At 68.7% G+C, this 55,177-nt stretch carries 54 protein-coding genes and 2 tRNA genes (2 of these 56 running past the window's edge); 26 read left to right on the plus strand and 30 right to left on the minus strand.

Annotation, left to right across the window (positions count from 1 at the left end):
- The 5 genes from cobJ to AC6R2M_RS08465 all read right to left on the minus strand — a co-directional run.
- Window positions 1-169, minus strand: the start of a protein-coding gene (gene cobJ / locus AC6R2M_RS08445) for a precorrin-3B C(17)-methyltransferase (protein ID WP_500487349.1). It extends 575 nt beyond the left edge of the window; only the first 169 of its 744 coding nucleotides appear in the window; its start codon is at window positions 167-169; the stop codon falls past the left edge of the window.
- Window positions 166-939 (minus strand): precorrin-2 C(20)-methyltransferase, encoded by a 774-nt coding sequence (locus AC6R2M_RS08450; RefSeq protein ID WP_500487351.1) that lies wholly within the window; start codon window positions 937-939, stop codon window positions 166-168. Before AC6R2M_RS08450 ends, cobJ begins: the two co-directional genes overlap by 4 nt.
- Window positions 936-1,571, minus strand: a complete 636-nt coding sequence (locus tag AC6R2M_RS08455) for a precorrin-8X methylmutase (protein WP_500487353.1) — start codon at window positions 1,569-1,571, stop codon at window positions 936-938. Before AC6R2M_RS08455 ends, AC6R2M_RS08450 begins: the two co-directional genes overlap by 4 nt.
- Window positions 1,568-2,821, minus strand: coding sequence for a precorrin-3B synthase (cobG, locus tag AC6R2M_RS08460; protein ID WP_500487355.1), 1,254 nt, complete (start codon window positions 2,819-2,821; stop codon window positions 1,568-1,570). The genes AC6R2M_RS08455 and cobG overlap by 4 nt, the downstream gene beginning before the upstream one ends.
- A gap of 76 nt (window positions 2,822-2,897) precedes the next feature.
- A tRNA-Lys gene (locus AC6R2M_RS08465) sits at window positions 2,898-2,973 on the minus strand.
- 177 nt (window positions 2,974-3,150) lie between these two features.
- On the opposite strand from AC6R2M_RS08465, the gene AC6R2M_RS08470 reads away from it, so the two are divergent.
- The 5 genes from AC6R2M_RS08470 (at window position 3,151) to AC6R2M_RS08490 (ending at window position 9,595) form a co-directional block, all read left to right on the plus strand.
- Window positions 3,151-3,891 (plus strand): cytochrome c biogenesis CcdA family protein, encoded by a 741-nt coding sequence (locus AC6R2M_RS08470; protein ID WP_500487357.1) that lies wholly within the window; start codon window positions 3,151-3,153, stop codon window positions 3,889-3,891.
- 41 nt (window positions 3,892-3,932) lie between these two features.
- Window positions 3,933-5,294: a bifunctional UDP-N-acetylglucosamine diphosphorylase/glucosamine-1-phosphate N-acetyltransferase GlmU gene (glmU, locus tag AC6R2M_RS08475; RefSeq protein WP_500487359.1), complete on the plus strand. Its 1,362-nt coding sequence runs from the start codon at window positions 3,933-3,935 to the stop codon at window positions 5,292-5,294.
- 102 nt (window positions 5,295-5,396) lie between these two features.
- Window positions 5,397-7,223: a glutamine--fructose-6-phosphate transaminase (isomerizing) gene (gene glmS / locus AC6R2M_RS08480; RefSeq protein WP_500487361.1), complete on the plus strand. Its 1,827-nt coding sequence runs from the start codon at window positions 5,397-5,399 to the stop codon at window positions 7,221-7,223.
- Between the two features lie 24 nt (window positions 7,224-7,247).
- On the plus strand, window positions 7,248-8,090 hold the full coding sequence (locus AC6R2M_RS08485; protein WP_500487363.1) for an MOSC domain-containing protein: 843 nt from the start codon (window positions 7,248-7,250) through the stop codon (window positions 8,088-8,090).
- A 545-nt stretch (window positions 8,091-8,635) separates the two neighbouring features.
- Window positions 8,636-9,595: an IS110 family RNA-guided transposase gene (locus AC6R2M_RS08490; protein WP_500481999.1), complete on the plus strand. Its 960-nt coding sequence runs from the start codon at window positions 8,636-8,638 to the stop codon at window positions 9,593-9,595.
- A gap of 35 nt (window positions 9,596-9,630) precedes the next feature.
- On the opposite strand, the gene AC6R2M_RS08495 is transcribed toward AC6R2M_RS08490, so the two are convergent.
- On the minus strand, window positions 9,631-11,019 hold the full coding sequence (locus AC6R2M_RS08495) for a dicarboxylate/amino acid:cation symporter (protein WP_500487365.1): 1,389 nt from the start codon (window positions 11,017-11,019) through the stop codon (window positions 9,631-9,633).
- Between the two features lie 156 nt (window positions 11,020-11,175).
- Window positions 11,176-13,272, minus strand: coding sequence for an ATP-dependent DNA helicase RecG (gene recG / locus AC6R2M_RS08500; protein ID WP_500487367.1), 2,097 nt, complete (start codon window positions 13,270-13,272; stop codon window positions 11,176-11,178).
- A 418-nt stretch (window positions 13,273-13,690) separates the two neighbouring features.
- On the opposite strand from recG, the gene AC6R2M_RS08505 reads away from it, so the two are divergent.
- The 3 genes from AC6R2M_RS08505 (at window position 13,691) to AC6R2M_RS08515 (ending at window position 18,375) form a co-directional block, all read left to right on the plus strand.
- Entirely contained in the window at window positions 13,691-13,987 is a 297-nt protein-coding gene (locus AC6R2M_RS08505; RefSeq protein ID WP_500487369.1) for an FAD assembly factor SdhE, read from the plus strand.
- Between the two features lie 131 nt (window positions 13,988-14,118).
- Entirely contained in the window at window positions 14,119-17,490 is a 3,372-nt protein-coding gene (gene mfd, locus AC6R2M_RS08510; RefSeq protein ID WP_500487542.1) for a transcription-repair coupling factor, read from the plus strand.
- Between the two features lie 246 nt (window positions 17,491-17,736).
- Entirely contained in the window at window positions 17,737-18,375 is a 639-nt protein-coding gene (locus AC6R2M_RS08515) for a hypothetical protein (RefSeq protein WP_500487371.1), read from the plus strand.
- 45 nt (window positions 18,376-18,420) lie between these two features.
- Here the strand turns inward: AC6R2M_RS08515 and AC6R2M_RS08520 are convergent, their stop codons facing one another.
- Genes AC6R2M_RS08520 through AC6R2M_RS08530 form a run of 3 tightly spaced genes read right to left on the minus strand, consistent with a single transcriptional unit; the run spans window position 18,421 to window position 20,907 of the window.
- Window positions 18,421-18,750, minus strand: a complete 330-nt coding sequence (locus tag AC6R2M_RS08520; RefSeq protein WP_500487373.1) for an addiction module antidote protein — start codon at window positions 18,748-18,750, stop codon at window positions 18,421-18,423.
- Window position 18,751: 1 nt separating this feature from the next.
- Window positions 18,752-19,042, minus strand: a complete 291-nt coding sequence (locus AC6R2M_RS08525; protein ID WP_500487375.1) for a type II toxin-antitoxin system RelE/ParE family toxin — start codon at window positions 19,040-19,042, stop codon at window positions 18,752-18,754.
- 32 nt (window positions 19,043-19,074) lie between these two features.
- The gene (locus tag AC6R2M_RS08530; protein ID WP_500487377.1) at window positions 19,075-20,907 is read right to left on the minus strand and encodes an extracellular solute-binding protein; all 1,833 of its coding nucleotides are present in this window, start codon (window positions 20,905-20,907) and stop codon (window positions 19,075-19,077) included.
- 171 nt (window positions 20,908-21,078) lie between these two features.
- Here AC6R2M_RS08530 and AC6R2M_RS08535 point away from each other — a divergent pair, with 171 nt between their 5' ends.
- Window positions 21,079-21,744: an invasion associated locus B family protein gene (locus AC6R2M_RS08535; RefSeq protein WP_500487379.1), complete on the plus strand. Its 666-nt coding sequence runs from the start codon at window positions 21,079-21,081 to the stop codon at window positions 21,742-21,744.
- Window positions 21,745-21,859: 115 nt separating this feature from the next.
- Here the strand turns inward: AC6R2M_RS08535 and hspQ are convergent, their stop codons facing one another.
- Together hspQ and AC6R2M_RS08545 are read right to left on the minus strand one after the other, a co-directional pair.
- Window positions 21,860-22,201 carry a heat shock protein HspQ gene (gene hspQ, locus AC6R2M_RS08540; protein WP_500487381.1) on the minus strand — a complete coding sequence of 114 codons (342 nt, stop codon included), beginning with the start codon at window positions 22,199-22,201 and terminating at the stop codon, window positions 21,860-21,862.
- Window positions 22,202-22,233: 32 nt separating this feature from the next.
- Window positions 22,234-23,469, minus strand: coding sequence for a UbiH/UbiF family hydroxylase (locus AC6R2M_RS08545; protein WP_500487383.1), 1,236 nt, complete (start codon window positions 23,467-23,469; stop codon window positions 22,234-22,236).
- A 143-nt stretch (window positions 23,470-23,612) separates the two neighbouring features.
- Between AC6R2M_RS08545 and pcsA the strand changes: the two genes are divergently transcribed.
- Both pcsA and AC6R2M_RS08555 read left to right on the plus strand, forming a co-directional pair.
- Complete coding sequence (pcsA, locus tag AC6R2M_RS08550) at window positions 23,613-24,356, plus strand: phosphatidylcholine synthase (protein WP_500487385.1); 744 nt, start codon at window positions 23,613-23,615, stop codon at window positions 24,354-24,356.
- Entirely contained in the window at window positions 24,353-25,327 is a 975-nt protein-coding gene (locus AC6R2M_RS08555; protein WP_500487387.1) for a quinone oxidoreductase family protein, read from the plus strand. The genes pcsA and AC6R2M_RS08555 overlap by 4 nt, the downstream gene beginning before the upstream one ends.
- Before the next feature lie 362 nt (window positions 25,328-25,689).
- On the opposite strand, the gene ribB is transcribed toward AC6R2M_RS08555, so the two are convergent.
- Window positions 25,690-26,802 carry a 3,4-dihydroxy-2-butanone-4-phosphate synthase gene (ribB, locus tag AC6R2M_RS08560; RefSeq protein ID WP_500487389.1) on the minus strand — a complete coding sequence of 371 codons (1,113 nt, stop codon included), beginning with the start codon at window positions 26,800-26,802 and terminating at the stop codon, window positions 25,690-25,692.
- Window positions 26,803-26,865: 63 nt separating this feature from the next.
- Window positions 26,866-27,324 carry a preQ(1) synthase gene (gene queF / locus AC6R2M_RS08565; RefSeq protein ID WP_500487391.1) on the minus strand — a complete coding sequence of 153 codons (459 nt, stop codon included), beginning with the start codon at window positions 27,322-27,324 and terminating at the stop codon, window positions 26,866-26,868.
- 106 nt (window positions 27,325-27,430) lie between these two features.
- Between queF and fdhD the strand changes: the two genes are divergently transcribed.
- Entirely contained in the window at window positions 27,431-28,240 is an 810-nt protein-coding gene (fdhD, locus tag AC6R2M_RS08570; protein ID WP_500487393.1) for a formate dehydrogenase accessory sulfurtransferase FdhD, read from the plus strand.
- An 8-nt stretch (window positions 28,241-28,248) separates the two neighbouring features.
- On the opposite strand, the gene AC6R2M_RS08575 is transcribed toward fdhD, so the two are convergent.
- From AC6R2M_RS08575 to AC6R2M_RS08585, 3 genes are all read right to left on the minus strand, one after another.
- Window positions 28,249-29,403, minus strand: coding sequence for an osmoprotectant NAGGN system M42 family peptidase (locus AC6R2M_RS08575; RefSeq protein ID WP_500487395.1), 1,155 nt, complete (start codon window positions 29,401-29,403; stop codon window positions 28,249-28,251).
- Window positions 29,404-29,473: 70 nt separating this feature from the next.
- A complete protein-coding gene (gene ngg, locus AC6R2M_RS08580) occupies window positions 29,474-31,195 on the minus strand; it encodes an N-acetylglutaminylglutamine synthetase (RefSeq protein WP_500487543.1) in 1,722 nt (573 codons plus the stop codon).
- Between the two features lie 56 nt (window positions 31,196-31,251).
- A complete protein-coding gene (locus tag AC6R2M_RS08585; RefSeq protein ID WP_500487397.1) occupies window positions 31,252-33,027 on the minus strand; it encodes an N-acetylglutaminylglutamine amidotransferase in 1,776 nt (591 codons plus the stop codon).
- Window positions 33,028-33,224: 197 nt separating this feature from the next.
- Between AC6R2M_RS08585 and AC6R2M_RS08590 the strand changes: the two genes are divergently transcribed.
- Window positions 33,225-33,719 (plus strand): MaoC family dehydratase, encoded by a 495-nt coding sequence (locus tag AC6R2M_RS08590; protein ID WP_500487399.1) that lies wholly within the window; start codon window positions 33,225-33,227, stop codon window positions 33,717-33,719.
- A 60-nt stretch (window positions 33,720-33,779) separates the two neighbouring features.
- Here the strand turns inward: AC6R2M_RS08590 and AC6R2M_RS08595 are convergent, their stop codons facing one another.
- The 5 genes from AC6R2M_RS08595 to lipB all read right to left on the minus strand — a co-directional run bounded on the left by AC6R2M_RS08595 (window position 33,780) and on the right by lipB (window position 37,372).
- Window positions 33,780-34,397, minus strand: a complete 618-nt coding sequence (locus AC6R2M_RS08595; protein WP_500487401.1) for a DUF2076 domain-containing protein — start codon at window positions 34,395-34,397, stop codon at window positions 33,780-33,782.
- 73 nt (window positions 34,398-34,470) lie between these two features.
- Entirely contained in the window at window positions 34,471-35,253 is a 783-nt protein-coding gene (locus AC6R2M_RS08600; protein WP_500487403.1) for a molybdopterin-binding protein, read from the minus strand.
- Entirely contained in the window at window positions 35,250-36,083 is an 834-nt protein-coding gene (locus tag AC6R2M_RS08605) for a cytochrome b/b6 domain-containing protein (RefSeq protein ID WP_500487405.1), read from the minus strand. The genes AC6R2M_RS08600 and AC6R2M_RS08605 overlap by 4 nt, the downstream gene beginning before the upstream one ends.
- Before the next feature lie 90 nt (window positions 36,084-36,173).
- Window positions 36,174-36,623: a YaiI/YqxD family protein gene (locus AC6R2M_RS08610; RefSeq protein ID WP_500487407.1), complete on the minus strand. Its 450-nt coding sequence runs from the start codon at window positions 36,621-36,623 to the stop codon at window positions 36,174-36,176.
- Window positions 36,620-37,372, minus strand: a complete 753-nt coding sequence (lipB, locus tag AC6R2M_RS08615) for a lipoyl(octanoyl) transferase LipB (protein ID WP_500487409.1) — start codon at window positions 37,370-37,372, stop codon at window positions 36,620-36,622. Before lipB ends, AC6R2M_RS08610 begins: the two co-directional genes overlap by 4 nt.
- A gap of 154 nt (window positions 37,373-37,526) precedes the next feature.
- Here lipB and AC6R2M_RS08620 point away from each other — a divergent pair.
- The 3 genes from AC6R2M_RS08620 (at window position 37,527) to AC6R2M_RS08630 (ending at window position 39,702) form a co-directional block, all read left to right on the plus strand.
- Window positions 37,527-37,611 (plus strand) — tRNA-Leu (locus AC6R2M_RS08620).
- A gap of 160 nt (window positions 37,612-37,771) precedes the next feature.
- A complete protein-coding gene (gene mgtE, locus AC6R2M_RS08625) occupies window positions 37,772-39,184 on the plus strand; it encodes a magnesium transporter (protein WP_500487411.1) in 1,413 nt (470 codons plus the stop codon).
- Window positions 39,185-39,309: 125 nt separating this feature from the next.
- Window positions 39,310-39,702 carry a MerR family transcriptional regulator gene (locus AC6R2M_RS08630; protein ID WP_500487413.1) on the plus strand — a complete coding sequence of 131 codons (393 nt, stop codon included), beginning with the start codon at window positions 39,310-39,312 and terminating at the stop codon, window positions 39,700-39,702.
- Between the two features lie 25 nt (window positions 39,703-39,727).
- On the opposite strand, the gene AC6R2M_RS08635 is transcribed toward AC6R2M_RS08630, so the two are convergent.
- Entirely contained in the window at window positions 39,728-40,708 is a 981-nt protein-coding gene (locus tag AC6R2M_RS08635) for a heparan-alpha-glucosaminide N-acetyltransferase (protein ID WP_500487415.1), read from the minus strand.
- A gap of 123 nt (window positions 40,709-40,831) precedes the next feature.
- Between AC6R2M_RS08635 and AC6R2M_RS08640 the strand changes: the two genes are divergently transcribed.
- Together AC6R2M_RS08640 and AC6R2M_RS08645 are read left to right on the plus strand one after the other, a co-directional pair.
- On the plus strand, window positions 40,832-41,662 hold the full coding sequence (locus AC6R2M_RS08640) for an aldo/keto reductase (protein ID WP_500487417.1): 831 nt from the start codon (window positions 40,832-40,834) through the stop codon (window positions 41,660-41,662).
- Window positions 41,663-41,748: 86 nt separating this feature from the next.
- Window positions 41,749-42,540 carry a YdcF family protein gene (locus AC6R2M_RS08645; RefSeq protein ID WP_500487419.1) on the plus strand — a complete coding sequence of 264 codons (792 nt, stop codon included), beginning with the start codon at window positions 41,749-41,751 and terminating at the stop codon, window positions 42,538-42,540.
- On the opposite strand, the gene AC6R2M_RS08650 is transcribed toward AC6R2M_RS08645, so the two are convergent.
- On the minus strand, window positions 42,532-42,804 hold the full coding sequence (locus AC6R2M_RS08650) for a DUF3253 domain-containing protein (RefSeq protein ID WP_500487421.1): 273 nt from the start codon (window positions 42,802-42,804) through the stop codon (window positions 42,532-42,534). The genes AC6R2M_RS08645 and AC6R2M_RS08650 overlap by 9 nt on opposite strands.
- The gene (locus AC6R2M_RS08655; RefSeq protein WP_500487423.1) at window positions 42,801-43,511 is read right to left on the minus strand and encodes a DUF599 domain-containing protein; all 711 of its coding nucleotides are present in this window, start codon (window positions 43,509-43,511) and stop codon (window positions 42,801-42,803) included. The genes AC6R2M_RS08650 and AC6R2M_RS08655 overlap by 4 nt, the downstream gene beginning before the upstream one ends.
- 110 nt (window positions 43,512-43,621) lie before the next feature.
- Between AC6R2M_RS08655 and AC6R2M_RS08660 the strand changes: the two genes are divergently transcribed.
- Genes AC6R2M_RS08660 through AC6R2M_RS08670 form a run of 3 tightly spaced genes read left to right on the plus strand, consistent with a single transcriptional unit; the run spans window position 43,622 to window position 45,536 of the window.
- Window positions 43,622-44,059, plus strand: a complete 438-nt coding sequence (locus tag AC6R2M_RS08660) for a DUF1489 family protein (protein WP_500487544.1) — start codon at window positions 43,622-43,624, stop codon at window positions 44,057-44,059.
- A gap of 59 nt (window positions 44,060-44,118) precedes the next feature.
- Window positions 44,119-44,841, plus strand: coding sequence for a vWA domain-containing protein (locus AC6R2M_RS08665; protein ID WP_500487425.1), 723 nt, complete (start codon window positions 44,119-44,121; stop codon window positions 44,839-44,841).
- Entirely contained in the window at window positions 44,841-45,536 is a 696-nt protein-coding gene (locus AC6R2M_RS08670; RefSeq protein WP_500487427.1) for a DnaJ domain-containing protein, read from the plus strand. The genes AC6R2M_RS08665 and AC6R2M_RS08670 overlap by 1 nt, the downstream gene beginning before the upstream one ends.
- Before the next feature lie 117 nt (window positions 45,537-45,653).
- Here the strand turns inward: AC6R2M_RS08670 and AC6R2M_RS08675 are convergent, their stop codons facing one another.
- Window positions 45,654-47,255 (minus strand): serine hydrolase, encoded by a 1,602-nt coding sequence (locus tag AC6R2M_RS08675; protein WP_500481213.1) that lies wholly within the window; start codon window positions 47,253-47,255, stop codon window positions 45,654-45,656.
- 328 nt (window positions 47,256-47,583) lie between these two features.
- Between AC6R2M_RS08675 and AC6R2M_RS08680 the strand changes: the two genes are divergently transcribed.
- From AC6R2M_RS08680 to AC6R2M_RS08700, 5 genes are all read left to right on the plus strand, one after another.
- Entirely contained in the window at window positions 47,584-47,943 is a 360-nt protein-coding gene (locus AC6R2M_RS08680) for a phasin family protein (RefSeq protein ID WP_500481215.1), read from the plus strand.
- A gap of 293 nt (window positions 47,944-48,236) precedes the next feature.
- On the plus strand, window positions 48,237-48,518 hold the full coding sequence (gene clpS / locus AC6R2M_RS08685; RefSeq protein ID WP_500487545.1) for an ATP-dependent Clp protease adapter ClpS: 282 nt from the start codon (window positions 48,237-48,239) through the stop codon (window positions 48,516-48,518).
- An 8-nt stretch (window positions 48,519-48,526) separates the two neighbouring features.
- Complete coding sequence (gene clpA / locus AC6R2M_RS08690) at window positions 48,527-51,022, plus strand: ATP-dependent Clp protease ATP-binding subunit ClpA (protein WP_500481217.1); 2,496 nt, start codon at window positions 48,527-48,529, stop codon at window positions 51,020-51,022.
- A gap of 146 nt (window positions 51,023-51,168) precedes the next feature.
- Window positions 51,169-51,918 (plus strand): AzlC family ABC transporter permease, encoded by a 750-nt coding sequence (locus AC6R2M_RS08695; protein WP_500481219.1) that lies wholly within the window; start codon window positions 51,169-51,171, stop codon window positions 51,916-51,918.
- A complete protein-coding gene (locus AC6R2M_RS08700; RefSeq protein WP_500481221.1) occupies window positions 51,911-52,276 on the plus strand; it encodes an AzlD domain-containing protein in 366 nt (121 codons plus the stop codon). The genes AC6R2M_RS08695 and AC6R2M_RS08700 overlap by 8 nt, the downstream gene beginning before the upstream one ends.
- Here the strand turns inward: AC6R2M_RS08700 and AC6R2M_RS08705 are convergent.
- The 4 genes from AC6R2M_RS08705 to AC6R2M_RS08720 all read right to left on the minus strand — a co-directional run.
- A complete protein-coding gene (locus AC6R2M_RS08705) occupies window positions 52,271-52,705 on the minus strand; it encodes an HIT family protein (RefSeq protein ID WP_500481223.1) in 435 nt (144 codons plus the stop codon). The two genes, AC6R2M_RS08700 and AC6R2M_RS08705, sit on opposite strands and share 6 nt — an antisense overlap.
- 35 nt (window positions 52,706-52,740) lie before the next feature.
- Window positions 52,741-53,937, minus strand: a complete 1,197-nt coding sequence (locus tag AC6R2M_RS08710) for a GNAT family N-acetyltransferase (protein WP_500481225.1) — start codon at window positions 53,935-53,937, stop codon at window positions 52,741-52,743.
- Window positions 53,938-54,080: 143 nt separating this feature from the next.
- Window positions 54,081-54,809 carry a glycerophosphodiester phosphodiesterase family protein gene (locus tag AC6R2M_RS08715; protein ID WP_500481227.1) on the minus strand — a complete coding sequence of 243 codons (729 nt, stop codon included), beginning with the start codon at window positions 54,807-54,809 and terminating at the stop codon, window positions 54,081-54,083.
- Between the two features lie 5 nt (window positions 54,810-54,814).
- A protein-coding gene (locus AC6R2M_RS08720) for a RidA family protein (RefSeq protein WP_500481229.1) crosses the window boundary here: on the minus strand, window positions 54,815-55,177 show its 3' portion. 102 nt of this gene lie beyond the right edge of the window; 363 of the gene's 465 nt are visible here — the last part of the coding sequence; its start codon lies beyond the right edge, outside the window; it ends in the stop codon at window positions 54,815-54,817.

The raw sequence follows: 55,177 nt of genomic DNA on the forward strand, positions 1-55,177 counted from the left end.
CCCGGTTGTCGGTCCCGTGCTTGATCTGTCCCGCCCGGTCCGGGCAGCGCGCGAGATAGGGCGCATAGCCGATCAGGTCGCTCGCCTGGGCGAGCGCATCCGCGACCTCCGGCGTCGTCCAGCGCTCGGGTCCCGGCCCGAGCCCTACCACCGCGAGGCGTCCGCTCACGGGCGGCGCCCCTCGCCGGGCACGAGGATGATCGAGAAATAGGGCGCGCGGTCCTCGGCCATCTCCGCCAGCGGCACGATCCGCTCGCCCGCCATGGTGCCGCGCTCGACATAGACGGCGCGCGCCAGGAGCCCCGCCGCTTCCACGGCCGCGCGGACCTTCGCAAAATTCGTGCCGAGCTTCATGATGACGGCGGCGTCGCTCGTCCGCAGCCGTTCGGTCAGCGCTTCGAGCCCGAGCGTGCCCGGCAGGACGGTGAGGATGTCGTCCCCCCAGGTCATCGGCAGCCCGGCGGCGTTCCAGCAGCCCGACATGCCGCTGATGCCCGCCGTCATCGAAACCTGGAACCGCTCCCTCAGCCGCACGAAGAGGTGCATGAAGGAGCCGTAGAACATCGGGTCGCCTTCGCACAGAAGCGCGACGTCGTGCCCCGAGCCCAGACGCCCCGCCAGCGTCTCGGCCGCCTCGGCGTAGAAGGCGCCGAGCTCGGCAACGTAGAGCGGATCGGCGAAATGCCGCTCCGTCGTCATCGGATAGACGAGCGGGATCTCCTCGGCATGAGTCGAGAGCCAGGGTTCGACGATGGTGCGCGCGATGCCCTTGCGGCCGCGCTTGGCGAAATAGGCGATGGTCGGCGCGCTCTGGATGATGCGCACGGCGCGCACCGTCAGAAGGTCCGGGTCGCCGGGGCCGAGGCCGACGCCGTGCAGCGTGCCGACGCCCGAATCCCCGCGGGTCCCGTCGAGGCGGAAAGGCTTGAAGACGTTCATTCGGCCTCGCTCGCGAGCGCGTTCACGGCGGCCGCGGCCATGGCGCTGCCGCCCATCCGGCCGCGCACGACCAGCCAGGGCAGGGCACCGGGATGGGTCGCCAGCGCCTCCTTCGATTCCACCGCGCCGACGAAGCCGACCGGCATGCCGACGATCGCGGCCGGGCGCGGCGCGCCCGCATCGATCATCTCCAGGAGCCGGAAGAGCGCGGTCGGCGCGTTGCCGATCGCGACGACCGAGCCCTCCAGTCGCTCCGCCCAAAGCTCCATCGCCGCGGCCGTGCGGGTGGTGCCGAGCGAGGCGGCGAGGCCGGGAACGCGCGGGTCGTTCAGCGTGCACACGACCTCGTTGCCGGCGGGAAGCCGGGCACGGGTCACCCCGTTCGAGACCATGGAGACGTCGCACAGGATCGGCGCGCCCGCCTTCAAGGCCGCGCGGCCCGCATCCACCGCACCTTGCGCGAACAGAATGTCGGGCGCGACCTTCACCTCGCCGCAGGCGTGGATGATGCGGACCGCGACCTTCTCCTCCGACGGAGTGAAGCGGGAAAGCTCCGCCTCCGAGCGGATGATGGAGAAGGAGCGCTCGTAGATCGCCGCGCCGTCCTTCTCGTAATGATAGGCTGCGCTCACGAGGCGAGCGCCTGGCGCATGGCGAGCGCGATGGCGCTTTCCGCCTGCGCCGCGTTGAGCCCGGACAGCACCGCCGCGTCGCGCGCGCGGCCGTCGAGGACGAGATCGAACCGGCCTTCGTGGCCGACGAGCGTGAAGGGCGCGGCGCCGCTCAGCGCGCAGCCCTTGGCGCAGCCGGAGACATGCAGCGCGATGCCGTCGTAAGGGTGCAGAGCGAGAGCGCCCGCCAGAGCTTCGGCGATCGGACGCGTCGCGACTTCGCCGGACAGGCAGGCGGGATGGCCCGGACAGGCCGCGACGGCGAGGCGCGGGTCGTCGGCCCGCGTGACGAAGCCGAGCGGCGCGATCGCGGTCTCAAAACCGGCCGAAGGATTCGGCACCAGCAGCGCCCGCCAGGGCGTGACCCGAACCCCGTCGCCGGACAGTTCGCCGAGCGCGCGCAGCTGCGCCGCGTCGAAGCTGCCGAAGGCGGCTCCGAGACCGAAATAGCCGGCGTGGCGCCCGAAGATGTCGGCGCGCTTGGCGAGCGTCGAGCGCCCCGTGAAAACGAGCGCGGAGACGGGCGGCAGACCGGCGGCCGAGGCCAGCGCCTTCGCGCCGACGGCGGCCAGAAGGTCCCGTATGGTTCGGGCTGCGGCATCGGCCCGCATGCGCAGGAAGGCGCGGGCAAGGTCGAGAGCGGCATCCGCCGCCTTTGCGACCGGCAGAACCGCGACGGGAGCCGCCTGCGCGGCGTCGCCGCCGATCGACAGGCGCGCCTGCCCGCCGTCGAGCGCGATCCGGATGTCGGCCGCGACATCGCCGAGCGGCAGGCGTCCGCCCGCGTCGATCAGGAAGGAGAACTTGGCGGGCAGGGCCTGGAATGTCGCATCCTCGGCAAGGCCGCGCTCGATCGCCTGCGCCAGAGGCGCGGCCTGCGCGGACGCCTTCGGGTCGAGCCCGGCGAGGGGCGAGAGAAGGACGTTGCGCACGGCCTCGAGACCGGAATCGCCGTCGAGAAGCCCCGCCTCGGCAAGCTGCGTCTGCGCGGCATCGAGCGTGTCGTTCCTCACGCCGCGAATCTGGAGATTGGCCCGGCGCGTGAGATCGATCCGGCCGTTGCCGAAGCGCTCGGAGACTTCGGCGACGGCCGTCAGCGCGTCGGCCGAAAGCGCGGCACAGCGAGGCCGGACCCGGAGCAGAAGACCGTCGCCGCTCTCCATCGGAGCCAGAGCGCCGGGGCACCGCCCCCTTGTCGTCCAACGCTCCACCGGTCCCAAGATCCTTCGACGACGGCTGCGGAGCCTCGCGCCTTTCGGCTGAAACGGCCCGCCGGTGAGAACAAGATGGTGAGCGCGCTGGGACTCGAACCCAGGACCTACAGATTAAAAGTCCGTTGCTCTACCAACTGAGCTACGCGCTCCTCGCGCGGCCGGGAGGGCCGCGTCGGAGTCGGGCGGACCATATTGGCAGCCCTCCGGCCGGTCAATGGTGGCCGCGCGTTGCGAGGGTGCGCCGTCGGGGTTAGAAGCGGGCGAACTCCGACGCAGCTCCTTCGGACCGCTGCGAAACGCGACGCCCGACCAGGAAGGGAGGCGGCATGATCACCGAACTCTCCTATCCGACCGCCGTCTTCGCCGGGGCGCTCTCCTTCCTCAGCCCCTGCGTCCTGCCGCTGGTGCCGCCCTATCTCTGCTACATGGCCGGCGTGTCGGCCGACGATCTGCGGAACGGATCGGCCATGCCGGCGCGCAGCTACGCGCGCCTCGTCGGGACGGCGCTTCTCTTCGTCCTCGGCTTCTCCACCGTCTTCGTCGTGCTCGGCGCGGGCGCCTCGCAGATCGGGCAGCTGCTGCGCCAGAATCTCGACTGGCTGGGCATCGTCGCGGGCATCGCCATCATCGGCATGGGGCTGCATTTCCTCGGCCTCCTGCGCTTCGACGTCCTGTCGCGCGAGGCGCGCCTGCAGGCGCCCGACCGGCCGCGCAGCCTGACCGGCGCCTATCTCATGGGCCTCGCCTTCGCCTTCGGCTGGACGCCCTGCATCGGGCCGGTCCTCGGCGCGATCCTCGGGCTCGCCGGAACGCAGTCGACGGTCGGGGAGGGCGCGATCATGCTGGCTTTCTATTCGGCCGGTCTCGGCATTCCCTTCATCCTCGCGGCCATGTTCTCCGGCGCCTTCCTGCGCTCGGCGGCGCGCCTACGCGGCCACTTCGCCCTCGTGGAGAAGACGATGGGCGGGCTTCTCGTCGTCACCGGCATCCTGTTCCTGACCGGCGGCATGCAATGGATGGCCTTCCGCCTTCTCGAAACCTTTCCGGCGCTCCAGACCATCGGCTGACCCGCTCGTCTGAACCCGCCGCCTCACGGATGAACCGCTCCATGGCCCGCTCCTGTCTGTCGATCGTTCTCGCCGCGGGCGAGGGCACCCGCATGAAGTCCGACAAGGCGAAGGTGCTGCACGAGGTCGCGCATCTGCCGCTCGTCTGCCACGCGGTGGACGCGGCGGTCGCGGCCGGGTCGACGAGAGTCGCGCTGGTGACGGGGCGCGACGCCGACAAGGTCGAGGCCGCCGTCGCCGCGCGCGCGCCGGGCCTTTCCGTTCATCGGCAGACCGAGCGGCTCGGCACGGCCCACGCCGTTCTGGCGGCGCGCGAGGCTCTCGAATCCGGTGCCGACGATGTCCTGATCCTCTTCGGGGACACGCCGCTGGTGCGCGCCGAGACGCTGGCGCAGGCACGGGCCGAGATCGCCAGGGGCGCGGCGGTCTGCGTCCTCGGCTTCCGCACCCCGAACCCGACGGGCTACGGGCGCCTGATCGTCGAGGGCGGCGAGCTCGCCGCCATTCGCGAGCACAAGGACGCCAGCGAGGCCGAACGGGCGATCGATCTGTGCAATGGCGGCGTCATGGCGATCGACGGGACGCTCGCGCTCTCGCTGCTTTCCCGCGTCGGCAACGCCAACGCCAAGGGCGAGTACTATCTGACCGACATCGTGGAGATCGCGCGCGGCGACGGCGCGTCCGTCCGCTTCGTCGAGACGGGCGCGGACGATCTCGTCGGCGTCAACACGCGGGTCGAGCTGGCCGAGGTGGAGCGGCTCTGGCAGGAGCGCCGCCGCCGCGAGCTCATGCTCGACGGCGTGACAATGACGGCGCCCGAGACCGTGTTTCTCGCCCACGACACGACGATCGGTGCGGATGCGCTGATCGAGCCGAACGTCGTCTTCGGCCCGGGCGTGAGCGTTTCCGCCGGCGCCACGATCCACGCCTTCTGCCATCTGGAAGGCGCTCGCGTTGCGTCCGGGGCCTCCGTCGGTCCCTTCGCGCGGCTGCGGCCCGGCGCCAGGCTGAGCGAAAAGGCGAAGGTCGGCAATTTCTGCGAGGTGAAGAACGCCGACGTCCAGGCCGGGGCGAAGGTCAACCACCTCACCTATATCGGCGACGCGAGCGTCGGCGCGGGCGCCAATATCGGGGCCGGCACCGTCACCTGCAATTACGACGGCTTCTCCAAGCATCATACGGAGATCGGCGCAGGCGTCTTCGTCGGCTCCAACTCCTCGCTGGTCGCGCCGGTCACGCTGGGGCCGGACGCCTATGTCGGCTCCGGCTCCGTCGTCACCGAGGACGTGCCCGCGGGCGCGCTCGCCATCGGGCGCGCGCGGCAGGTGACCAAGGAGGGGCGGGGCACGCTCATCCGCGAGCGGCTGGCGGCCGAGAAGGCCGCGCGCGCCAAGCGCCCGTAACGTTTCGACATCAAAATCTATCGGCCGGAGCGTCCGTCTAAACCCCTCCGCGCGCTCGTTCCGCTATAGATCGCGCGGAACGCGAACGAACGAGGTGTCAGAATGTGCGGAATCATCGGAATCGTCAGCCGTGAGCCCGTTGCCGATCGGCTCGTCGATTCGCTGAAGCGGCTGGAGTATCGCGGCTACGATTCGGCGGGCATCGCCACCGTGTCGGGCGGCTCGCTCGACCGCCGCCGCGCGGAAGGCAAGCTCGTCAATCTCGAGGCCCATCTGCGCGAGAACCCGCTGCCCGGCACGATCGGCATCGGCCACACCCGCTGGGCGACGCACGGCGCGCCGTCGACGCGCAACGCCCATCCGCACGCCACCCAGCGTCTGGCGGTCGTCCACAACGGCATCATCGAGAACTTCCGCGACCTGAAATCGGAGCTGACGGCGGACGGCTATTCGTTCGAGAGCGACACCGACACGGAGGCCGTCGCCGTCTACGCCACGCGCGAGCTGGATCGCGGCGCGAGCCCGAAGGACGCGGTGCACGCGACGTTGAAGCGCCTTGAAGGCGCCTTCTCGCTCGCCTTCCTCTTCCATGGCGACGAGGAGCTGATCGTCGGGGCGCGCAAGGGCTCGCCGCTCGCCATCGGCGAGGGCCGGGACGAGATGTTCCTCGGCTCCGACGCCATCGCGCTGTCGCCCTTCACCGACGCCGTCCGCTATCTGGAGGACGGCGACTGGGTCGAGATGCGCCATGGCCGGGCGACGATCTACGACATGGACGGCAAGGAGGTGGTGCGTCCGCTCCGCCGCTCGGTCGGCAAGGCCTTCTACGTGGACAAGGGCAATCACCGCCACTTCATGCAGAAGGAGATCTACGAGCAGCCGGAGGTCGTGGGCCACACGCTCGGCGCCTATGTGGACATGACCAGCGGACGCACGCGCGCGCCGCAGGGCACGTCGCTCGACTTCTCGAACGTCAAGCGCATGGCGATCTCGGCCTGTGGCACCGGCTTCTATGCCGGGCTCGTCGGCCGCTACTATTTCGAGCGCCATGCCCGCATCGCCTGCGATCTCGATGTGGCCTCCGAGTTCCGCTACCGCGAGAGCCCGCTGTCTGACGTCGATCTGGCGCTCTTCGTCACGCAGTCGGGCGAGACGGCCGATACGCTGGCCTCGCTGCGCTACGCCAAGGGCGAGGGCGTTCGCACCGCCTCGGTCGTGAACGTCGCCGAATCCACCATCGCCCGCGAGAGCGACGTCGTCCTGCCCACGCTGGCCGGGCCGGAGATCGGCGTCGCCTCCACCAAGGCCTTCACCTGCCAGCTCATCGCCATGGCCGCGCTTTCCGTGCGCGCGGGCGTCGATCGCGGGATCATCTCGGCCGAGGAGGAGCTCGTCCACACGCAGGCCCTCGCCGAGGCGCCGCGCCTCATCAACGAGGCGCTGCATCTGGAGGCGCGCATCGAGGAGCTGGCGCGCGAGATGGCGACCTATCGCCACGCGCTGTTCCTGGGGCGCGGCTTCTCCTTCCCGCTGGCGCTCGAAGGTGCGCTGAAGCTCAAGGAAATCAGCTACATCCACGCGGAAGGTTATGCGGCGGGTGAACTGAAGCACGGGCCGATCGCGCTGATCGACGAGAACATGCCGGTGGTGGTGATCGCGCCGCACGACCGGGTCTTCGAGAAGACAGTTTCGAACATGCAGGAGGTCGCCGCGCGCGGCGGGCGCATCATCCTCGTCACTGACGAGAAGGGCGCGGCCTCCGGCGCGGTGGACGCGGCGGAGACGATCGTCCTGCCCGCGATGCCTGAAATCCTGACGCCGATCGTCTATTCGGTGCCGCTGCAGCTTCTGGCCTACCACACGGCCGTGCAGATGGGCACGGACGTGGACCAGCCGCGCAATCTCGCCAAGTCCGTCACCGTCGAGTAGCACAGGCGATAGGGAACCGTTCCGATGCGCATCCGGTCGTTGCACACCTATCCGGTGAAGGGCGCGGCCGGCACCGCGCATGAGAGCATCGGCGTCGGCCTGAAGGGGCTGGTGGGCGACCGCCGCTGGATGATCGTCGATTCGGGCGGGCGCTTCGTCTCGCAGCGCGAGATCGCTTCTCTGGCGCGTCTCGCCGTCCGCTCGGAGCCGGACGGGATCGCGCTCGGCATTCCGGGGCGGGCGGAGATGTTCGTCGCCTGGCCGAACGGCCACGACCGGCTGCCTGTCTCGATCTGGCGGGACGATGTCGACGCCGCCGTGGTCGAGGGCGAGGCCGACGCGGCCCTGTCGGACTTCCTCGGCCAGCCGGTGCGGCTCGTCCATTTCGACGATCGCGCCTTTCGCCACGTCTCGCGCGACTGGATCGACCGGGAGGCGCCGGTCGCCTTCGCGGACGGCTACCCGATCCTCGTCACCTCCACCGCGTCGCTCGACGAGCTGAACGCCCGGTTGGCCGCGACGGGCGCCGAACCGGTGACGATGGACCGGTTCCGGCCGAACGTCGTGATCGAGGGCGCCGGGCCTTTCGCGGAGGACGGCTGGGCGACGATCGAAATCGCCGGGATCGTCCTCGATCTGGTGAAGCCCTGCGCCCGCTGCGTCGTCACGACCATCGATCAGGCGAGCGGCGAGAAGACGGGCAAGGAGCCGCTCGCGACGCTGGCGCGCTTCCACCGCTCCGGCGATCCCCGCGCACCGGGCGCGCTCTTCGGCTGGAACGCCGTGCCGCGCGGTCCCGGCCATCTGGCCGTCGGGCAGGACGTCACCGTGCGCGCGCACCGCGATCCGCCCTGGCCGATCGCCTAGCGACGGGCAGCCGTGGACGGCTCAAATAGGAGGCGCCATTCCTCTCCCCTTGGGGAGAGGGTGGCCCGAAGGGCCGGGTGAGGGCCTCTTAGGACGCCGCCCTTTCCCCGCTGAACCAGCGCCCTTCAAGCCCTCATCCCCCTGCCGGGACCTTCTCCCCAAGGGGAGAAGGAGGCAGTTTCACTGCCGCAGTCCATCGGGAAAGGCGCCGGAAATCCGCCGTGACACTGACGGCTCAATAAGAGGCGCCATTCCTCTCCCGGAACGGGAGAGGGTGGCCCGAAGGGCCGGGTGAGGGCCTCGTAGGGCGCCAGCCTTTCCGCGCAGAACCAGCGCCCTCCGAAGCCCTTGTCTGTGCCTGGATGTTGTAAGCTGTTTCTGTCTTCCGGGACGCCCGCTTGGCGCTCCAACGCCAAGCGGGCTGTTGGCGGAGGGGCCGATAAGCCCTGAGCGTCGAGCGCTGAGGATGAGCAGGGCCGCCGCCGACGTTTCATGACCCGGATGGTTGCAGGGACGAACGGGTCCGAAGCCACAAGGATGGGTCGATGGAACGGGCACAGCGTAACACGAAAGTCGCCGGAATCGATGTGGGGAAGTTCTGGCTGGACGTGGCGATCCACGGCCGGGACGGGACGCGCCGGTTTGCCAATGACGAGGCGGGCCTGACAGGGCTTGCGGTCTGGCTGGCCGAAGAGGGCGTGGTCCGCGCGGGGCTGGAGGCGACGGCCGGCTACGAGCGGGCGGCCCGCTCGAGACTGGAAGCCGAGGGCGTTCAGGTGATCGTCCATCAGCCGCTGGAGGTTCGGCTGTTTGCGCGGCTCAAGCGCTGGAAGGCCAAGACCGATCGGCTGGACGCGGTCCTGATCGCGGCGGCGACGGTTCAGGTCGAGACGGTCCGGGCCGCTCGGGACCCGCTCCTGGTCGAGTTGGCACAACGCCTGACCGCCTATGAGCACATCACCGACAAGGTCGCCGACCTGAAGACCTTCATGGAGCATGTCGATCTGCCCGACCTCGTCGAAAGGCTGGGCCAGGAAATCGGGAGCCTTTCGCGTCTCAAGGTCAGGCTGGCGAGCGATATCCTCGCCCGGATCAAGGCCCGCCCCGATCTTCTGACGCGCTACCGCCTGCTGTTGTCCCTGCCGGGCGTCGGGCCGATCGTGGCCGCCAGCCTGCTGATCCGCATGCCCGAGCTCGGCGCCATGCGGCGCGGTCAACCGGCCGCCCTGCTCGGCGTGGCTCCGCTCGACCGGCAGTCGGGGCAATGGAGGGGCCGAAGCGTCATCGGCGGCGGCCGGGCCCGTCCGCGCCGGATGCTCTATCTCGCCGCCATCGCCGCCAAGCGCTGCGACCCCGGCTTCAAGGCCTTCGCCGAGAGACTGATCCAGGCCGCAAAGCCTCCGAAGGTCGCCATCGTCGCCGTCATGCGAAAGCTCATCGAGGCCGCCAATCTGGTCCTGCAAAGACAGCAGCCATGGACCGCGCAAACCGTCCCAACGACATAGTTGCTCATCCCCCTGCCGGCAGGACGATTCACACGTCACTCCGCCGGGACGGCCGTCGAGCTTCGATACACCGGCTCGGTGTCCAGCGTCTCGATGTCGCCGACCCGGTTGTAGACCGTCTCGTCGAGGATGCCCTCGCGCTTGGCGACGATGGTCGGCACCAGCGCCTGGCCCGCGACGTTCACGGCCGTGCGGCCCATGTCGAGGATCGGGTCGATGGCGAGCAGCAGGCCGACGCCTTCGAGCGGCAGGCCGAGGGTGGAGAGCGTCAGCGTCAGCATGACGGTGGCGCCCGTCAGTCCGGCCGTCGCCGCCGAGCCGATGACGGCGACGAAGACGATCAGCAGATATTCGGTGAAGCCGAGCTGCAGCCCGAAGAACTGCGCGACGAAGATCGCCGAGATCGCAGGATAGATCGAGGCGCAGCCGTCCATCTTGGTCGTCGCGCCGAGCGGCACGGCGAAGCTGGAATATTCGCGCGGAACGCCGAGGCTCTTCTCCGTCACGCGCTCGGTGATCGGCAGCGTGCCGAGCGAGGAGCGCGAGACGAAGGCGAACTGGATCGCCGGCCAGGCGCTCTGGAAGTAGCGGATCGGGTTCAGGCCGTGCACGGCGAGAAGCGACGGGTAGACCACGAACAGCACCAGCGCGAGACCGATATAGATCGCGACGGCATAGGCGCCGAGCTGGCCGAGCGTCTCCCAGCCATAGACGGCGACGGCGTTGCCGAGGAGGCCGACGGTCGCGATCGGCGTCAGGCGGATGATCCACCACAGCACCTTGTGCACGACCTTCAGGAAGGAGCGGTTGAAGGCGAGGAACGGCTCGGCCGCGTCGCCAACCTTGAGCGCCGCGACGCCGACCGCGATCGAGATGACGAGGATCTGCAGGACGTTGAAGTTCAGGCTCGTCGTCGCCGCGCCCTCCGTCAGGCGGGTCGAGGCCTGCAGGCCGAGGATGTTCGACGGGATCAGGCCGGTGAGGAAGTCGAGCCAGGAGCCGGAGCGCGAGGGAGCCGCCGCGGCCGCCTGTGAGACCGAGGTCGAAAGGCCGGGCTGGATCAGAAGGCCGAGCGCGATGCCGATCAGGACGGCGATCAGCGCGGTGATCGCGAACCAGATCAGAGTCTGCGTCACCAGCCGCGCGGCGTCGTTGAGTTCGCGCAGGTTCGCGATCGAGGCGACGATGGCGGTGAAGATCAGCACCGGCACGATGGTGCGCAGAAGCTGGACGAAGGACGAGCCGACGGTCGACAGCGTCTGGACGAGCCAGTTCGGGCCGCCGCCCTCGGCCGGACCCATCTCCCGCGCGACGAAGCCGAGGATCAGGCCGATGACCAGCGCCACCAGAACCTGGAAGCCGAACTGGGTGTAGAACGGCTTCGGCGCGCGCGCCGGGGCCGGGGCGGAAGACGTGGATGACATGGGGCGAACCTCGCGAAACCGGGACTCGGCGTTCGAGGCCCGGTGCATGATCGAATGCACAGGATGTAGGCAGATGCTGCGGCGCCGGCCAGTGAACTTGTTCCGCCGATCGTCGGATCCGAGGAAAATTCGTTCGTCCGGCTTACTGTTCGGCCGTCATCCGGAGCGCAGCAACCGGACCGACTCGTCCTTGCCGAACAGGTAGAGGAGAACGCGCAGCGCCTGCCCGCGCTCGGATTTCAGCTCGGGATCGCGCGTCAGGATCAGGCGGGCGTCGTCGCGCGCCGTTTCCATGATGTCGGCATGCTCCTCCAGCCGCCCGATCCGGAAGGCCTGCATGCCGGACTGGCGCGTGCCGAGAAGGTCGCCTTCGCCGCGCAGTTTCAGGTCCTCCTCAGCGATCACGAAGCCGTCCTCGGTCTCCCGGATGACCTCCAGGCGGCGCCGCGCGGTCTCGCCCAGCGGCGCGCGGTAGAGAAGGACGCAGGAGGAGGCCTTGGAGCCCCGCCCGACGCGTCCGCGAAGCTGGTGGAGCTGCGACAGGCCGAAGCGCTCGGCATGCTCGATCACGATGATCGAGGCGTCCGGCACGTCCACGCCGACCTCGATGACGGTGGTCGCGACGATCAGGCGGGTCGCGCCCGACTTGAAGGCCGCCATCGCGGCGTCCTTCTCCTCGCCGCTCATCCGGCCGTGGACGAGCCCGACGACGTTTCCGAGCGACATCCGCAGCTGCTCGAAGCGCTCCTCGGCCGCCGTCAGGTCGCTCTTCTCCGACTCCTCGACCAGCGGACAGACCCAGTAGAGCTTGTCGCCGGCCTCGATCGCGCGCCGCGCGCGCTCCACGATCTCGCCCATGCGATCCATCGGCACGGCGACGGTCGCGATGGGCTTGCGCCCGGCCGGTTTTCCCTCCAGGCGCGAGACGTCCATGTCGCCGAAGGCGGCGAGCACGAGCGTTCGCGGGATCGGCGTCGCGGTCATCACCAGAAGGTCGGGCGCGCGGCCCTTCCTCGTCAGCGACAGGCGCTGATGCACGCCGAAGCGGTGCTGCTCGTCCACCACCACGAGACCGAGGTTGCGATAGGCGACGTCTTCCTGGAACAGCGCGTGGGTTCCGACGACGATATCGACGGTTCCGTCCCGGATCGCGGCCAGCTTGGCGTCGCGCGCCCGCCCGTTGTCGCGCCCGGTGAGAAGAACGACGGAAAGCCCTGCTTTCGCCGCCCATTTCTCCAGCCCCGCGCAATGTTGGCGCGCGAGAATTTCCGTTGGTGCGAGAAGTGCGGACTGAGCGCCGGCCTCGGCGGCGCGCGCCATCGCCATCAGCGCCACCACGGTCTTCCCGGCGCCGACATCGCCCTGCAGGAGCCGGAGCATCCGATCCGCATCTTCCATGTCGGCATGGATTTCGGCGACGGCCTTCTCCTGACCCTCGGTCAGCGCGAAGGGCAGCGCCGCGCGCACGGCCTCGGTCCGCGAGCCGTCGCCCGTGAGCGGTCGCCCGGCGGCCTTCTTGATCTTCTGCCGCGACAAGGCGAGCGCCAGCTGGCTGGCCAGGAATTCGTCATAGGCCAGACGCCGATAGGCCGGGTTCTTGAAGTCGAGGTCGAGCGGATCGGCCGGGTTGTGGAGGCGCGCGAGAGCGTCCCCGACCGATGGGAACTTCTCCTTCGCCGCGACGCTCGGCTCCATCCAGTCCGGCAGGAGGGGAAGCGCGTCGAGAGCGCCCGCGATCGACCGGCGCAGCACCTTGGGCGAAAGTCCGGCGGTCAGCGGATAGACCGGCTCGACCAGCGGCAGATCCGCCGCCTCGGCGAGCTTGGCCACGAATTCGGGATGCACCATCTGCGGGCGGCCGTTGAACCATTCGACCTTGCCGGAGACGACCATCTCCTCGCCGACCGGCAGGAGGCTTTCCAGCCATTTCGCCTGCGCCCGGAAATAGGTGAGGGCGATCTCGCCCGTCTCGTCATGGGCGAGGACGCGCGCCGGCTGCGCCTTCGTCGCGCCCGGCTGGTGCCGGTCGATGCGCAGCTGCAGCGTGACGAGCGTGCCCTCCGGGGCGGTGGCGATCTCGGCGCGGCGGCGGCGATCGACGATCCCGGAGGGCAGATGGAAGAGAAGGTCGCGCACGCGCACCGGCGCACCCGCCGGCACGAGCAGCGTCTGCAGATGCTCGGCGACCTTCGGGCCGACGCCGGGAAGGCCGGTCACCGGCGCGAAGAGAGGATCGAGAACGGACGGGCGCATCTAGGGTGCGTCCCCATAAGCAGGGACCGGAATGGTCGGGACGATCCGGGCCGGATACGAGGAGCTAAAGCGAAGGAAATGCGGGCATTTTCGAGCTTTCGCGACAAAGTTGCCGGCCCGGAGCGCCCGATCCCGAAGGGACGCGGTCCCGGCTTCGACCTGCCGCGTCCAACCGCTCGACCGGGCATCAGCCCGTTCGTCGCGGTTCTCCTTGCATCCCATCGCCGGACCTCGCGCCATTTCGTTCCTGCTTATGGGGACGCACCCTGGGAAGCGTTTATCGTCACAGGCGCGCGGCGCAAGGCTGACAGTGGAGCGGCGGCGAACTATATCGGCCTCAAGCGCGCGTGGGGCCGGCAAGGGGCTCCGCGCCGCGTTTCCGTTTGCGGACCCTTGTCGACGATCCGGATGTGAGCCCATGGGCGGCCTGACGCGCTCCTCGACCGACCTCGACCCTCGCCGGCGTAAGGCGCTCTACCATTCGTGGCATCGCGGCACGCGGGAGATGGATCTGCTGCTCGGCCGCTTCGCGGACGCTGAGATCGCGGACCTCACCGACGAGGAGCTGACCGACTTCGAGCGCCTGATGGAGGCGCAGGACAAGGACGTCTTCGCCTGGATGACGGGCGTCGCCGAGACCCCGGCCAACTACGACACGCCGCTGTTCCGCAAGGTTCTGGCCTTCCACGAGAAGACCGCCGGAGAGGACCGTTGAGCAGGGATCTGAAGAAGGCGCTGTCGCGCGGCGGCTCCCTGCGCATCGGCAACGTCCTGCCGGGCTACGAGGCGTTCCTTCTGGCCGAGATCGCGCGCGAGCGGGGGGCCAAGCGCCCGATCGTCTTCGTCATGCGCGACGGCAACCGCATGGGCGAGCTGGAGGACGCGCTGCGCTTCGCGGCACCCGACACCCCGGTTCTGACGCTGCCCGCCTGGGACTGCCTGCCCTACGACCGCGTCGGACCGTCCTCCGAGGCCGCCGCGCGCCGTCTGTCGGCGCTCGCCGCCATCGCCAGCCTGAAGGCCGAGCCGCACCGCGCGATCGTCCTCACCACGGCCAACGCCATGCTGCAGCGCCTGCCGCCCGCGCAGGTGCTGGCCGAGGAGACGATCTCGGCCAGGGCAAGCGGCCGCATCTCCATGGACCACATCGTCCAGGTGCTGGCGCGGGGCGGCTTCGAGCGGGTGACGACGGTGCGCGAGCGCGGCGAATACGCCGTTCGCGGCGGCATCCTCGATCTCTTCGCGCCGGGCGAGGAGGAGCCGGTGCGGCTCGACTTCTTCGGTGACACGCTGGAATCGATCCGCGCCTTCGATCCGGCGACGCAGCGCACGACCGGCAACCGGAAGAGCTTCGAGCTGACCCCGGTCTCCGAGGTGACGCTGAAGGACGAGACGATCTCGCGCTTCCGCACCAATTACGTGAAGCGCTTCGGCGCCCCGTCCCGCAACGACGCGCTCTACGTCTCGATCTCCGAGGGGCGCCGCTTCGCCGGCATGGAGCACTGGCTGCCGCTCTTCTACGAGACGACGGAGACGCTCTTCGATCACGTGCACGGCTTCCCGGTGGTCCTCGACCATCTGGTGAGCGAGGCGGTGGGCGAGCGGCGCAAGCTGATCGGCGACTATTACGAGGCGCGTCGGCGCAACACGGCCGAACAGAGCGCCGAGGCGGTGCCCTACAACCCGCTCCAGCCGGACGACCTCTATCTTTCCGAGGACGAGCTGAACGGTCTCCTCGCCTCGGCCGACCCGATCCGCCTTTCGGCCTACGCGCTGACGGATGCCGGCGGGCTCACCGAGACGATCAATCTCGACGTGCACAAGGGGCGCGACTTCGCCGCCGAGCGGCAGGCCGGAGACGTGAACGTCTTCAAGGCCGCCGTCGATCACATCTCGAACCTGCGGGCCGGCGGCAAGCAGGTGGTGCTGGCCGCCTGGACCGAAGGCTCGCGCGACCGGCTGCGGCAGGTGATCGAGGAGCACGGGCTCGGCAACATCAAGGATGTCGAGTCCTACGCCCGCGCGCTGGAGGTCGGGCGCAACACCGTCGCCATGGCGGTTCTCGGCATCGAGCAGGGCTTCGAGACCGACCGCGTCGCGATCGTCGGCGAACAGGACATTCTCGGCGACCGCCTCGTGCGGCGCGGGCGGCGCAAGCGCCGGGGCTCGGACTTCATCGCCGAGGTCTCCGGTCTCGACGAGGGCGACGTCGTCGTCCACGTCGATCACGGCATCGCGCGCTTCGTCGGCCTTCGCACCATCGAGGCGGCGGGCGCGCCGCACGACTGCCTCGAACTCGCCTATGCGGGCGGCGACCGCCTGTTCCTGCCGGTCGAGAACATCGAGCTTCTGTCGCGCTACGGCGGCGAGGGGACCGAGGCGAGCCTCGACAAGCTCGGCGGCGGCGCCTGGCAGGCGCGCAAGGCCAAGCTCAAGAAGCGCCTTCTCGACATAGCCGGCGAGCTCATCCGCATCGCCGCCGAGCGCGAGATGCGCGGCGCGCCGCGCCTTCTGCCGCCGGACGGGCTGTGGGGCGAGTTCCAGGCCCGCTTCCCCTACGAGGAGACCGAGGACCAGCAGAACGCCATCGACGCGGTGGTGGACGATCTCGGCGAGGGCAAGCCGATGGACCGGCTCGTCTGCGGCGACGTCGGCTTCGGCAAGACCGAGGTGGCGCTGCGCGCGGCCTTCGTCGCGGCCATGAACGGGCTCCAGGTCGCCGTCGTGGTGCCGACCACGCTTCTGGCGCGCCAGCACTTCAAGACCTTCTCCGAGCGCTTCCACGGTCTGCCGCTGAATCTGGCGCAGGCGTCCCGGCTGGTCACGGCCAAGGAGCTGAACGCGACCAAGAAGGGGCTCAAGGAAGGGCAGGTCGACATCGTCGTCGGCACGCACGCGCTTCTGGGCAAGAGCGTCGATTTCAAGAATCTCGGCCTCCTCATCATCGACGAGGAGCAGCATTTCGGCGTCAAGCACAAGGAGCGGCTGAAGGAGCTGAAGTCGGACATCCACGTCCTGACCCTGTCCGCGACGCCGATCCCGCGCACGCTGCAACTGGCTCTGACCGGCGTGCGGGAGCTCTCGCTCATCACCACGGCGCCCGTGGACCGCATGGCCGTGCGCACCTTCGTTGCCCCGTTCGACCCCCTGGTCGTGCGCGAGACGCTGCTGCGCGAGCGCTATCGCGGCGGGCAGAGCTTCTACGTCGCGCCCCGCCTGTCGGACCTCGCGGGCATCAAGGACTTCCTCGACCGCGAGGTGCCCGAGCTGAAGGTCGCGGTCGCGCACGGCCAGATGCCGGCGGGCGAACTCGACGACATCATGAACGCCTTCTACGAGGGCCAGTACGACGTGCTCCTCTCCACCACCATCGTGGAATCGGGCCTCGACATCCCTTCGGCCAACACGATGATCGTCCACCGGGCGGACATGTTCGGCCTCGCCCAGCTCTACCAGCTGCGCGGGCGCGTCGGCCGCTCCAAGCAGCGCGCCTACGCGCTGATGACGATCCCGGCCAACAAGACGCCGACGGCGGGCGCCGACCGGCGCCTCAAGGTTCTGCAGTCGCTGGACACGTTGGGCGCGGGCTTCCAGCTCGCCTCGCACGATCTCGACCAGCGCGGCGCCGGCAACATCCTCGGCGACGAGCAGTCGGGTCACGTGAAGGAGGTCGGCTTCGAGCTCTACCAGCAGATGCTGGAGGAGGCCGTGGCCGAGATGAAGGGCACCGAGCCCGATTCCTCCGGCGCGTGGTCGCCGCAGATCACGCTCGGCACCGCCGTGATGATCCCCGAAGGCTACGTCCCCGACCTGCAGCTGCGCATGACGCTGTACCGGCGCCTCGCCGATCTCGACGACGCGCGCGAGATCGACGCCTTCGGCGCCGAGCTGATCGACCGCTTCGGCCCCATGCCGCCGGAGGTCGAGCACCTGCTCAAGGTCGTCTTCATCAAGGCGCTGTGCCGCAAGGCCAATATCGAGAAGCTCGATGCCGGGCCGAAGGGCCTCGTCGTCCAGTTCCGCGAGAAGACCTTCTCCAACCCGGCGGCGCTCGTCCGCTATATCGGGGAACAGGGCGCGGCGGCGAAGATCCGGCCCGACCAGTCGATCGTCTTCATGCGCGACTGGCCCAAGCCCGAGACGCGCCTGAACGGCGCGGCGACCATCGCGACGCAGCTCGCCCGCTTCGCCGGAGAGGCGGAGAAGAAAGCGGCCTGATTCGCGAGCGTTGAAACCGCGTCCTTCTCCCCGAGGGGAGAAGATGCCGGCAGGCGGATGAGGGCATGACGGGCGGCGTCGCCTGGACCAACAGGAGCCTCGTCCAGAAAGACCGATGCGTAGCGCTCTGTGAGGCCCTCACCCGGCGCTTCGCGCCACCCTCTCCCGTTCCGGGAGAGGAATGGCGTACTCTTCGGATGCGTCCGCCACCCCCAACCATCGCGCTGGGCGCTTGGAGCCGAGCCCATGCGAAAGCCGACCTCCGTCCAGACCCTCACCGAGTTCGGGCGCGTGCGGCTCTCGAAGACCTTCTTCATGCGCGATTTCCTTCATTCGGAGATCGCAACGGTCCACGGGCTCCTGAACGTTCCCGACGACCCGGACCTCGCCATCGCGGCGGGCACGCGCCTTTGCGAGGAACTGCTGGAGCCGCTGCAGGACACCTTCGGGCGCATCGCGGTCCGTTCGTCCTTCCGCTCGGCTGAGGTGAACGGCTTCGGCAACGAGGCGCAGAGGGCGGGCCGCGCTGGCTACAATTGCGCGCGCAACGAGGCGAGTTACGCGGGTCACATCTGGGACCGGCGGGACGGGGCCGGCAACATGGGCGCGACGGCCTGCGTGGTGGTGCCGAGCGTCTGGGACCGCTTCCAGGCGCCGGGCGACTGGCAGAGGCTCGCCTGGTGGGTCCACGACCATCTGCCCTATTCGCAGATGGAGTTCTTCCCGCGATACTTCGCCTTCAACCTCACATGGCGCGAGAACCGGCCGCGCGAGGGCATCTCCAGCTTCGCGGAGCCGAAAGGCTGGCTGACCCGGCCGGGCATGGCGAATTTCGACGGCAGCCACGAAGCGGAGTGGCGCGCGATCGTGTCCGAGCCGCGTTAACTTACCCGCCCGCTCCCTCTCCCCGAGGGGGAGAGGGATGAAGCCTCATCCGGCTTCCTCGAATTCAATCTGCTCGGCAGATCGTTGCTCGACTGCCGCCTCGGTCGTCATCCGCACGCCGATCGCCTTCATCACCCCGACCAGCGTGGAAAGCTTCGGATCGCCCTTTTCGCCGAGCGCCCTGTAGAGGCCTTCGCGCGTGATCCCCGCGGCTTCCGCGACCTTGGCCATTCCGATGGAGCGGGCCACATCGTTCAATGCGTGCGTGATGAAGGACGCGTCGCCTTCCTCGAAAGCGGCCTGCAGATAGGCCGCGCGCTCTTCCGGTGTCTTCAGATGGTTCTGGATGTCGAACTTGCTGGTCGAAAGCGCCATTTCAAAGCTCCTTCATCATCCGATGCGCGGCCGCGATGTCCCGGCGCTGCGAGGATTTGTCTCCGCCGCACAGAAGGATCACCACCGTCTGGCCCTGCCGGGTGAAGTACACGCGGTAGCCGGGGCCGTACGCGATCCGCATCTCGACGACGCCTTCACCGACCGATTTGGAATCGCCGGGATTGCCGAGTTCGAGGCGACGGATGCGGGCGACGATCCGTGCGCGCGCTTCGAGGTCGCGGAGCGCCGAAAGCCATTCCACGAACCGCCGGGTTTGGCGAACCTCGATCACTCTGTGAACTGTAGTTCACATAATGATCGCAATCAATCCTGTCGCCAGAAGCTCGGCAGGTAGTAGCCCGTCAGCGGGCTGGTCTCCGGATGCCGGATGAAGTGCCAGCGCGCCAGCCACAGATCGGCGACGTGGTAGAGCGGCACGACATAGTGTCCCGAAAGCAGGATCCGGTCGTAGGCGCGAACCGCCGCGACGAACTCCTCGCGCGAGCGCGCCCGCACCATCCAGTCGATCGCCGCGTCGATGGCCGGGTCGGCGGTCCCAGCGAAGTTGAAGGACCCCCCGGCGTCGCGCGAGGCCGAGCCCCACCGGTTCACCTGCTCGGCGCCGGGCGACAGCGAGCCCGTCAGCGCCGAGAGGATCATGTCGTAGTCGAACTCGGATCGGCGCTTCTGATACTGCGAGTCGTCGACGAGGCGCACGGAGGCGTCGATGCCGATCCGGGCCAGCGTCCGGGAATAGGCGAGGGCGGTCCGCTGCTGCTCGTTGGTCTGCACCACGATCTCGAAGGCGAGCGGGCGCCCGTCCGGTCCGGTCATGGTGCGGCCCTGAAGCGAGTAGCCGGCGTCGCGCAGCGTCGCCACCGCGTCGCGGAGCACGTTTCGGTCGCTGCCCGAGCCGTCCGTCACCGGCGGTCGCTGCTCGCCCTCCATCGCCTCCGGCGTCACCGCGTCGGGGAAGCGCGCCAGGAACGCGCGCTCCTCCTCCGAAGCCGGGCGGCCGACCGAGGACAGCTCGGAATTGTCGAAGAAGGAGACGGTGCGCGTATAGGTGCCGTGGTGGAGATTGGCGTTCGCCCATTCGAAGTCGAAGAGGCTGGCGACCGCCTCGCGCACGCGCACATCCGCAAAGACCGGCCGGCGCGTGTTGAAGAAGAAGGCCGTCATGTTGGCCGAGCGGCCCGTCGGGAACGTCTCCTTGATCACGTCGCCGTTCTGCGCGGCCGGAAAGTCGTAGCCGACCGCCCATTGGGTCGGGTTCCGCTCCTGGTAGATGTGGAAGAGCCCGCGCTTGAAAGCCTCGAACTGGGCGTTCGTGTCGCGGAAATACTCCACGACGATCTCGTCGTAATTGTCGAGCCCGCGCTTCACGGGCAGGTCGCGCGCCCAGTAGTCCGGGTCCTTGCGGTACATGATGCGCTGGCCGGCCTGCACCTCGGCGATGACGTAGGGGCCCGAGCCGACGAGCGGACGCAGCGTCGTGCGGCCGAAGGTCTCGCGGTCGTAATCGTGCTCGGGCAGGACCGGCAGGCCCGCGAGGAGCAGCGGCGTCTCGCGGTCCGCGCGCTCGTTGAAGGTGAAGCGAACGCCGTGGCTGCCGACCTTCTCGATGCGGTCCACGCGGGCAAGCCAGGCCGTGTATTGCGGCCGCACGATGCCCGGCTGCTTCATCATGTCGGTGGTGAAGATCACGTCCTCGACGCGCACCGGGCGCCCGTCGGAGAAGCGCGCGTCGGGGTTCAGCGTGAACTCGACGAAGGTCCGCTCCTCGTCCGTCTCCACGCTCTCGGCCAGGAGCCCGTAGAGCGTGAAGGGCTCGTCGGGCGAGCGGAACATCAGCGACTCGAAGACCAGGTTGCCGAATTCGGGATCGAAGAACATGCCGCGCGCCGTGGAGGCCGCGCCCTGCACGATGATCGGATTGACGTTCTCGAAGTCGCCCGCCACGCCGTAGACCATCCGCCCGCCCTGCGGCGCGTCCGGGTCGACGAAGGGGAAGTGATCGAAGCCCTCGGCCAGAGCCGGCTCGCCCTGCATGGCGATGCCGTGCATGGGCGCGGCAAAGACCGGCGAGGCCGCACCGAGGGCGAGAAGGAGGAGGGCGGCGAGACGGCGCGACGCCGTGCGACGGATGAACCGCATGGTGGGTTGGCTCCGGGGGAACGAGCGACGAGCGTTGAGCCCGGAATCTAACGGAGAATCCGGCGCGTGCCTACCGCGTCTCTTCTCCCCGGACAGGGGGCGGAGCCTTCAAACAGCCGCATTTGCGCAAGACGGCGGGGCTCGATAAGGGAAGCGGGACGAACCCCACCCATGGACGCGCAAAGGAAGAACGCCGCCGTGACAATCCGCTCGAAATTGGTCGACCGCACGTTCCTGGCCGCCGGATTCATCGTTGCGACCGCCGCCGCGCTTCCCGCCGGCCCGGCGCAGGCGCAGGCTCTGCCCGCCGAATGGTTCAAGGTGTGCGCCGAGCAGGGCCCGAACACCATCTGCAACACGCAGTACACGCTGATCGCCGAGACCCGGCAGCTCATCACCGCCGTGAACCTCATCGACGTGTCCGGCGAGGTGAACCAGCGCATTCTCCAGGCTGTGGTGCCGATCGGCCGCGTGATTCCGGCGGGCGTCCAGATGCAGGTCGATCAGCAGGCCGCTCAGACGCTCGGCTACTCGGTCTGCTTCCCGGACCGCTGCATCGCCGAGATCGAGCTGACCGATGCGATGGTCGCCTCGATGAAGGGCGGCTCCACGCTGCGCGTCACGACGACGAATTTCGAGCGTCAGCAGAACCCGGTGAACGTCACGCTTTCCGGCTTTACGGCCGCCTTCGACGGCCCGGGCCAGGAGCCCGACGCGCTCGCCGCCCGCCAGCAGCAGCTCGATCAGGCGCTGCAGGGCCAGGCCGAGGCGCGCCGGCAGCGCTTCGAGGAGGCGCAGCGCCAGGCGATGGACGGCGCCGAGGCGCCCGCGCAGTAGGCGGCCCGCCCCTCCGACATGCGAAAGGCCGCCGAGAGGCGGCCTTTCGCATGTCGGAGGGGCGTGGTTCGTGCCGGTGTCGCGGGCGGACGGAAGCCGCGCGAGCGCCGGCCTTTCAGTGGCGCCGGGTCTCCCGCAGCCGATAGGCCCCGTCGATCGGCCCCTCGAAGAGTTCGGACACCTGCGGGTGCGAAACCGGGCCGCTGGTGTCGTCGAGAACGAGGTTCTGCTCGGAGACATAGGCGACGTATTCGTTCTCCGCGTTCTCGGCGAGGAGATGGTAGAAGGGCTGGTCCTTGCGCGGCCGCGCCTCCTCGGGAATGGACATGTACCATTCCTCGGTGTTGTCGAACTCCGGGTCGACGTCGAAGATCACGCCGCGAAAGGGGAAGATCCGGTGGCGGACGATCTGGCCGATCGAAAAGCGTGCGGTCTGAACGTTATGCGTGGATGCCATAGGCTTGAGATAGCCATCGACGCCCTTGCAAATCAAGCGGTCCGGTTGCGGTGCGACGCTCGATCCCCATCGCGGCGCGCGCCCGTCCAGGCGTCCCGCATTCCGTGCCGCAGACCGCCGCCCGGCGACAGGCCCTCGCGGATCGCCAGCCGGCGGAGGGGACCGAAGGCGGCGAGCGCGCCGAGACCCAGCGTCCGGCCGATGCGGGTCGGCGCGAAGTCCGTCAGCAGCGAGCGGTTCAGGAGGTCGACCCCGGCCGAGCGCGTCGCGATGTCCACGCGCCGGCCGCTCTCGTAGCGCCGCAGCACCTCGTCCGCACCGGGGTCGTCGCGGCGGCGCTCGGCCGCGTCCACGATCGCCGCCGCATCGCGAAGGCCGAGATTGAGTCCCTGCGCGCCGATGGGCGGGACGACATGCGCCGCCTCGCCGATCAGGGCGACGCGCGGCGCCGTCAGGCTCGTCGCGTGGCCGCCGGAGATCGGAAAAACCTGCAATCCATCCTCGACCTCGATCGCGCCCAGCATCGAATGCATGTTCGCCTCGATCCGGCTGCCCAGCTTGGCGCGGTCGAGGTCGCGGACGAGATCGGCGATCTCCGGCTCCTCGACCCAGACGAGCGAGGAGCGCCGCCCCTGCATCGGCACCTGCGTGAAGGGACCCGACCGGCGGTGGAACTCGGTCGAGACGCCGTCATGCGAGCGCTCGTGGCCGAAGTTCAGGACGATGGCGCTCTGCGGATAGGCCCATGTCCGCATCTCGATGCCCGTCGCGGCCCGGATCAGGGAGTTGCGGCCATCCGCCGCGACCACGAGCGCGGCCTCGATCGTCTGCCCCGAGCGCGTCGTCAGAATGGCGCTCTCCTCGTCCATGTCGAGAGTCGCCGCCCCGTCCTCCACGATCTCGAGCCGGTCGGATACGGTCGTCGCCGCCTCGCGAAGAGCGGAAAGGAGGTCCGCGTTCAGGACGTTCACGCCCAGGCTGTCGCGGCCGATCTCGCTCGCGCGGAACTCCACCGTCGGCGCGCGGAACAGGGAGCCGGTGTCGTCGACGATCCGCATGGTCGTCATCGCCTGCGTCTTCGCGGCGAGGAGGGGCCAGACGCCGATTCGCTCCATCAGCTCGACGGACGGCCCGATCAGCGCGGTCGAGCGGGCGTCGGCCGGGGCGGGCGGCGCGAGCAGCACCGTGTCGAAGCCGCGCTCGGCGAAGCCCAGGGCGGCGGCGAAGCCCGCAAGTCCGCCTCCCACGACGGCGATCTCTCGTTTCACGCTTCAAGCTCCTTCGGCATCCGCCGACCCCGTCCTTGGCCGGCTCGCGGAAATCTCATTTCAATTCCCTGGAGATACGCGTTCGCGGACGGATGACAACGCCTGCATCGACGCCATACTATCGGTGAGGCGCAAACACATGAATGAGCGACGTGACCAGGAAAACCGAAGAGTGGCGCGCCTTCAGCGTCCATCTGCTGACCGCGAGCGGGGCCTTCCTCGCCTTCCTCGCCATCGTGGCCGCCGCCGAGGAGCGGTTCGTGGCCATGTGGCTGTGGCTCGGCCTCGCCATGATCGTGGACGGGATCGACGGGCCGCTGGCCCGCAAGTTCGACGTGATGGGCGTCCTGCCCAACTGGTCGGGTGACACGCTCGACGTCGTGATCGACTACGCGACCTACGTTCTCATCCCCGCCTTCGCGCTCTATCAGTCGGGACTGGTCGGCAGCGGCCTCTCCTTCGTGGCGGCCGCGCTCATCGTCATCACGAGCGCGATCTACTACGCCGACACGCGCATGAAGACGAAGGACTACTTCTTCCGCGGCTTTCCGGTGACGTGGAACATGGTGATTTTCGCTCTGTTCGCGATCCGGCCCGGGGAGGCCGCCACCTTCGCGGTTATCCTCTTCTGCGCCGTCACCACCTTTCTGCCGATCAAGTTCCTGCACCCGGTGCGGGTCAAGCGGTGGCGTGCGCTGAACCTCGCGATCACGACACTCTGGGGCATCCTGGCGCTCGCCGCCGTCGTCGTCGCCTTCGAGCCGAACCGGCTGGTGACGGCGGGACTTGTCGTCACCTCGCTCTACCTGCTCCTCATCGGCGCCGCGCTCCAGGCGTGGGACCGCATGAGCGGGCGCGCGACGACTGCAGAGGGAGACGTATCTTGACCAAGGCCATGCTGGTTCGCGCCGTCGGTGGACCCGACGCGATGGAATGGACCGAGCGCGATCCGGGCGCGCCGGGCGCGGGCGAAATCCGCGTCCGTCAGAAGGCGGCGGGGATCAACTTCATCGACGTCTATTTCCGAAACGGGACCTACAAGGCGCCGTCGCTGCCCTTCGTGCCCGGCAAGGAAGGCGCGGGCACCGTGGTCGCGGTCGGGGAGGGCGTCGAGGACGTCGCCGTCGGCGACCGTGTCGCCTACAACAACGCCGCCGGCTCCTACGCCGAAGAGGTCGTCGTGAAGGCCGACCAGACCGCGAAGCTCCCGGACGGGATCGACGAGGAGCTGGCCGCCGGCATCATGCTGAAGGGCATGACCGCCGAGTATCTCCTGCGCCGGACCTACAAGGTCGGCCCCGGCTCGACGATCCTGTTCCACGCGGCGGCGGGGGGCGTCGGCCTCATCGCCTGCCAGTGGGCCAAGCATCTGGGCGCGACCGTCATCGGCACCGCCGGATCGAAGGAGAAGTGCGAGCTGGCGCTGCAGCACGGCTGCGACCATGCCATCAACTACCGCGAGGAGGATTTCGTCGCCCGCGTCGCGGAGATCACGAACGGCGCCAAATGCGACGTCGTCTACGATTCGGTCGGCCGCGACACCTATCCGAAGAGCCTCGACTGCCTTCGCCGGCAGGGCCTCTTCGTCTCCTTCGGCCAGTCCTCCGGCACGATCGAGAATTTCGAGCTCGGGCTTCTGAACACCAAGGGTTCGCTCTTTGCGACCCGCCCCAGCCTCTTCGGCTACACGGCGACGAAGCAGGAGTTCCAGGAGAGCGCCAACGCGCTGTTCGAGGTCGTCCGCTCGGGCGCGGTGAAGATCCGCATCAACCAGCGCTATGCGCTGGCGGACGCGCGCAAGGCGCACGAGGATCTGGAAGCCCGTCGCACCACCGGCGTCTCGATCCTGACGGTCTGACCGGAACGGCCCGGCCTCTCTTCATACGGGCAGGCCGCCGAAGCTTCCTCCTTCTCCCGTTCCGGGAGAAGGTCACGGCAGGGGATGAGGGCTTCGCAGGGCTCCGTCTAAGCGTCCGACCGCCGAAGCCGCCCGGCCGCTCGTCGTACGGGCGGGGCCTATACGCCTCCCCCTTCTCCCGTCTCGGGAGAAGGTCGCGGCAGCGAGATGAGGGCTTCGCGGAGCGCTGTGCGTCCGATCGGACGCACGAAGGTCGCTCCATCTCCTTGATTCGAAGCATCAGGCTTTCCGAGAATCGATCCCGGTTTTCGGGCCGATGCTTCGAAGCGCGCCTTGCGTCCGATCCGGCCGCGCCGCTTTCCTCAGTCCTCGACGAGAATCGTGCCCGCCACTTCGATGCCGAAGCCCGACAGGCCGACATAGGCGCGCTCGTGGGTGGCGATCTCCGCGATGGAGCGGACGCCGAGATCGCGCAGGATCTGCGCGCCGATGCCGACCTCGCGCCAGCGCTCGGTGCGCGCCCGCGCGCTTCCATGGCGCTCGCCGTCCGTCACCGGACCGTCCGCCACCGTCTCGAAGGCGTCGATGTCCGGCGTGCGCAGCAGCATGAGGACGCCGAGCCCGCCGGCTTCCTTCACCTTCTCCACCGCGATCTCGACCCAGGTCCGGCTGTCGCGCGTGCGCCCGAAGAGGTCCGCCACGGGCTGCTCGCGGTGGATGCGCGTCGGCACCTTCTCGGCATAGTTCACGTCGCCGAAGATCGCGACGACGTGCTGCATGTCGTCGAAGGGCGTCTGGTAGATGCGGACGCGGCCGCGCATGCCGGCGACCACCATCTCGTCCTCGCGCACGCAGGTGACGAAGCTCTCGCGACGGATGCGGTAGGAGATCAAATCCTCGATCGAGATGATCTTGAGGCCATGCTCGCGCGCGAAGGGGATCAGCTCGGGCAGGCGCTTCACCGTACCGTCGTCGTTGACGATCTCGGCCAGAACGCCGAGCGCCGGCAGACCGGCGAGACGAGCGAGATCGGTGCCCGCTTCGGTGTGGCCGGAGCGGGTGAGGACGCCGCCCTCGCGCGAGATCAGCGGGAACATGTGGCCAGGCCGCAGGAAGTCGGAGGCCGCGACGTTGTCGTTGGCGAGCGCGCGGGCGGTGTTGGCGCGCTCCTCGCCGGAGATGCCCGTCGTCATCCCGACCTTGTAGTCCACCGAGACGGTGAAGGCGGTGCGCATCGGGTCGAGATTGTTCGCCACCATCGGCGGCAGGTTCAGGCGCTCGGCGTGTTCGCCTGTCATCGGCACGCACAGGATGCCGCTGGTGTGGCGGATCATGAAGGCCATCTTCTCCGGCGTCGCCTTGGACGCCGCCATGATCAGGTCGCCCTCGTTCTCGCGGTCCGCGTCGTCCACGACGACGACGAGTTCGCCTGCCGCGATCGCCGCGATCGCGTCTTCGATCCTGTCGAGTTCCATGGGGTCCGTCCTGTCGATGCCTGCCCGCAAATCCTTACGGCGCGCCCGCGCGCCGATCAATCGTCAGCCGCGACCCCGGTAGGTCGGCACGCCCTGGTCGGGCAGATAGACGCCGGCCGGCGGCTCGCCCGTCTGCCAGAACACGTCGATCGGAATGCCGCCGCGCGGATACCAGTAGCCGCCGATGCGCAGCCACAGCGGCTTCGTCGCCTCCGCGATGCGCCGTCCGACCATCACCGTGCAGTCCTCGTGAAAGGCGCCGTGGTTGCGGAAGCTGGTCAGGAAGAGCTTGAGCGACTTCGATTCGACCAGCCGCTCGTCCGGCGCATAGTCGATCACCAGATGGGCGAAGTCCGGCTGGCCCGTCACCGGGCAGAGCGAGGTGAACTCGGGGCAGGTGAAGCGCACGATGGCCGGCGCACCGTCGCCGCGCGTGTAGGGCACCGTCTCCAGAACCGCGTCCTCGGGGCTGGCGGCGGGGCGCACGTCGCGTCCGAGTTGGCTGAGCGTCGGGTCGGTCATCGGCAGGCTCCTTCGTTTGCCGGCATGTGACCTCCCGGCGCCCTCAATGCAAGCGTGCTAGAAGGCGTGACGGGCCACGAAGGGTTCGGGACGCATGAGAGCGACGATGAGCGACACCGCCCGCGAGACGAAGCCGATCCTCTTCCGGGACGGAGCCTTCCGACCGGGCGAGCGGCGCGTGCCGGAGGAGACCGCGATCGCGATCTCCGTGAACGGCTCCACCCATGCGGTGATGATGGCGACGCCCGACCATGTGGAGGACCTCGCGCTCGGCCTTGCCCTGAACGAGCGCATCGTCGGCTCGGTCGCGGACATCGAGCGCTTCGAGATCGAGGAAAGCGCGCTCGGTCTCGACGCCCGCCTCTGGCTCACGCCCGAGCGCGCCGCGACCTATGTCGCGCGCCGCCGTCAGATGACCGGGCCGGTCGGCTGCGGCCTCTGCGGGGTGGAGAGCCTGGAGCTGGCGCAGCGCGAACTGCCGCTCGTCACGGTCGCCAAGACGGTCTCGCCGGACGCGATCGTCGCCGCCATCGAGGCGATGTCGCGGCACCAGAGGCTGGGGCGCGAGACGCGCGCCGTCCATGCCGCCGCCTTTCACGGGGCGGCGGGCGAGCACGTCGTCACGCGCGAGGATGTCGGCCGGCACAACGCGCTCGACAAGGTCGCGGGCCATCTGGCGCGCAACGGCACCGAAGCCGCGCAAGGCTTCCTCACGATCACCAGCCGCGTCTCGGTGGAGCTGATCCAGAAGGCGGCGGTGATGGGCACGGGGCTCATCGCGGCCGTCTCCGCCCCGACCGCCCTCGCGATCCGCTCGGCCGAGGGCGCGGGCATCACGCTCGTGGCGGTCGCGCGCGGCGACGAGTTCGAGATCTTCACCCGTCCGGAGCGGGTGGACGGCGCGCTCGGCGCCTGACGCGGGGCCTACTCGGCCGGGTCGCTGTCGTCGGCCAGATCCTGCGCGGCCTCGGCGAGGGGCTGGCGGGTGAAGCCTTCGAGGCCGGAATGGAAGTTCAGGTCGCGCTGGATCTCGACCGGCGAGGTCACATAGGCGGTCACGAGTTCGGCCAGCGAGCGCAGCGCGTGGACGTGGATGCGCTCCCAGCCGTGGCTGGCGTCCACGCCGAAGCAGATCAGCGCCGTGCGCACGTCGTGGCCCGCCTCCAGCGCCGAGGCCGAATCGGAGCGGTAGTAGCGGAACACGTCCTTCTGGTAGCGGATGTCCTCTTCCGCGCAGATGCGGGCGAGCTTCTTGGTCAGATGGTAGTCGAAGGGGCCGGACTGGTCGGCCATGGCGATGGTCACGCCGAACTCCGACGAGTTCTGCCCCGGCGCCGTCGTGCCGTTGTCGATGGCGACCATGGAGGCGACGTCCGGCGTCAGGATCGAGGCGGCTCCGACGCCGACCTCCTCGGCGATGCTGAACAGCCAGTGCGTGTCCACCGGCGTCTGCGCGCCCTCGCGCTCCAGCGCCTCGATGGCCGCGAGCATCACCGCGACGCCCGCCTTGTCGTCCAGATGACGCGAGACGATGAAGCCGTTGTCGAGGAACTCGGACTGCGGGTCGATCGCGACGATGTCGCCGATCTCGATGCCGAGCCGCTCCAGCTCGGCCCGGTCGCGCGCCAGAGCGTCGACGCGCAGCTCCACGTAGGGCCAGCCGACCGGCTGCGTGTCCACCTCCTCGTTGAAGGTGTGCCCGGAGGCCTTCAGCGGCAGGATGGTGCCGCGATAGGAGCCCTTGTCGGAGAAGATCGTGGCGCGCGCGCCGTCCGCGAAGCGCGCGGACCAGTGGCCGACCGGCACAAGCTCCAGCCGGCCGTTCGCCTTCAGCGCCTTCACCTGCGCGCCCAGCGTATCGACATGGCCGACGATGGCGCGCGCCGAGGCCCGCCGCGAACCCTGGCGCACGGCCTGGATGGCGCCCCGGCGCGTCAGCTCCACAGTCAGGCCGAGGCGGATCAGCTCCTGCGTGACGTGCCGCACGATCGTGTCCGTGTAGCCCGTGGGGCTCGGGATCTTCAGCAGCGCCTTGAGCTGGTCGGTCAGATAGTGACTGTCGATGGCGAGCCGGGGCAAGGCATGCTCCTGGGATTTTGAAAGGTCCGGTCGCCGCCACATAACGCAGCGCCGCGCGCGGGGCGAGGGATCAGCGGGTGCGCGCGCGCCGCACCGAGGCGGGCATGGAGAGCGGGAAGAGGAGATCGACGAAGCGCTCGGCCGTCGGCTGCGGCTCGTGATTGGCGAGCCCCGGCCGCTCGTTGGCCTCGATGAACACGTAGTCGGGCTTTCGCGGGTCCTTGATCATCAGATCGATGCCGGTGACGGGGATGTCGATCGCGCGCGCCGCCGCGATGGCCGCTTCGACGAGGCGCGGATGCACGATGCCGGTGACGTCGTGGATCGTCCCGCCCGTGTGGAGGTTGGCGGTCCGGCGCACCGTGACGTTCTCGCCCTTCGGCAGAACGTCGTCCATGCCGTAGCCGGCGATCCGCACCGCGCGCTCGGTCTCGCCGTCGAGCGGGATGCGGCTCTCGCCGCCCGTCGCGGCGGATCGGCGGCGCGACAGAGCCTCGACGAGCTTGCGCACGGTCGAGGAGCCGTCGCCGGTGACGACCGGCGGACGTCGAACGGCGGCGGCCACGAGCTTGAAGTCGATGACGATCAGGCGCAGGTCGTCGCCTTCGAAGCAGGATTCGATCAGCACCTTCTCGCACTGCTCCCGGGCGACCGAAACGGCGGTCTTCAGATCGTCCAGCGTCTCGACGCCCACAGCGATGCCGCGGCCCTGCTCGCCCCGCGCGGGCTTGACCACCAGCGATCCGTGCTCGGCGAGGAAGGCGGCCATGTCCTCCTCGTCCCCCGCGACGATTTGTTCGGGCACGACGACGCCGGCCTCCGAGACGAGGCGTCGCGTCGCGGCCTTGTCGTCGCAGATCGACATGGCGACCGCCGAGGTCAGTTCGGACAGGCTCTCGCGGCAGCGCACCGAGCGCCCGCCGTGGGTCAGGCGGAAGAAGCCGCCGGCCGCGTCGATGATCTCGCAATGGATGCCGCGCCGGTACGCCTCGTCCACGATCAGCCGGGCATAGGGGTTGAGATCGTCGTTGCTCCCCCTGCCGCCGGTGAACAGGCGCTCGTTGATCTGGTTGCGCCGCTTCACGGCGAAGAAGGGCACGCGGTAGAAGCCGAGCCGTTCGTAGAGCGCGATGGCGTGCTCGTTGTCGTGCATCACCGACAGATCCATGAACGCGCAGCCGCGCGCCTGGAAATGCTCGGCAAGGCGCCGGACCAGCGCTTCGCCCACCGCCGGATGAGGTGTCTGCGCGTCGATGGCGAGGCACCAGAGCGAGGAGCCGTTCTCCGGGTCGCCGAACGCCTTGCCGTGATGGACGCCGGTGACGGTGCCGAGCACGGCGCCGGTCGTCTCGTCCTCGGCGACGAAATAGGTGAGGGTGCGCGAATCGCGGTTGCGCCAGAAGAAGTCCGGGTCCACCGGCACCATGCGGCGCGCCTGGTAGATCGTGTTCACCGCGCCGGCGTCCTGGACCGAGGACAGGCGGCGCACGAAGAAGCCGCGCGGGCGCCTGCGGCTCGGCCGGTAGGTCGAAAGGTCGAGCCGGTAGGTGTGCGAGGGGTCGAGGAAGAGCTCCTGCGGCGCGTTGCCGATGAGAACGTGCGGATCGCGGATGTAGAAGGCGATGTCCCGGTGCTCCGGCCCCTCCTGCCCGAGACCCTCCACGAGCGGGCCGGGCGAATCGAAGGTCTGGCCGAAATAGAGCTTGCCCCACCCGCAATCGAGGGAGGCGTTCTGCGGCTGCTCGGCGCCCCGGTCGGGACCCGCCGGCTTCTTGGAGCCGTAGTCGCGCATGCGCTTCAGCCGGTGCCCGTAGCCCGCGCCGCCGCGTCCCTTGAGATCGGACACCGCTAAAGCTCCTGGCCCTGGAGCCACATCTCGAGCAGGGCGACCTGCCAGAGTTCGGAGCCCTGGAGCGGCGTGATGCGCGAGACCGGATCGTCGAAGAGCTCGCGCAGATAGTCGTCGCGGAAGAGCCCGCGCGTGCGCGCCGCCTGCGAGGTCAGCGTGTCGCGGACCATGTCGAGATAGGGCCCCTGGATGTATTTCAGCTGCGGAACGGGGAAGTAGCCCTTCTTCCGGTCGATGACCTCGTGCGGGATTACCTGCCGGGCGACCTCCTTCAACACGCCCTTGCCGCCCTGCTTCAGCATTTCGGAGGAGGGGATGCGCGCGGCGAGCTCGGCCAGTTCGTGGTCGAGGAAGGGAACGCGCGCCTCCAGCCCCCAGGCCATGGTCATGTTGTCGACGCGCTTGACGGGATCGTCGACCAGCATGATGCGGCTGTCGATCCGCAGCGCCTTGTTCACCGGGTCCTCGGCCCCGTCCTGCGCGAAGTGCCGGCGGACGAATTCGAGGCTGTGGTCCTCGTTCGAGACCCATTCGGGCGAGAGGTGGCGCGCCAGCGTCTCGTGGCTGCGGTCGAAGAAGGCCTTGGCGTAGGCGGAGACCGGATCGGCCGCGCCCGCCATCGGCGGATACCAGTGGTAGCCGGCGAAGATCTCGTCGGCGCCCTGGCCGGACTGCACGACCTTGATGTGCTTGGAGACCTCGCGCGAGAGGAGGTAGAAGCCGATATTGTCGTAGGAGACCATCGGCTCGGACTGCGCGGCGATGGTGCCGGGCAGGTTCTCCATCAGCTCCGAGCCGGGCACGAAGATCTTGTGGTGGTTCGTGCCGTAGTGCTTGGCGATGAGGTCGGAGTAGACGAACTCGTTGCCGACCTCGCCGTTGGCGTCCTCGAAGCCGATTGAGAAGGTCGCCAGCCCCTGCTGGCCCATCTCCGCCAGAAGCCCGACGATGAGCGAGGAATCGACGCCGCCGGACAGGAGCACGCCGACCGGCACGTCGGCGACCATGCGGCGCTTCACCGCCGCGCGGAGCGAGTCCAGCACCATGTCGCGCCATTCGTCCGCCGAGCGGCTCTCGTCGCTCGCCTGCGGCCCGTAGGCGGGGTTCCAGTAGACCTCGTCCTTGAAGGAGCCGTCCGGCTCGATCATGCGGACGGTGGCGGGCGGCAGCTTGCGCACGCCCTTCAGGATCGTCAGCGGCGCGGGCACGACCGCGTGGAAGGTCATGTAGTGATGCAGCGCCTCGCGGTCGATCGACGTGTCGACGTCGCCCGTCTGGACGATCGATTGCAGCGAGGAGGCGAGATACAGGCGCTTGTCGTTCTGCGAGAGATACAGCGGCTTGATGCCGAAGCGGTCGCGGGCGAGCATCACGCGGCCGCTCTCGCGCTCGTGGATCGCGAAGGCGAACATGCCCTTGAACCGCTTCACGCAGTCCTTGCCCCAGGCATGGTAGGCCTTGAGGATCACCTCGGTGTCGCCGTGGCTGAAGAAGCGGTAGCCCTTGCCGATCAGCTCCTCGCGCAGCTCCGGGTAATTGTAGATGCAGCCGTTGAAGGCGAGGGTCAGACCCAGCTCGGGGTCCACCATCGGCTGCTGCGCCTTCTCCGACAGGTCGATGATCTTCAGCCGTCGATGGCCGAGGCCGACATTTCCGCGCACCACCTGTCCCGCGCCGTCCGGACCGCGGCGCGCCAGGCAGTTGCCCATGCGATCGAGCCGTTCCGGCGACGCTGCTCGTCCATCGAAACGAATCTCACCGCAAATTCCGCACATGGGCCAATTCCATCCTTGATCGCGTCCGGGTCCCGGCGCCCGTCGTGGCTGATATGGGGCACGGGACGCGGGAGCACAGTTTTTGCCGCGCGCATGCCGGCACTGCGCCAAGACGGGTGTGGCGCGCGATGGTTCCCAACGAAGTCGTTTGGCGTCATAGAGCCGGCTTCAAACGGACATCCGAAGGGAGCGACGCCTTGGACGAAGTCGAACGGGACTTTCATCTGCGCCTGGAGCCGATCGAGACCTATCGGAGCCATGTGGGGGGCGACGACTTCCTCTCGCCCTGGCTCACGGTCGATCAGACGATGATCGACACCTTCGCGGACGCGACGCACGATCACCAGTTCATCCATGTCGATCCGGCGCGAGCCGTCGCCGAAGGTCCGTTCGGTGGCACGATCGCGCACGGCTTCCTGACGCTCTCGCTGCTTTCGCGCCTCGCCTACGGCGCGCTGCCGGCGGTCGAGGGCTCGCGGATGGGCATCAATTACGGCTTCGACCAGGTGCGGTTTCTGGCGCCCGTGCGTTCGGGCGCCAGGGTGCGCGGACGCTTCAAGCTGACGGCGATCAAGGAGCGTGCGGTCTCCGTCCAGTCCTCCTGGGACGCGACGGTGGAGATCGAGGGCTCGGTGAAGCCGGCGCTCGTGGCCCAGTGGATCACCGTCGCGATGATGGACCCGCCGGCCTGAACGAAAAAGGGGCCGGCGCCTCGCGGTGCCGACCCCTTCCAGTGCGCTCTCGGTGACGGATCAGAAGTCGAAGTCGCCGAAGCCGCCGTCGTCCATCCCGCCCATGTCGTCGGCACCGCCCATGTCCTCGCCGCCGGCATCGGCGGCGGGATCGGCCTCGCCGGCCTGCGCCTCGCCGCCTGCGAACATTCCGCCCAGCATCGAGCCGAGCATCATGCCGCCCGCGACGCCGACGGCCGTCTGGGCCGCGCCGGCCAGGAATCCGCCGCCGCGCGAGGGCTGTGCGGCCGCGCGGCCGCCCCAGGGCGACCCGCCCTGCGGCTCGCCGTAGGCGGCGTTCTGCCGGCCGTAGCCCGCGGGCGCTCCCATCGGACGTCCGGACCCTTGCGAGCGATCGTCGCGCGAGCCGCCGCCGAAGAGGCTGCCGAGCAGCCCGCCGCCGCCCGCGTTCGCGCGCTGGCCCTGCGCTTCCAGCTCCTGAATCCGGGCCTGCGCGGCCTGCAGCGCCTGCTCCTGAACGATAATCGTCTGCGCCATGTAGTAGGGCGCGCCGGGCTGGCTCGCGACGCGGTCGCGGATGAAGGATTCGGCCTCCGGGTCGCGCGGCGGGGCCGAGCGCTCGGCGTCCTGCAGGCGGCCGAAGAGCCCGTCGATCATCTGGCGTTCGTCGTGGTTCATCGCGCGGCGTCCTTCGTCGTTTCGGGACGACGGATATGAGGATCGGCGCGAAGCGGTTCCAGAACGGAGGGGTTCAAATCCCCGCGAACCACTCGTAGCCCCGGTCCTCCCAGTAGCCGCCATTGCCTTCGCCGAAGGTGGTGAAGTCGTCGGTGACGGTGATGGCGCTCACATATTTCGCCATCTTGTAGCCGAGCTGCCGCTCCACCCGGACGCGCAGCGGCGCGCCGTTGGCGACCGGCAGCGCATCGCCGTTCATGCCGTAGGCGAGAATCGTCTGCGGGTGGCGCGCGTCGAGAAGGTCGATCGATTCGTAGTAGCGGAACGGCCCGGACGCGGTGTTCTCCATCGTGTCGAAGCAGGAGAAGACGACGTAGCGCGCCTGCGGCAACAACCCGGCCTGATCGAGCACGAAGCCGAGCGGCGTGCCGGTCCATTGCGCGATGCAGCTCCAGCCCTCCACGCAGTCGTGACGGGTCACCTGCGTGCGCGAGGGCATGTTGCGCAGCTCGTCCAGCGAGAGCGACAGCGGCCGCTGCACCATGCCGTCGACGCTCAGGCGGTAGTCCGCGAAGTTGGCGGCCACATGGGCGCGGTAGTCCCGGTCCTGCGGGTTGCTCGTGCCGTTCGGCCGCATCGGCTGGCGGATCTCGGACAGGGAGAACTCGCGCGCCAGCTGGTCCGAGCCGAGCATGAATCGCTGGACGCGGTAGGTCAGGTCGTTGGCGCTCATCAGGATCGAGCGGATGTCGCCGTTGCGGTCCACCAGCCCGTCGAAGCAGCCGGACAGCGGCAGCGTCGCCGCCGTGACGGCGGCGCCGGTGAGGAAGCGGCGGCGGGCGGGGTCGAAGCTCATCGCGAAATCTCCTTCTCCGCCTCGTCGGCGTCGACCCGGAACCAGCCGGTGATCATCGAGCGCATCTCGTTGAAGGGGCCGGCGAGGAGCACCATCAGCACGTGGACGACGACGAAGCCGAGCAGCAGCAGCATGACGACGAAATGGACCGTGCGCGCGCTCTGCCGTCCGCCGAAGAGGTCCACCAGGAACGGCGCGAAGGCGTTCATGCCGGGCGACATGGTGAGGCCCGAAAGGATCATCAGCGGCAGGAGCACCAGCATCACCAGCGCGTAGGACAGCTTCTGCAGCGGCCCGTAACGGCGGCGGTTGTGGGGGCGGAGGCGCGCATGGTCGCGGATGTCCGCGCCGAGCGCCCGCATGTCATCTGCGCGCGGCAGGAGGTCACGCGTCAGATGCCGGTTGAAGAGGCTCGACAGGAGCCAGACGAGGAGGGCGGTGACGAGGATCCAGGCGAAGAAGAAGTGGACGATGCGCCCCGAGGCGAGGTCGCGATAGGACGGGACCGTCAGCCAGCCGGGAAAGCTCTTGGCCTGCCACTGGCCGTTCTGTTCCACCGCGCCGAGCCAGCCCGTCGTGTCGAAGCGCTGCCCCAAGAGTTCGGTGAAGCCCGACAGCCCGCCCGCGCCGTCGCGCAGCGCGCCGATGGCGAAGACGGAATTGTCGTAGGCGAAGCCCGACTCATGGCCGATGTAGAGGCGAGGGTGCGCCTGAAAGATCTGCAGGCCCGAGAGCAAGAGGAAGAAGAGGCAGACCACCCAGATCCAGTGAGTCGCGCGCGTCGAGAGCGCCTGGCGGTAGACGAGCGGCCCCTTCGCCTTGCCTTCCATCGCCCTCGTCCTCCTCGGCCCCGATCGTTCGCCTGCCTTATTCTACGAGACAAGGCGCCGTGAAGATGTCCGCCGATGGCGATATCCGCATCAGTTTCGGGTGATCCGCTGGAGCGCCAGTTCCAGCGCCTGCCGGAAGCGCGATCGGTCGGCCGGCGTGAAGCTCTTGTTGAAGCCGCGGCTTTCGCCGGTCTCGCGTAAGTGCTGATTGAAGGCGCGGAAGGAAAGGGCCTGCCCGATCGAGGCCGGCGTGAACGGCTGCCCGGTCGGCCCCAGCACCGCCGAGCCCTTCTCCAGACAGCGCGCGGCCAGCGGAATGTCGGCGGTCACCACCACGTCGCGCTCGCCCGCCTGTTCGGCGATCCAGTCGTCGGCGGCATCCGCACCGGCCGAGACCGTGACGATCCGCGCGCCCTCGTAACGGGACGGGCGCATGCCGCCATTCGAGACGAGCACGATCTCCGCCCCGCGCTTCAACGCGATCTCCAGCGCCTCGTCCTTCACCGGACAGGCGTCGGCATCGACATAGACGACCGTCACGAGGGGTTTCCGTTCTCGGTCGCGCCGAAGACGGCCTCGAAATTTCGCCGCAGGGCCAGATCGACGTCCGCCATCGTCACCGGCAGCCCGAGATCGACGAGGCTGGTCACGCCGTGCTCGCGCACCCCGCAGGGCACGATGCCGCCGAAATGGGAGAGGTCCGGCTCGACGTTCAGGCTGATGCCGTGGAACGACACCCATTTGCGCAGGCGGATGCCGATCGCCGCGATCTTGTCCTCGGCCGGTGTTCCGTCCGGGCCGGGCGCGCGCTCGGGCCGGCGCACCCAGACGCCGACGCGGTCCTCCCGCCGTTCGCCCTTCACCTGGAAATCGCCCAGCGTGTCGATGATCCAGGCCTCCAGCGCGGCCACGAAGGCCCGCACGTCCTGCCGGCGGCGTTTCAGGTCGAGCATGACGTAGGCCACGCGCTGTCCGGGGCCGTGATAGGTGTACTGGCCGCCGCGCCCGCTGGCGTGGACGGGAAAGCGCGAGGGATCGACGAGGTCTGAGGCCGAGGCGCTGGTGCCCGCCGTGTAGAGCGGCGGATGCTCCAGAAGCAGCACGCATTCGGGCGCATGGCCGGCGGAGATCGCCGCCACCCGCTGCTCCATCACAGCCACCGCGTCTTCGTATCCGACGAGCGAATCGAGGATGCGCCATTCCACGGGCGGCGCGCCCGCGAGCGGGTGGAACCCGTTCGGCGAGGCGGAAAGGCGAGGGGCCGGCGATAGGGGAGAAAGGGCGTCCATGGAGGAAATCTAACCTTTGGCCGTGCCCGCCGGAAGGGCGCCGAGAGAAAGGCACGACGATTACGGCCGAAAGGGCTTGCGGCATGTCGGGGGCTTTGTTACACGCCCGCCACCGGTCGACGAGATCGGGCCGGCCCAGGCCGGAACACGGCGTGCGGTCGTGGCGGAATTGGTAGACGCGCAGCGTTGAGGTCGCTGTGGGGCAACCCGTGGAAGTTCGAGTCTTCTCGACCGCACCAGCCTTGCAGGGCGATCCTCTCCCATCCAGCGTTGCATGATCGACGGCAGCGGGTTCCGATCGGAACCGAGCCGGCGGCCTTCTTCTGTCGCATCGCCTCCACACGACTAGGTTAGGGGCCGGACACAGCATCGGCTTCGCTGGACGCGGAAGGTGGGCACATGGCGGAAGACGCGACCCCCGGCGCGAGCGATGCGCGCAAGGTTCCCGCGGGCGTCTACGACGAGGACGGCAATCTCGACCGTCAGTTCCTGAACGAGGTCCGCGACGTCATCGAGGAGGGCGACGGGCCGTCCCTGCGCGAGCGGATCGAGCCGCTGCACGAGACCGAGCTCGGCGAAGTCCTCGAAAATCTCGAGACGGAAGAGCGCCAGGGGCTCGTGCGCCTGATGGGCGACGCGTTCGACTACGCGGCCCTCACCGAGATCGACGAGGGCATCCGCCTCGAAATCGTCGACGCCATGCCGAACGAGCGGATCGCCGAGGCGATCCAGGAGCTCGATTCGGACGACGCGGTCTACATCCTGGAGGATCTGGAGCCGGAAGACCGGCAGGAGATCCTCGAGAAGCTGCCCTTCCTCGAGCGCCTGCGGCTTCGCCGCGCGCTCGACTACCCGGAGGAATCGGCCGGTCGGCGCATGCAGACCGAGTTCGTCGCCGTGCCGCCCTTTTGGACGGTCGGCCAGACGATCGACTACATGCGCGAGGACGAGAACCTGCCCGACCGGTTCGCGCAGATCTATGTCGTCGATCCGAGCTTCCGGCTTCTGGGCGCGGTCGATCTCCACGCCGTCCTGCGCGCCAAGCGCCCGACGACGATCGAGGCGATCATGCACCCGACGCGGCACCCCATCCCGGCCGAGATGGACCAGGAGGAGGCCGCGCAGATCTTCGAACAGTACGATCTTCTCTCGGCAGCCGTCGTCGATTCGGGAGAGCGGCTGGTCGGCGTCCTGACCATCGACGACATCGTGGACGTGATCCAGGAGGAGACCGAGGAGGATTTCCGGCGTCTCGGCGGCGTCGGCGACGAGGAGATCTCCGACTCGGTCCGCGTCTCGGCGCGCTCGCGCTTCCCCTGGCTCTTCGTCAATCTCTTCACGGCCTTCCTCGCCGCGCTCGTCATCGGCCTGTTCGACGCGACCATCGAGCAGATGGTGGCGCTCGCCGCGCTCATGCCCATCGTCGCCTCCATGGGCGGCAACGCGGCGGCGCAGACGATGACCGTGACGGTGCGCGCGATCGCCACGCGCGACATCAACATTCACAATTCGGGCCGCATCATCCGGCGCGAGGTGCTGGTCGGCCTCCTGAACGGTTCGATCATCGCCACGCTTCTCGGCATCGTCGCGGGGTTCTGGACCGGCGATCCGGAGATCGGCGCCGTCATCGCCTGCGCCATGATCATCAACATGCTGACGGCGGCGCTCGCCGGCATCCTGATCCCGTTGATCCTCAACCGCTTCGGGGCCGACCCGGCGCTGGCCTCGGCCGTGTTCGTCACCGCGATCACCGATGTCGTCGGCTTCTTCGCCTTCCTCGGCATCGCGAGCTGGTGGTTCGGCCTCGGATAGGGCTTCGGCCCGAACGCCGCAGGCGGCCGCCATGCGGACGGGGCGCCTCACGCGCCCGGCATCTGGAATTGACTTTTACGTAAATCTGGATTGAGACGGATCGACGCTCGAAAGGCCCGCTCCGCATGCGCGACTACTATACGATCACGGAACTGACGCGCGAGTTCGACATCTCGACGCGCACGATCCGGTTCTACGAGGACGAGGGGCTCATCGCCCCGATCCGCCGCGGGCGCACGCGTCTGTTCCGCCAGTCCGACCGGCAGCTTCTGAAGATCATCCTGCGCGGCAAGCGTCTCGGCTTCTCCATCGCCGAGATCCGCGAGATCATGGGCATGTACCGCGCGCCTCCGGGCGAGGCGGGTCAGCTGCGCGCCATCATCCGCAAGGTCGGCGACCGGCGCCGGGAGCTGGAGCAGAAGCGCCGCGACATCGAGGACCTTCTTGCCGAGCTCGAACAGGCCGAGGAGGCCTGCCTGACGCGCATGGCCGAACTGGGCGTCGCGCCGGCGGCCTGACGCTGCTCTCGCCTTCGATCCGCGTTCAGTTGTTCGGATCGAACGAGCAGGCGAGGATCGTGTCGCTGACGTCCCGCTGACCCTGCTCGTCGAGCGAGCCGTCGAGGAAGGCCTCCAGGAGGTTGCGCTCCGTCATCTGCGTCTGCACGCAGCCGCAATAGGACGCGCAATAGGTCTCGTCGAAGCCCTGCGCCACGCAGGAGCGCTGGCAGTCGACCGGGAAGGCCGCGACGCGGTCCGGCGGGAAGAATTGCGCATAAGCCGCGATCAGCGCGATCGAGACCGGCTGGTGGATCAGGTAGAAGGCCAGCGAATGCCGCCCGATCCAGGTGAGGCCCGTGGCGGGCGCCCGCTCGATCCGGATCGGGCGAAGCCGGTCCCAGAGCCCCGCGGCGCTCGCCCAGCGGCCCGCCGCCATGCCGAGCAGCACCACGCCGGTCCAGGGAAAGATCGGCACCAGATCGTTCGAGAAAGGCTCGTTGGCCGAAAAGCCGATCCAGGCGAGCCAGCGCGGGTCCATCGCCGGGCTCGTCCAGAGATTCGGCAACGCGATGACGAGGAGCCCGGCGAGCGCGACGAGAACCGTCGGCAGGCGCAGGAACAGAAGCCCGATCAGGCTCGCCAGCGCGATCTGGTGCAGGATGCCGAAGAAGACGAAGCTCTCCGGCGAGATAAAGAGCGTGGCGACCGTCACGGCCGCGGCGCCCGCCGCGATCTGCGCCAGACGCTTGAGGAAGGGCCGCCAGCGCACGCCCCGCGCATGGGCGAGCACCAGACCGATGCCGACGAGGAACAGGAAGCTCGTGGCGATGCCGCGCGCGAACAGCCGCCAGCCGCCCTCATAGGCCGTGCCCGCCGGCAGATAGCCGAAGAACTCCAGATCCCAGGTGAAATGGTAGACGAGCATGGCCAGGAGCGCGATGCCGCGCGCGGCGTCCAGAAGGTCGATCCGGCCCCTGGATTTCGCCGGTTCGTCGCCCTTGGGGCTTGCTTCGATGCTGGACATGGCGTCTTCCCGCCTATCTTGGCTCGAACCGGTACGACGCGGTCCCTCGAAAGGTCGCCTTGTGCCGTCACCGGCCGAGCCCGCGCAAGGGCGGGTCGAGACGAAATCGCTTCGGGAGAGCCCATGAAGATCATCGAACGCGCAGGCGCCCGCATCCCCGCCATCGGGCTCGGGACGTTCAAGCTGGAGGGCGAGACCTGCCGCACGCTGGTGCGCGAGGCGATCGAGAAGGGCTACCGCCACATCGACACCGCCCGCATGTACGGCAACGAGGAGGCCGTCGGCCAGGGCATCCGCGACAGCGGCATCGACCGCGATGAACTGTTCGTGACGACCAAGATCTGGTGGTCCGACATCGGTCAGGCGAACCTGATTCCGACCGCCGGCAAGGCTCTGGCCGCGCTCGGGCTGGAGCAGGTGGACCTTCTGCTGATCCACTGGCCGAACCCGGACATTCCGCTCGACGAGTCCATCAAGGCGCTCAACCAGGCGAAGCAGAAGGGCCTTACCCGGCATATCGGCGTCGCCAACTTCACCGAGACTCTGCTCGACGAGGCCGTGTCGCTCTCCGAGGCGCCTCTCGTCTGCAATCAGGTCGAGTATCACCCCGCGCTTTCGCAGGAGGTGCTGCTCGAAGCGGCCCGTCGCCACGACATGGCGCTGATCGCCTATTCGCCGATCGGGCAGGGCGGCGATCTCCTGCAGAACGCCGAGATCGTGCGGATCGCCAGGGAGCACGGCAAGACGCCGGCCCAGATCGTCCTGCGCTGGGAGATCGAGCAGGAGGGCGTCGGCGCCATCCCGCGCACGTCGAACCCGGACCGCCTGTCGGAGAACATCGACATCTTCGACTTCAGGCTCACCGACGAGGACCGCGAGCTCCTGTGGCGGATGACGCGGCTGCGCCGCCGGCTCGTCAATCCGAGCTTCTCGCCGAAATGGGACCGCAGCTGAACTCCGGCGGCAACCCTCGGCCCAGCCGGGAGGGGTAGCCTGCGCCGCTCCCGCCCGGCGCTCCGGGCCCGGTTTCGAGACGCTGCATGTTCTTCGTTCTGTCCAAGGTCGCCTGGTATCTTGTCCAGCCGCTGGTCGTCGTCCTCCTGGCGATCGCGGTGGGCCTTCTGGCCGTCGCGTTCCGCTTCATGCGCACCGGGCTCGCGCTGGCCGGCATCGGCTTCGCGGTCCTTGCGGTCGCCAGCCTGACGCCCGCCGGGCTCTTGATGATGAACATCCTCGAGGAACGGGTCCCGCGTCCCGAACTCCCGGAGCGGATCGCCGGAATCGTGGTTCTCGGCGGCGCCTTCGACACCCGCATCGCCCGCACCCGGAACGAGCCGGAACTGAACGACGCGGCCGACCGGATCACCGCCGCGCTCGCGCTCTCGCGCATCTACCCGGAGGCCCGGGTCATCTTCTCCGGCGGGTCGGCCGCGATCCTCGCCGAGGACATCCCCGAAAGCATTCCGGCGCGAGAGATGTTTCTGGCGCTGGGTCTTTCCGAGGATCGCCTGATCCTGGAGGAGGCCTCCCGCAACACATGGGAGAACGCGGTCTACTCGCTGGAACTCGCGGCCCCGCAGCCGGGCGAGACCTGGCTGCTCGTCACCTCCGCCTTCCACATGCCGCGCTCCGTCGGCTGCTTCCGGCAGGCCGGCTTCGACGTCCTGCCTTACCCGGTGGACTACCGCACCCCCGCGGGGTCCGCCGTCTGGCAGCCGTCCAGCGCGACGATCCGCAACGTCGAGAAGGTCCATTTCGCGATCCGCGAATATATCGGGCTCGCGGCCTACTGGATGACGGGGCGCACCGACGCGCTCTTCCCGTCAGCCTGACGGTTCGTCCAAGGGGCTCCCCAGCCGGTAGATGCCCTTGAAGTCGGACGGATCGACGACGCGGCCCTTGCGGCGGATCGTCAGGCGTCCTTCGCCGGCCATCGTCACCGCCTCGGCCCGGATCGGCGCCATAAGGAGCCGCCACGCCTTCTCGTCCTGCCCGGCGATCGCCCGGGCCACCTCCGAGGGGCAGACGGTCTTCCCCGCCCCGCGCTCGGCCACCATGGCCTCGATCGTCTCCCGGATCGTCGAACGCCGCGTCATTCCTCTTCCTCCCACCGCACCACGGCGTCGTGCGCGTCGGACCAGAATTGGCGATGCGCGATGACCGCGAGCACGCCGGTCGTCGTCGCCATCAGCACGAAGGGGCCGAGGAACCAGCCGAGATAGGCGATGCCGAAGAAGATGGCGCGCAGGCCCGAATTGAAGTGCCGGGCCGCGATCCGGTTCATCGACAGCGCGCGGTTGACCGCCGCGTCGGCGCGCAGCGGATCGGCCTCCGCTTCGGTGCGCATCGGCACCGCGCCGATGAGTATGGAGCAGTCGTTGAAGAGCCGGTACGCCCAGGCGAACTTGAAGAAGGCGTGCGCGAAGATCACGACGAGGCCGAGAAGCTTGGCCTCCAGAAGGCCCCGGTCGCCGAGGCTGCCGATCGGCAGATCCGCCGCGACGGCGCCGATCCGCTCGGTCGCGCCCATCAGCGCGAAACAGCCGCCGATGGCGAAGATGCAGGAGGAGGCGAAGAAGCCGGTGCCCTGCTGCAGGCCGTTCATGATCTGCGTGTCGATCATGCGCAGATCGCGCCGCAGCATGGTGCGCATCCAGCGCTCGCGCTGCACGTCCATGCGCCGCCCGAGCGTGCGATGGGCGAAACGGCTCTTCCCCGTCAGGAAGGCGTAGCCGAACCAGCTGGCGAGGAAGAGCGCCAGCGCCGCCACATTGGCCGGGGTCAGTAGGGATTCGAAGAACATCGCCTCTCTCGTCTGCGCTGGCGTCCGCGCTTGGGGCATCATGTCGCGCAGACGGCTCCGCTTGTCGACGGCCTTGACGAGCGCACCGGCCCGGACGCATGTCCCGCGCCATGCCATTGAACCTCGTCAAGCTCTGCGTCGGCGTCGATACCGTCGAGGACCTGAAGACGCATGTCGAAGGCCGGCTCGCGGCCGCCCGCGCGCGCGGAGAGCCGGCCGAGCAGGGCCACGTCACGCGCGTGCGGCCCGTCCGGGCCAACGAGATTCTCGCCGGCGGCTCGCTCTACTGGGTGATCCGGGGGAACGTGCAGGTCCGCCAGCGCATCCTGCGCCTCGACGAGGTGGAGGGCGCCGACGGCATCACCCGCTGCCGCATCGTGCTCGAACCGGTCTTCAACGCCACCCACTGGCAGCCGCGCCGCCCGTTTCAGGGCTGGCGCTATCTCAAGCCCGAGGACGCGCCGCAGGATCTGTCCGAAGGCGAGGCCGACCTCGAAGCCCTGCCGCCGCATCTGCGCCGCGAACTGGCGATGCTCGGCCTGATGTGACGAGCCGTCCGATTGCGAACGCCCGCCGAGACCCCAGATTGCGGGAGCAAGGAGGCGTCATGGTCAAGGTTCCCAGCGTAGCCGGCGGGCAGCACGTCGAACGAAGCGCGGGCGGCGGCGAGATCGACCGCTTCCTCACGCAGCTGCGCGACACGCCGTCTACCGAGGGCTCGGGCCGCCTGATCTTCGCTCTCGACGCCACGATGAGCCGCCAGCCGACCTGGGATCGCGCCTGCCGTCTGCAGGGCGAGATGTTCGGCGCCGTGGGCGCGGCCGGACCGCTCCTCGTCCAGCTCGTCTACTTCCGGGGCTTCGGGGAATGCCGCGCCTCCCGATGGGTGGCGCGGACCGACGGGCTGCGCGACCTGATGACGCGCATCGACTGCCGGGGCGGGCGGACGCAGATCGGCCGCGTCCTCGCCCACGCGCGAACGGAGGCGGGCAAGGGGAAGGTCCGGGCTCTGGTCTTCATCGGAGACGCGATGGAGGAAGACGCCGATGCCCTGTGCGCCGTCGCCGGCGAGCTCGGCGTTCTGGGCGTTCCGTGCTTCATGGTCCAGGAGGGCCGCGAGCGGAGCGCCGAAGCGGCCTTCCGCGAGATCGCCCGCCTGTCGCGCGGCGCCTATCTTCGGCTCGACGAGGGTTCGGCCGACGCCCTGCGCAACCTTCTGCGCGCGGTCGCCGCCTTCGCCACGCGCGGGATGGCCGCGCTCGAATCGCAGGGCTCGCGCGAGAGCCGGCTTCTCATCGAGCAGATGCGCGGGCGAGGCGGCTCGGCCTGATGGGCGCACTCGTCGCCATCGCGGTCCTGATCTTCGTCGCCGCCACCCTCCGCATGCTTCTGGTGACGCCGCCGGAAAGACTGGCGGCCTTCCTTCGGCGGGCGGGTCCGATTTCGCTGATCGTCGGCGGGGCCGGGCTCATTCTGGTCGGCCGGGGCGCTATCGGCGTCCCGCTGCTGGGCCTCGGCGTCGCCGCCTATCAGCGGCAGCGCTCCAAGGGCCCGCCCGACACCGGCAATGCCCCGCAGAGTTCGAAGGTCCGCTCCGACGGTCTGGAGATGAATCTCGACCATGAGACCGGAGAGCTCGACGGGACGGTTCTCTCGGGGGCTTTCGAAGGCCGGAGCCTGTCCGGCCTGACGCAAAGCGAGCTCGTCTCGCTCCGCGCCGAACTCGGCCGCGACCCGGAAAGCCTACGACTTCTGGAAGCGTATCTTGACCGCCGCATTCCCGGCTGGCGCGTCGACGCGCAGACGGAGGCGGGCGACGGGCTGGGAGGAGCGCCAGGCTCGGGCGCCATGACAGAGCAGCAGGCCTACGAGATCCTTGGCCTTGAGCCGGGAGCGACCCTCGCGGAAGTCAGAGAGGCGCATCGCCGCCTGCTGAAGCGGGTGCATCCCGACCACGGGGGCACCGACTTTCTGGCTGCCCGCATCAACGAGGCGAAGGCTTTCCTGGTCGAGCGTCATCGCTGAATTTCCCTGGATACGCGAATACTTGAGGGCGAGAAGGGGCGATCGGCGCCGCGTGGGAGGCGTCGTTCATGTCTCGTCGGGGGAGACGCCCGTCAGGGCGCCTCGTCCATGCGTCGATCAGTTCGCGGCGACCGCGTAGCAGGCGTAGGAGCTGCGCTTCAGCGTCTCGCAGGCGGCATTCGCCTCGCTTTTGGTCTCGAAGCCGGCGAAGCGCGCCCGGTAGAGGGTCTGCGATCCGGTGTTCACCGCCTCGGTGAAGGCGGTGGCGGAGGCGAGCGCGGAACCCGCCGACCGCTTGGCCTCCGCGAGCATGTCCTCGGCCGTCGCCTCGAGCGGTGTCGCGGCGATCTGGACGACCCAGGGAGAGCGGGCCGCAGCCTCGGGGGCGGAGGGCAGGGTGTCCATGGCCGCCTCCTGCAGGGCGGCGAACTGGCGGGTCGACTGCGCGTCGGTGATCTCGCTGGCCTCGGCCTCGGCGACGATCGAGCCCGTGGTGCCGCGATCGATGCCGACCGAGGGGATCGGCGCGGACGGAATGGGCGCGCGGGGCCGCGGGCTGCTCGGGCGGGACGCGCTCGGGGCGAGGGCGTGCGCGGTCGGCATGTCCATGCGCGCCGGCTCGCTCTGGTCCACGAGAGCCGCGCGAAGCGCGTCGCGGCCGATGATGGTGCGGCCTTCGGGGCTGCGGATGGCGTCGTCCACCGCGCTCGCGGCGTTGGTGCCGTAGGCGGCGGCGACGCGGGTGTCGATCTCGGCCGGGTTCGAGCGGCGGGTCGGCACCGGCACGCTGGTCGGCAGCGAGGCGGCGGCGACCGCGTTCGAGGCGACGCGCGACGGGGACCAGGAGGCGACCAGCGGCGCGCCGCGGCCTTCGCTGGCCTGCGGGATGAAGCGCTGGAGCAGTTCGACCATGTGGTCGTCGCGCGAGCGGCCGGTGCGGCCGCCGAGGACGACGGCGACGAGCTTCTTGTTGCCGCGCACGACCGAGGAGACGAGGTTGAAGCCCGACGCGTTGATGTAGCCGGTCTTGATGCCGTCCGTGCCCTGCACGCGGCCGAGAACCCGGTTGTGGTTGCCGATCGTCTGGCCGCGGAACGTGTAGGAGCGCGTGTTGAAGATCTTGTAGTACTGCGGGAAGTGCTCGCGCAGCGCGATGCCGAGCGTCGCCATGTCGCGCGCCGTCGTCACCTGCTCGGGGTTCGGCAGGCCGCTGGCATTGCGGAAGGTCGTGCCGTTCATGCCGAGCGTGCGGGCCTTCTGCGTCATGACGCGGCCGAAATTCTCCTCTGTGCCGGCCAGGAACTCGCCGATCACGGCGGCCGCGTCGTTCGCCGAGCGCGTGACGAGAGCGTACATCGCCTCCTCGACCGTGATCGTGGAGCCGGTGCGCAGGCCGAGCTTGGAGGGCGGACGGGAGGAGGCGTGCGCCGAGACCTTCATCGGCGTCGAAAGCTGCGCGCGGCCCGTCTCCAGGGCCTCGAACATCATGTAGAGCGTCATCATCTTCGTCAGCGAAGCGGGATGACGCGTCTCGTCGCCGTAGCGGTTGAAGAGGACCTTGCCGTTGTTGGCATCGATCACGAAGGCGGCGTAGCGCGGATTGGCGTCCGCGCTCGCGACCGGGAGCTGGACGAGCAGGCCGGCTCCGATGGCGGCGATGCCGACGGTGCGAACGATACGGCGGGAGAGGTCTTTTAGGAAGGTCGCTGCAATCGGCACGAGGCGCTCTCTCGTTTGTCGGTTCGGGAGGCGCGACGCCGGGGAGGGTGGCCTCCGTCCGGCGAGCGGTGCGCTCGTTCCCTTCGTCTCGGAAAGATTAGGCCGAACGGGCTTACCAATCCGTTTATGGTTGAGGCTTCCTTGTCATCGGGATGTGGCGGAAGCGCGCCTATCATCGGCGGCGCCCCGCGCTCACGGGAATGTGAGACCTGTTGATCCCGCACCGCACAAGGCGCCTTGAAGATTTTTGTGCAGTGCAATATATCGAGCCTGCCGGACGTCGGGATGGGCCCGTCGTCTCACACGAATTCGAGACAGGGAGTGTGCCATGAATCTCTATGACGACGCCAACAAGGCCAGCAAGGAAGCGATGGACAACGCTCTCAAGTCGTTCTCCGTCATGACCAAGGGCTTCCAGCAGATCGCCGCCGAGACGACGGACTTCACCCGTCAGTCCTACGAGCAGTCGACGCAGGCCTTCGAGAAGCTCTCGCAGACCAAGTCGCTCGACAGCGCCTTCGAGGTGCAGAGCGAGTTCGCCAAGTCGGCCTACGAGCGCTGGGTCGCTCAGGCGACCAAGATGTCGGAAATCTGCACCGACATCGCGAAGGAGGCCTATCGCCCCTTCGAGAACACGGTCGCCGCCGCGACCGCCCGCGGCCGCGAGGCCGCCTCGAAGGCTGTCTGATCCGTCTCGACGGAACGCTGACATTTCGACAGGGGGTCCGGCTCGCGCCGGGCCCCTTTTTCGTTGTGCGGACGCCTGTTCGCAGGCTTCGAAGCGGCGCAGCGGCAAGTTGCGGGTGCGACATTCTTCTACCGGCCGCCCAACCGTCTTACAAAGCGTCCGACGATTCATACATATCGGACATGACGAGGGTGGTGGCATTGGCGCGCATCGGGCGAACGGTATCGGCGCAGGGCGGGACCCGGCTTCAGGCCGGCGGACCGGACGGAGCGGGAAACGACCGCGGCACGTCCGTGATCACCAAGACGCGGCCGAAGACGAAGAAGCCGAGCCTTTACAGGGTGCTGCTTCTGAACGACGATTACACTCCGATGGAGTTCGTCATCCACGTGCTCGAGCGGTTCTTCCAGAAGGACCGCGAGGCCGCCACCCGGATCATGCTGCATGTGCATAAACACGGTGTCGGCGAGTGCGGGGTCTATACCTACGAGGTTGCGGAGACGAAGGTCACGCAGGTCATGGATTTCGCCCGCCAGCATCAGCATCCGCTTCAATGCGTGATGGAAAAGAGTTGAGGTGAAGCTTGCCCACATTCTCGCAAAGCCTGGAGAAGTCGCTCCATCAGGCCCTGACGCTCGCCAATGAGCGTCATCAGGAATTCGCGACGCTCGAACACCTCCTGCTCGCCCTGCTCGAAGACAAGGACGCGGCGGCCGTCATGCGCGGGTGCAGCGTCGACATCGACCTGCTCCGGTCCTCGCTGACCGAGTACATCGACACCGAGCTCGCCAACCTCGTGACGGGTCACGACGAGGATTCGAAGCCGACCGCCGGCTTCCACCGCGTGATCCAGCGCGCCGTCATCCACGTCCAGTCCTCCGGCCGCGAGGAGGTGACCGGGGCCAACGTCCTCGTCGCGATCTTCGCCGAGCGCGAGAGCCACGCCGCGTTCTTCCTGCAGGAGCAGGAGATGACGCGCTACGACGCGGTGAACTTCATTTCCCACGGCATCTCCAAACGGCCCGGCGCGGCGGAAAGCCGGCCCGTTCGCGGAGCGGAGGACGAGCAGTCGACCATGGGGCAGGACGAGGACGGACGTCGCAAGGAGAAGCAGGACGCGCTCACCGCCTACTGCGTCAACCTCAACGAGAAGGCCAAGAACGGCCGGATCGACCCGCTGATCGGCCGCGCGAGCGAGATCAGCCGGACGATCCAGGTCCTGTGCCGCCGCTCCAAGAACAACCCGCTCTATGTGGGCGATCCCGGCGTCGGCAAGACGGCGATCGCCGAAGGCCTCGCCAAGCGGATCGTCGAGGGCGACGTTCCAGAGGTCCTGGCCGGCTCCACCATCTTCTCGCTCGACATGGGCACGCTTCTCGCCGGCACGCGCTATCGCGGCGACTTCGAGGAGCGCTTGAAGCAGGTCGTGAAGGAGCTGGAGGAGTATCCGGGCGCGGTCCTCTTCATCGACGAGATCCATACCGTCATCGGCGCGGGCGCGACCTCGGGCGGGGCGATGGATGCCTCGAACCTCCTCAAGCCGGCCTTGTCCTCGGGCGCGATCCGCTGCATCGGCTCGACGACCTACAAGGAGTACCGCCAGTTCTTCGAGAAGGACCGCGCGCTGGTGCGCCGGTTCCAGAAGATCGACGTCGCCGAGCCCTCCGTCGAGGACGCGGTCTCGATCCTCAAGGGGCTTAAGCCCTATTTCGAGGACTTCCACCGCGTGAAGTTCACCAACGAGGCGATCCGCTCGGCCGTCGAGCTGTCGTCGCGCTACATCAACGACCGCAAGCTGCCGGACAAGGCGATCGACGTGATCGACGAGACCGGTGCCTCGCAGATGCTCCTGCCGGAAGGCCGGCGGAAAAAGCAGATCGGCATCAAGGAGATCGAGGCGACCGTCGCCACGATGGCGCGGATCCCGCCGAAATCGGTGTCCAAGGACGACGAGGAGGTTCTCTCGAACCTGTCGGCGCAGCTCAAGCGCGTCGTCTACGGGCAGGACAACGCCATCGAGGCGCTGTCCTCGGCGATCAAGCTCGCCCGCGCGGGCCTGCGCGAACCGGAGAAGCCGATCGGCTCCTACCTGTTCTCGGGCCCGACCGGCGTCGGCAAGACCGAGGTCGCCAAGCAGCTCGCCTCTTCGCTCGGCGTCGAGCTCCTGCGCTTCGACATGTCGGAATACATGGAGCGGCACACGGTCTCGCGCCTGATCGGCGCGCCTCCGGGCTATGTCGGCTTCGACCAGGGCGGTCTCCTGACCGACGGCGTCGACCAGCATCCGCATTGCGTCCTCCTCCTCGACGAGATCGAGAAGGCGCATCCGGACCTGTTCAACATCCTCCTGCAGGTCATGGACCACGGGAAGCTTACGGACCACAACGGCAAGAAGATCGACTTCCGGAACGTCATCCTCATCATGACGACGAACGCCGGAGCGGCCGAGGCTTCGAAGGCGGCGATCGGCTTCGGCTCGTCGCGCCGCACGGGCGACGACGTGGAGGCGATCAACCGCCTCTTCACGCCGGAGTTCCGCAACCGCCTCGACGCGATCATCCCCTTCGCGCCGCTGCCGACGCCGGTCATCCACGAGGTGGTGCAGAAGTTCGTCATGCAGCTGGAAGCCCAGCTTTCCGAACGCGGCGTCGTCTTCGACCTCGCGCCGGAGGCGATCGCCTGGCTGGCGGAGAAGGGCTACGACGAGCAGATGGGCGCGCGTCCGCTGGGCCGCGTGATCCAGGAGCACATCAAGAAGCCGCTGGCGGACGAGGTGCTGTTCGGCAAGCTCAAGCGCGGCGGCATCGTGAGGGTCACGGTGGTCGGCGAGGGGGCGGAGCGCAAGCTGAGCCTCGAATCCATCGCCGACGAGCCGCAGGCCCGCCCGAAGCGCTCGTCCGACGCGGCGCCGCGCAAGCGGCAGAAGGCGGCGGCGAGCGAGAGCGAGCGGTCGGAGCCCGCGCTCGACGAGGACCCGGACGGGGAGGGCACGCTCGCCCTCGCCAAGCCGGAGACGAAGACGACGCAGAAGTCCGGTCGCTCCGGCACCGTGCCGAAAGTGCCTCGTAAGTCCTCCTGATCATCTGTAGGAGTGTGGCCGAACCTGCGGCCGACCGAGAAAGGGCCGCCCGTGAGCGGCCCTTTTGACGTCGGCGCTCCCACTCTTCGAGCCTGCGCATCCGGCCTTTGGGCCGATGCCGCAGAAGGCATGAGGCCGGAACGACCATGGACGCCCTATCCCCGGAGCCGGACGACAAGAACCGGCTCAGATGGTTCCTGCGGGGCGTCCGGGGCCTCGCCAGCGCGCCGGCCTTGATCCTCACCCTTTCGATGGTGGGATTCGCCGCGCTCGCGCGCGATGCCGGGCTCGACTGGCTCCAGGCCTCCTTCATGACGGTGACGGTCTGGGCGATGCCCGCCCAGCTCATCATCCTGGGGGCCGTCACCGCCGGCGCGACCCTTCCGGCGACGGCGCTCGCCGTCGCGCTCTCCTCCGTCCGGCTGATGCCGATGGTGGTCGCGCTGATGCCGGAGCTGCGGGCCGGCGGCACCCGGACGCGGACGCTCCTGTTCCTCTCTCACTTCGTGGCGGTGACGAACTGGGTCTTCGCCATGGAGCGAATCGGCGACGTCCCGCGCGAGATGCGCACGACCTTCCTCGCCGGCTTCGCGGTGACGCTGACCGCCCTCAACACGGTCCTCGTCGCGCTGCTCTTCAACGTCATGGGGCAACTGCCGGCCATCGCCACGGGCGCGCTCGCCTTCCTGACGCCGGTCTACTTCCTGACCTCGCTGTTCGGCACGTCGCGGGCGACGGCAAGCCGCGTCGGGCTCTTCACCGGCATCGCCCTCATCCCGCCGGCCAACTGGCTGTTTCCGGCCTTCGACATCCTCATCGCGGGGATCGTCGGCGGGGTGCTCGCCTTCCTGGTCGGCCGCTCGCTGGACGCGCGCAAGGGAGGCGCCAATGTCTGACCTGACCTTCTTCGGCCTGCCGTCGCCCTGGTGGCCCTATCTCTTCATCGTCCTCGCCGGCTGGCTGCCGACGGGCGTCTGGCGCTATCTCGGCGTTCTCTCGGCGAACTCGATCTCGGAGGACTCCACCGTCCTGCAGCTCGTGCGGGCCATCGCGACGGCGCTCGTCGCCGCCGTGATCGCGCGCCTCGTCCTCTATCCCACCGGCTCGCTCGCCGAGGTGCCGGCCTGGGCACGGATCGGCGGGCTCGCGGTGGGCTTTGCGACCTACTATTTCGCCCGCCGCTCGATCGTCGCGGGCATCGTCGCCTCGCAGCTGGTCCTGCTCGCGGGCGCGTGGCAGGCCGGGCTTCTATAGCGTCCGAAGCGCCGCGCGGATCGCCTCGGCATGCTCGGCCAGAACGGCGCGGTCGGCCATTCGGGTCGCATGCCTCTCCAGCGGCACGCCCGAATAATGCGGCACCACGTGGATGTGCAGGTGGAACACCGTCTGTCCGGCCGGCTCCTCGTTGAACTGCTCGATCTGGACGCCGTCGGCGCCGAACGCCTTCGTCACGGCGCGCGCGAGCCGCTTCACCTGCGGCATCAGCCGGGCCAGGGTCTCGTCCTCCGCGTCCAGAAGGTTGCGCGACGGCGCCTTCGGGATGACGAGGCTGTGCCCCTTGGACTTCGGCATCACGTCCATGATCGCGACGGCGTCCTCGGTCTCGAAGAGCGTCTCGGACGGGATCTCCCCGCGCAGGATCTTGGCGAAGATGTTCTGGTCGTCGTAGGGCGTGTTCGTCATCGGTGAGCCTCCGGTCAGCGGAAGGCCCCGCTTTATCACTCCGGAACGCCGCCGTCCTTGCGGAAAGGCGTGTGCTCGGACAGCACCTCGCGCACATGCTCCACGTCCGCGCGCTCGCGTTCCAGATGATCGGCCACGGCACGGCGCAGGCCCGGATGGGCGATGTAGTGCGCCGAATGCGTCGTCACCGGCTCGTAGCCGCGCGCCAGCTTGTGCTCGCCCTGTGCGCCCGCCTCCACGACCGAGAGGCCGTGCTCGATCGCGTAGTCCACGGCCTGATGGTAGCAGAGCTCGAAATGCAGGAAGGGGTGGTCCTCGACGCAGCCCCAGTAGCGGCCGTAGATGCGATCCGCGCCGACGAAATTGAGCGCTCCGGCGATGGCCCGACCGTCCCGTCTGGCGAGAACGAGGACGATCGAATCGCCCATGCGCTCGCCGACGAGGCTGAAGAAGGCGCGCTTCAGATAGGGCCGGCCCCATTTGCGGCTGCCCGTGTCCATGTAGAAGGAAAAGAAGGCGTCCCAGACTGTTTCGGTCAGGTCGCGGCCCGTCAGGCGCTCGACCGTGATGCCGTTCTCCAGCGCCGCCTGCCGCTCCTTGCGCAGCCCTTTTCGCTTGCGCGAGGCGAGCGTCCCGAGAAAGTCCTCGAAGCTCGAATAGCCGCGATTGACGAAGTGGAACTGCTGGTCGGTCCGGTGGAGGAAGCCGGCGTCCTCGAAGGCGGCGAGGTCGTCCGGCTGAAGGAAGGTCGCGTGCGCGGACGAGATTTTCGTCTGCACCACATAGCCCGCGACGGCCGAGGCGAGAGCCGCGCGGGCGCCGTCCGAACCGGAATTCGGGCCGACGAGAAGGCGCGGGCCGGTCGCGGGCGTGAAGGGCACCGAGACCTGGAGCTTGGGATAGTAGCGCCCGCCCGCCCGCTCGAAGGCGTCCGCCCAGCCGTGGTCGAAGACGTATTCGCCCTGGCTGTGCCCCTTCAGATAGGCCGGGACGAAGCCGAGGGCGTGCCCGTCCTCGTCCTCCATCACCAGATGCTGGGGCAGCCAGCCGGCGGCCTGCCCGACGCTGCCCGAATCCTCGAGCGAGGACAGGAAGGCGTGGCGCAGGAAGGGGTTGAGCGAGGTTCCCCCGCCACCGGTCGCGGCGGCCCGGTCCCAGGCCGCCGCGTCCAGATCGCCGATCCGGTCCGCGACGCGCACGGTGATCGTCTTCTCTTCGGATGTCTCGCTCATGCGCGGGTCATGTCGGGCGAAGGGCTCCCTTCCGCAAGGCCCACAGCATCGGCCCGAAAATCGGAATCGATTTTCGGAAAGCCTGATGCGCAGATTCAAAGAGTGAGAGCGACCTTTGTGCGTCCGGACGGACGCACGGCGCTCTAACCCTGCGGCAAAAAGCCTTCGAAGGTGATCTGGTCGGCGAATCGTCCGCTTTCGGCGACATCCTCTTCCGTCCGCACGGTCCAGCTGATGACCGGCAGATGCTTCTCCTCGCGCACCCAGCGCACGAACGAATTGTCGAGGTGGTGCACGTTGTAGGAGGAGAAGGAGCAGCGCTCGCCGAAGGCCTCGCGGTGGACCGCCAGAATCTCCGCGCGGGTGCCCTCCGCCGTCAGGCCGACCGGCACCATCTCGGACAGGGTCGAGGCCTCGTCGATCAGCCAGTGGTCGAAGGACATGAGGGCGAGGGGGCCGCGATAGGCTTCGAGAAGGGGACGAAGCAAGTCGCCGAACCCGGCGTCGCTTGCCGCGTCCACGCCCTTCATCTCCACCACCAGCGGCACGCGGCCCGCCGTCAGTTCGAGGAGTTCGGCGACGGTCGGCAAGCCGTCCACGCCGCTCTTGAGGCGCAGGCGGGAGAGGTCGGACGCCTGCGCCTGGTGCAGGAGCCCGCTCGCGCCCGTCATGCGGTCCAGCTCGGCGTCGTGGAAGACGATCGGCACGCGATCCGCCGAAAGGCGGATGTCGCATTCGATGGCATAGCCCGCCTCGATCGCCGCCCGGAAGGCGGAGATCGAGTTCTCGTGGATGCCGCGGGCCGCGTCGTGCAGCCCGCGATGGGCGATCGGCCGAGCCGTCAGCCAGCCGATGTCGCGATGGACGGCCATGGCGCTCAGGCGATCTCGAAGAAGGCTTCGACCTCGACGGCCGCCCCCATCGGCAGCTGCGAGACGCCGACGGCCGAGCGGGCGTGCTTGCCCTTGTCGCCGAGGATTTCGACCATGAAGTCCGAGGCGCCGTTGGCGACCTTGTGCTGGTCGGTGAAGGCGTCGTCGCTGGCGACGAACACGGTGAGCTTCAGGAGACGGCCGATCTTGTCCAGATCGCCGAGAGCCGCCTGCGCCTGCGCCAGGACGTTGATGGCGCACAGGCGCGCCGCGCGCTGGCCGTCCTCCAGCGAGACGCCCGAGCCGAGACGGCCCGTCACCGCCAGCGCGCCGTTCTCCATCGGGAGCTGGCCCGACGTCTGCAGGAT

Source organism: Aureimonas sp. CAS, from assembly GCF_059838215.1.

Bases quoted from the DNA above. Each gene is read 5' to 3' on its own strand.
- AC6R2M_RS08595 (WP_500487401.1), bottom strand. From the start codon at position 34,397: ATGAACCACGACGAACGCCAGATGATCGACGGGCTCTTCGGCCGCCTG.
- AC6R2M_RS08470 (WP_500487357.1), top strand. From the start codon at position 3,151: ATGATCACCGAACTCTCCTATCCGACCGCCGTCTTCGCCGGGGCGCTC.
- AC6R2M_RS08710 (WP_500481225.1), bottom strand. From the start codon at position 53,937: ATGAGCGAGACATCCGAAGAGAAGACGATCACCGTGCGCGTCGCGGAC.
- AC6R2M_RS08505 (WP_500487369.1), top strand. From the start codon at position 13,691: ATGGGCGGCCTGACGCGCTCCTCGACCGACCTCGACCCTCGCCGGCGT.
- recG (WP_500487367.1), bottom strand. From the start codon at position 13,272: ATGCGCCCGTCCGTTCTCGATCCTCTCTTCGCGCCGGTGACCGGCCTT.
- AC6R2M_RS08695 (WP_500481219.1), top strand. From the start codon at position 51,169: ATGGACGCCCTATCCCCGGAGCCGGACGACAAGAACCGGCTCAGATGG.
- queF (WP_500487391.1), bottom strand. From the start codon at position 27,324: ATGACCGACCCGACGCTCAGCCAACTCGGACGCGACGTGCGCCCCGCC.
- hspQ (WP_500487381.1), bottom strand. From the start codon at position 22,201: ATGGCATCCACGCATAACGTTCAGACCGCACGCTTTTCGATCGGCCAG.
- glmU (WP_500487359.1), top strand. From the start codon at position 3,933: ATGGCCCGCTCCTGTCTGTCGATCGTTCTCGCCGCGGGCGAGGGCACC.
- AC6R2M_RS08630 (WP_500487413.1), top strand. From the start codon at position 39,310: ATGCGCGACTACTATACGATCACGGAACTGACGCGCGAGTTCGACATC.
- AC6R2M_RS08535 (WP_500487379.1), top strand. From the start codon at position 21,079: ATGGACGCGCAAAGGAAGAACGCCGCCGTGACAATCCGCTCGAAATTG.
- AC6R2M_RS08490 (WP_500481999.1), top strand. From the start codon at position 8,636: ATGGAACGGGCACAGCGTAACACGAAAGTCGCCGGAATCGATGTGGGG.
- ribB (WP_500487389.1), bottom strand. From the start codon at position 26,802: ATGGAACTCGACAGGATCGAAGACGCGATCGCGGCGATCGCGGCAGGC.
- AC6R2M_RS08450 (WP_500487351.1), bottom strand. From the start codon at position 939: ATGAACGTCTTCAAGCCTTTCCGCCTCGACGGGACCCGCGGGGATTCG.
- AC6R2M_RS08665 (WP_500487425.1), top strand. From the start codon at position 44,119: ATGGTCAAGGTTCCCAGCGTAGCCGGCGGGCAGCACGTCGAACGAAGC.
- AC6R2M_RS08670 (WP_500487427.1), top strand. From the start codon at position 44,841: ATGGGCGCACTCGTCGCCATCGCGGTCCTGATCTTCGTCGCCGCCACC.
- AC6R2M_RS08635 (WP_500487415.1), bottom strand. From the start codon at position 40,708: ATGTCCAGCATCGAAGCAAGCCCCAAGGGCGACGAACCGGCGAAATCC.
- AC6R2M_RS08660 (WP_500487544.1), top strand. From the start codon at position 43,622: ATGCCATTGAACCTCGTCAAGCTCTGCGTCGGCGTCGATACCGTCGAG.
- lipB (WP_500487409.1), bottom strand. From the start codon at position 37,372: ATGGACGCCCTTTCTCCCCTATCGCCGGCCCCTCGCCTTTCCGCCTCG.
- AC6R2M_RS08485 (WP_500487363.1), top strand. From the start codon at position 7,248: ATGCGCATCCGGTCGTTGCACACCTATCCGGTGAAGGGCGCGGCCGGC.
- AC6R2M_RS08605 (WP_500487405.1), bottom strand. From the start codon at position 36,083: ATGGAAGGCAAGGCGAAGGGGCCGCTCGTCTACCGCCAGGCGCTCTCG.
- fdhD (WP_500487393.1), top strand. From the start codon at position 27,431: ATGAGCGACACCGCCCGCGAGACGAAGCCGATCCTCTTCCGGGACGGA.
- AC6R2M_RS08645 (WP_500487419.1), top strand. From the start codon at position 41,749: ATGTTCTTCGTTCTGTCCAAGGTCGCCTGGTATCTTGTCCAGCCGCTG.
- AC6R2M_RS08640 (WP_500487417.1), top strand. From the start codon at position 40,832: ATGAAGATCATCGAACGCGCAGGCGCCCGCATCCCCGCCATCGGGCTC.
- mfd (WP_500487542.1), top strand. From the start codon at position 14,119: ATGCGCGACGGCAACCGCATGGGCGAGCTGGAGGACGCGCTGCGCTTC.
- ngg (WP_500487543.1), bottom strand. From the start codon at position 31,195: ATGCGCGACTACGGCTCCAAGAAGCCGGCGGGTCCCGACCGGGGCGCC.
- glmS (WP_500487361.1), top strand. From the start codon at position 5,397: ATGTGCGGAATCATCGGAATCGTCAGCCGTGAGCCCGTTGCCGATCGG.
- AC6R2M_RS08650 (WP_500487421.1), bottom strand. From the start codon at position 42,804: ATGACGCGGCGTTCGACGATCCGGGAGACGATCGAGGCCATGGTGGCC.
- AC6R2M_RS08655 (WP_500487423.1), bottom strand. From the start codon at position 43,511: ATGTTCTTCGAATCCCTACTGACCCCGGCCAATGTGGCGGCGCTGGCG.
- AC6R2M_RS08700 (WP_500481221.1), top strand. From the start codon at position 51,911: ATGTCTGACCTGACCTTCTTCGGCCTGCCGTCGCCCTGGTGGCCCTAT.
- AC6R2M_RS08705 (WP_500481223.1), bottom strand. From the start codon at position 52,705: ATGACGAACACGCCCTACGACGACCAGAACATCTTCGCCAAGATCCTG.
- AC6R2M_RS08600 (WP_500487403.1), bottom strand. From the start codon at position 35,253: ATGAGCTTCGACCCCGCCCGCCGCCGCTTCCTCACCGGCGCCGCCGTC.
- AC6R2M_RS08495 (WP_500487365.1), bottom strand. From the start codon at position 11,019: ATGTCATCCACGTCTTCCGCCCCGGCCCCGGCGCGCGCGCCGAAGCCG.
- AC6R2M_RS08680 (WP_500481215.1), top strand. From the start codon at position 47,584: ATGAATCTCTATGACGACGCCAACAAGGCCAGCAAGGAAGCGATGGAC.
- AC6R2M_RS08715 (WP_500481227.1), bottom strand. From the start codon at position 54,809: ATGGCCGTCCATCGCGACATCGGCTGGCTGACGGCTCGGCCGATCGCC.
- AC6R2M_RS08515 (WP_500487371.1), top strand. From the start codon at position 17,737: ATGCGAAAGCCGACCTCCGTCCAGACCCTCACCGAGTTCGGGCGCGTG.
- AC6R2M_RS08585 (WP_500487397.1), bottom strand. From the start codon at position 33,027: ATGTGCGGAATTTGCGGTGAGATTCGTTTCGATGGACGAGCAGCGTCG.
- pcsA (WP_500487385.1), top strand. From the start codon at position 23,613: ATGAGCGACGTGACCAGGAAAACCGAAGAGTGGCGCGCCTTCAGCGTC.
- AC6R2M_RS08530 (WP_500487377.1), bottom strand. From the start codon at position 20,907: ATGCGGTTCATCCGTCGCACGGCGTCGCGCCGTCTCGCCGCCCTCCTC.
- mgtE (WP_500487411.1), top strand. From the start codon at position 37,772: ATGGCGGAAGACGCGACCCCCGGCGCGAGCGATGCGCGCAAGGTTCCC.
- AC6R2M_RS08520 (WP_500487373.1), bottom strand. From the start codon at position 18,750: ATGGCGCTTTCGACCAGCAAGTTCGACATCCAGAACCATCTGAAGACA.